Source organism: Janthinobacterium sp. GW821-FHT03C10 (genome assembly GCF_059420865.1).
Window position 1 is genome coordinate 56,658 of sequence record NZ_JBWKUN010000008.1, and the last position, 56,815, is coordinate 113,472.

Genomic DNA, 56,815 nt, shown 5'->3' on the forward strand with positions numbered 1-56,815 from the left:
GCCAGGGTCAGGGCACGGTCGACGTGCAGGAAGGCGTTCGAGTTGTCCGCTTCGATGCGGTCGAGGAAATGCGTCGCCAGTGCAACGGCGGAAATTTCCTTGTTCTGCAAAAGCGTGGACAGCTGTTTGATGGATTTTGTATGCATGGCGTTTCTATTTTGATATTCGGCAAGAAGGCGGGAACGGCGCAACGGCGTGTTTATTCGATAACCTTGGGCACCAGGTACAGGCCATCCTGTACCTTCGGTGCCACGGCCTGGTAGGCGTCGCGGCGATTCGTTTCCGTGGCGACGTCCTCGCGCAGGCGCAGGGCGATATTGTCCATGTGGGCGGCCAGCGGGTGGCTCAGGGGCGCCACGCCATCGGTATTGACGGCTTGCATTTGTTCGGCCAGTGCGAAAATCTTGTTCAATTGGGCCAAAGACGTGACGGCCTGGTCGTCGGCCATTTCAAGTTGGGCCAGGTGGGCGATGCGTTTTACGTCGGAGAGTGTCAGGGACATGGCGAATGGCGCGGAGTGCCGCGCATTAGTATTAAGTTGGCGTTTTGATAAAACGCGGGTATTTACTGCTATTTTGCTCACAAAAATCGAGGAATGCCGCGTAACTCGCGGCTGCAAGAGTCGCACTTTTCCATGGTTTTTGAGCAAATCGCATTCAAATTATAAGGTAGAATGGCGGGTTAATGCGTTGCCGGCGCTGATGGACCGCTGCCGCAGCATAGAAAAGATTGCGCAAGCGCCAAGCGAAACCCGGAAAAATCGCCTCCACGGATTTTCAGGGTGCCTGAAAGCGCCCGCTTTGAAACTCCCCATAAACAGCTTTTGCGCAGCTCGATGCGCTACAGGACACTCATGTTTGGTTTTTTACGCAGGTATATCTCCACCGATCTGGCCATTGACTTGGGCACGGCCAACACCCTTATTTATGTACGCGGCCTCGGTATCGTCCTGGACGAGCCATCCGTCGTCGCCATCCGCCAGGAAGGCGGTCCGAATGGCAAGAAGACCATTCAGGCAGTCGGCAAGGAAGCCAAGCAGATGCTGGGCAAGGTGCCGGGCAATATCGAAGCGATTCGTCCGATGAAAGATGGCGTGATCGCCGACTTCACCGTGACCGAGCAGATGCTCAAGCAATTCATCCGCATGGTGCACGACTCGAAATTCTTCCGTCCATCGCCGCGCATCATCATTTGCGTGCCGTGCGGTTCGACCCAGGTCGAGCGCCGCGCGATCCGCGAATCGGCCCTGGGCGCCGGTGCCTCGCAGGTGTACCTGATCGAAGAACCGATGGCAGCGGCCATCGGCGCGGGCTTGCCCGTGTCGGAAGCGACCGGCTCGATGGTGGTCGACATCGGCGGCGGCACGACGGAAGTGGGCATCATCTCGCTGGGCGGCATGGTCTACAAGGGTTCCGTGCGCGTCGGCGGCGACAAGTTCGATGAAGCCATCGTCAACTACATCCGCCGCAACTACGGCATGCTGATCGGCGAACAGACGGCCGAAGCCATCAAGAAGGCCATCGGTTCGGCCTTCCCTGGCTCGGAAGTGAAGGAAATGGAAGTCAAGGGCCGCAACCTGTCCGAAGGCATCCCCCGTTCGTTCACCATTTCCAGCAACGAGATCCTCGAAGCGCTGACCGATCCGCTGAACAACATCGTCTCGGCCGTGAAAAACGCGCTGGAACAGACGCCGCCGGAACTGGGCGCCGACATCGCCGAAAAAGGCATGATGCTGACGGGCGGCGGCGCACTGCTGCGCGACCTGGACCGCCTGCTGATGGAGGAAACCGGCCTGCCGGTGCTGGTGGCCGAGGACCCGCTCACCTGCGTGGTGCGCGGTTCCGGGATGGCACTGGAACGTATGGACAAGCTCGGCTCGATCTTCTCCTACGAATAATCTGACAGAAGGGCCGGAACTTCAGTTTCCGGCCTTTTTTTGGTTTTGGCACCGGCGTTTGCCCGGGGCCCGCACGTTGGCGCACTGCGCCTGATTACTGGATGTCATGGAATACAGTCCTCCGCCACTTTTCAAACAAGGCGCCTCCGCCCGCGTCAAGATGATGGTGTTCGCCGGCATTTCTATCGCCCTGCTGCTGGTCGATTCGCGCATGCACGCGCTGACGGCCGTGCGCCAGGCCGTCGGCACCGTGCTGTATCCGGTGCAGATGGCGGCCCTGGTGCCGCGCGACGTGGCGCTGGGCGTCGGCAACTACTTTTCTTCGCTGTCCGCCCTGGAAAAACAGGTGCGCGACCTGAAGCACGAACAGATCGCCTCGGCGCAGATCCTGCAGCAGGCGCAACTCAACATCGTTGAAAACAACCACTTGCGCAAGCTGATGGAAGCGCGCGAGCGCGTGCCCGTCAAGACCATGATGGCCGAAGTGCTGTATGACACGCGCGACTCGGCCACGCGTAAGATCGTGCTGGACCGTGGCATCCAGCATGGCGTGGAACTGGGCCGCCCCGTGATCGATAATCTCGGCGTGGTGGGGCAGGTCACGCGCGTGTTCCCGTTCACCTCCGAAGTGACCTTGCTGACGGACGAAGAGCAGGCCATTCCCGTGCAGCTGCTGCGCAATGGCGTGCGCAGCGTGGCCATCGGGCGCGGCAAGTCCGGCACCATGGAACTGCGCTTCACGGCCCCCAGCGCCGACATCCAGATCGGCGACATCGTCATTACCTCGGGCCTCGACGGCCTGTACCCGGCCGGCCTGGCCGTGGCGCGCGTGACCCTGGTCGAGCGCAATGCGCATGGCCCGTTCGGCCGCGTGGTGTGCCAGCCGCTGGCCGGCATCGAACGCAACACCCAGCTGCTCATCCTGATGACGTCGCCCGAGATTCCGCCGCGCCCACCGACCGAGGAAGTCAAGACGGGCCGCAAGATCGCCGGCAAGATGGCGCCGATCAAGGACCCGGCCAAGGAGCCTGCCGCCGCCGCCGCGACAGCCCCCGCCGCGAAGCCGCCCGCCAGCGCCGCGCCGAAACCGGCGGCGCCGGCAGGACCTGCACCAACGCCCGTAACAACGCCAGCACCTGCCGCCGTGCCACCGAAGGAAGCGACACGATGAACCGCCCGCATTACATCCTGCTGCCGGTCAGCCCCCTGTTCATCGGTTTTTCCCTGCTGTGCGCTTTTCTGCTGAACCTGCTGCCATGGGGGCAGTTCGTCGGCGTGCCCGATTTCGTCGCCCTGGTGCTGGTCTTCTGGGGCATCCACCAGCCGCGCAAGGTCGGCATCGGCGTGGCGTTCTTCATGGGCCTGATGATGGACGTGCACGACTCGACCCTGCTGGGCGAGAATGCGCTGGCCTATACCTTGCTGTCGTATTTCGCCATCATGATGCACCGCCGCGTGCTGTGGTTCCCCATCCTGACGCAGGCGCTGCACGTGCTGCCGCTGCTGCTGCTGACGCAGGCGCTGCAATTGCTGACGCGGCTGATCGTCTCGGGCCGTTTCCCCGGCTGGCTCAATTTCATCGAGAGCTTCGTCGCCGTCGCCCTGTGGCCTTTAGTGACGTGGATCCTGCTGGCGCCGCAGCGCCGCGCCGTGGACCGCGACCATAACCGGCCGATCTGACGGGCGCCTGCCATGACCGAACTGAAAAATACCGAGCGCGAACTGCATTTTTTCCGCATGCGCCTGACCATCCTGGGCGCGCTCGTCTTCGTCTGCTTTTCGCTGCTGCTGGCGCGCTTCATCTGGCTGCAGGTGATCAAGCACGAGGACTACGCGACCAAGGCCGAGGACAACCGCATCGCCGTGGTGCCCATCGTGCCCACGCGCGGCCTGATCCTCGATCGCAACGGCGTGGTCTTGGCGCGCAATTACTCGGCCTACACGCTGGAAATCACGCCGTCGAAATTGAGCGCCAGCCTCGATTCGGTGATCGACGAGCTGTCGACCCTGGTGCAGATCGACGTCAAGGACCGCCGCCGCTTCAAGAAGCTGCTGGAAGAATCGAAGAACTTCGTCAGCGTGCCGCTGCGCACGCGCCTGACGGATGAGGAAGTGGCGCGCTTCACGGCGCAGCGTTTCCGCTTCCCCGGCGTGGAAGTGCAGGCGCGCCTGTTCCGCCAGTATCCGATGGGCGAAATCGCCTCGCATGTGGTGGGCTTCATCGGCCGCATCAACCGCAATGAGGCCAAGGCGCTGGAAGAGGGCGAGGACGCGGCCAACTACAACGGCACCGACCATATCGGCAAGGAGGGCCTGGAAAAAAGCTACGAGAAGCAGCTGCATGGCACCACCGGCTACGAAGAAGTGGAAGTGTCGGCCGGCGGGCGCGCCATGCGCACCCTGTCGCGCACGGCGGCCACCCCCGGCAACAACCTGATCCTGTCGATCGACATCGAACTGCAGAAGGTGGTCGAGGAAGCGTTCGGCGAATGGCGTGGCGCGGCCGTGGCGATCGATCCTGCCACGGGCGACATCCTCGCCTACGTCTCCAAGCCAGGCTACGACCCGAACCTGTTCGTCGACGGCATCGACCAGCAAAGCTGGAACGAACTCAATACCTCGCTGGACCGGCCGATGGTCAACCGTCCCCTGTCGGGCACCTACGCGCCCGGCTCGACCTTCAAACCCTTCATGGCGCTGGCCGCGCTGGAACTGGGCAAGCGCACGCCGAGCCAGTCGATTTCCGATCCCGGCTTCTTCATCCTCGGCGGCCACACCTTCCGCGACGACAAGGTGGGCGGCCATGGCACGGTGGACATGCACAAGTCCATCGTCGTCTCGTGCAACACCTATTACTACCAGCTGGGCCGCGACATGGGCATCGACGCCATCCACGACTTCATGAAGCCGTTCGGTTTCGGCCAGCTGACGGGCATCGACCTGAATAACGAAAAGACGGGCGTGCTGCCGTCGACGGAATGGAAGCGCAACCGCTTCAAGACGCCGCAGCAGAAAAAATGGGTGGGCGGCGACACGATTTCGGTGAGTAACGGCTCCGGCTACAATTCCTACACGCCGCTGCAGATCGCCCACGCGACGGCCAACCTGGCCAATAACGGCGTGGTGATGAAGCCGCATCTGGTGAAGATCATCGAAGACGCGGCCACGCGCGCGCGCACCCTGACGGTGCCCAAGGAAAGCTACCGCATCGCGCTCAAGCAGGAAAACATCGACATCATCAAGCGCGCCATGGTGGGCGTGACCAGCGAGCAGGGCGGCACGGCCGCGCGCATCTTCACCGGCGTGCAGTACACGGTGGGCGGCAAGACGGGTACGGCGCAGGTGGTGGGCATCAAGAAAAACGAGAAGTACAATGCCAAGCTGCTGGCCGAACGCCTGCGCGACAACGCCCTGTTTACGGCCTTCGCGCCGGCCGACAAGCCGCGCATCGCGATCGCCATCGTAGTGGAAAACGCGGGCTTCGGCGCCGGCGTGGCCGCGCCGATCGCGCGCAAGGCGCTCGACTACTACCTGCTGGGCAAGCGCCCGAGCGACAAGGAAAAGGACACCACCAAGGTGCCCAAGGAAGATGTCGACGAAGTGCGCACCCTGGAAGAAATCACCGACGAGCAGGCCGCCCCGGCGCCGCCTGCCAGGCAATAAGGAAGCACATGCCCATTAACGAGAGGCGCTCGCTGTGGCGGCGCGCCAAACCCTACCTGGCGGTGTTCGATCCGCCGCTGATGATCATCATCCTGATGCTGTTGTGCACCAGCCTGCTGACCCTGTATTCGGCCAGCATCGGCATCCCCGGCAAGATCGAGGACCATTTGCGCAATATCCTGCTGTGCTTTTTTGTCATGTGGGTGGCGGCCAACGTCACGCCGCAGATGATGATGCGCATCGCCGTGCCGGTGTACACGGTGTCGGTGATCTTGCTGGTGGCCGTGGCGCTGTTCGGCACCATCAAGCTCGGTGCGCGGCGCTGGCTGCATATCGGCGTGATCGACATCCAGCCTTCCGAATTCCTGAAGATCGCCACGCCGCTGATGCTGGCCTGGTTCTTCCAGCACAATGCGGGCGCCCTGCGCTGGAAATCGTTCCTGATGGCGGCCGTGCTGCTGCTGGTGCCCGTGTACCTGATCGCGCGCCAGCCCGACCTGGGCACGGCGCTGCTGGTGGTGGCGGCCGGCTTTACCGTCATCTTCCTGGCCGGCCTGTCGTGGAAGGTGCTGGCCGGCTTGCTGATCACCTTTGTTTCCTGCCTGCCGATCGCCTGGTCGCACCTGCATGATTACCAGCGCGACCGCGTGATGATGCTGATCGACCCGACCAAGGACCCGCTGGGCAAGGGCTTCCATATCATCCAGTCCATCATCGCCATCGGTTCCGGCGGCATGACGGGCAAGGGCTGGACGCACGGCACGCAGGCCCACCTGGAATTCGTTCCGGAGCGCACCACCGACTTCATCTTCGCCGTGTATTCGGAGGAGTTCGGCCTGGTGGGTAATCTGATTCTGATGCTGATGTATTTGCTGCTGGTGGGACGGGGGATGATGATCGCCGCCAACGCCCCCAGTTTTTTCACTCGCCTGCTGGCAGGAGCGATAACTATGATTTTCTTTACGTATGCGTTTGTCAACATGGGCATGGTCAGCGGCATCGTGCCGGTGGTCGGCGTCCCCCTGCCATTCCTCAGCTATGGCGGCACCGCGCTGCTGACCCTGGGCGTGGCCACCGGCATCCTGATGAGCATTCAGCGCCACCGCAAGCTGGTGCAGACCTGATGCGGGCGCCTTTCGATACCTTCGCCACGCGCGGGCTGAGCCTTGTCGTCCTGCTGACCCTGGCCGCCTGCGGCACCGCGCCGCACAAGCCCGCATCGAACAACGTGCCGCTGCCCTCCGGCGGCAAGGTCAAGGTGCCCGTGCGCCAGGATCCCACCTTGCCGGCATTGCCGGCGGCCGGCTCCGGGCGCGGCGGCTACTACAAGGACGATGGCCCGGGCGACAATCCGCCTGCCAACCTGCGTGACGTGCCCGACGCGGAAGTGCGCAACGAGCCGTATTCGACGCGCTCGAACCGTCCCTACGTCGTCTTCGGCAAGACGTACACGCCGATCACCGACAACGAACCGTTCACGCAGAAGGGCACGGGCACTTGGTATGGCAAGAAATTCCATGGCCAGCGCACCTCGTCGGGCGAAATCTACGATATGTACAAGATGACGGCGGCCCACCCGACCTTGCCGATTCCATCGTATGCGCGCGTGACGAGCATCGACAGCGGTGAGCAGGTGATCGTGCGCATCAACGACCGCGGTCCGTTCCACGCCACGCGCGTCATCGACGTATCCTACACGGCGGCGCTGAAACTGGGCTTCCTCGGCAAGGGCAGCCACCAGGTGGTCGTGGAACGCCTGCTGCCGGCCGATATCGACGCCATCCTGGCCGCCCGCGCGGCACCCAAGCCGGTGCCGTCGGTGGTGGCCATCTCCATCGACACGCCCGTGGAAACGGGCGCCGTGGTGCAGCCGGAAGTGTCGTCGCAGATGCTGCCCGTCGATGCGACGGTGGCCATGCCGGCACCGGCGGCGCTGGCCAGCGGTTTCTATCTGCAACTGGGCGCCTATTCGCGCGCCGACAATGCGGAATCGGGCCGTTCGCGCCTGGCGCCGTACGCGGCGGCGCTCGGTACCCTGGGCGTGGTGCAGGCCGGTAACCTGTTCCGCCTGTACGGCGGACCGTTTGCCAGCCGCGCCGAGGCGGCACGGGCGGCGGCGAATTTGCCGGAATCGACGGGCATCAAGCCCATCGTGATCCAAAGGTAGTTATTTACAAGTGCGCAGGTCTTGTTCCGGGAACTGCGCCTTGATCTTCTCGAGACGCGCGCGCGTGGCGGCGTCGAGGCCGCGGAACTGGTAGGCGAACTGCTTGCTGGCGCTGTAGCGCGGCGCGACGCGGGCGCTGTGCACGCCCTGTTTGTTGAGCGATGCCAGCTGGCTTTGCGCGCTCGTTTCCGACTTGAATACGCCCAATGAAATGCCCCAGCGCAGCGGGCTGCTTTCATTCATGATGAAGTAATTCGTCACGCCCAGCTGCTTCAATTCGCCGGCCTTGCGGTCGGCGCCTTCCTTGCTGCCTTGCGGCGGGATGTACACCATGTAGCTGGAAATGTCCTGGCCGGCCACGTTGCGGCGCGACTGGCGGTCGCCCAGGTCCAGCGCCGCCACTTGCGCTTCGAAGCGGCGCCCGTCGGCCAGCAGGAAATTGCCCACTTCCGTGCAGGCATACGTGGTCGGCGGCGTCGGCGTGGCCGCTGCCGGCTTCTCAGCTTCTTCGGCAGCCGGCGGCGCGGCGGGCGCCGTGGCCTGCTCCTGCGTCAGCAAGGTGAGCTTGCCCGCCTGCAGCTGGTTTTTCAGGCGCGCCGGTTCGCGCGTCTCGCTGCGAAAACTGCCCAGATAACCCTGGCCGATGGCCAGCACCAGCAGGTTGACGCCGGCCAGCAGCCAGAAGACGAATTTCAGCATACGTGGTTTCCTTGTGTTCCTGCAGCCCCGGCGCGCGCGGCCGCCTGCAGGCCGAGCATGACGATATTGTCCACCAGGTGCAGCGGCACCGCCAGCGCCAGGGCCGGTGCGATGCGCGCTGCGGCGCCGCCCGACAGCAGGCAGGCGCTGGCGCCGTGCATGCGCACGGCCCGTTCGATGGCGCCCGCCTGCGCCGCCAGGCAGCCGGAGAGGATGGCGTCGTCCGTATTGTCGGCAAAGCCGGCCGGCAGCATGGCGCCGCTGGCGATGTGCGGCAGCTGCGCCGTGTTGCGCGCCAGCGAACTGGCCATCAATCCCAGTCCCGGCAAGATCATCCCGCCGAGGAACACGCCATCGGCCGTGATGGCGTCGATGGTGGTGGCGGTACCGCAATTGGCGACGATGACGGCCTGCCCAGGCGCCAGCGCGTGCGCGCCGATGGCGGCGGCAAAGCGGTCGCAGCCCAGCTGCGACGGCGCGCGGTAGCCGTTCCTCAGTCCCGCCAGCTGCGGCAGCGAGACAAAGTCACGTGGCACGACCGGCAGCATGGCGCGCAGGCGCGCGCCGATGACGGCGCCCGCCACATTCGACAGCAGTGCCTCGCTGATGGCCAGTGGCGCCCACTGCGCGGCCAGGGTGTCGATCTGCGCATGCGCGACGGCGCCGCTGGCCAGCCAGCCGCCGGCGGCACTGTCGGCGGCGACGAGCGCCCATTTGATGCGCGTATTGCCGGCGTCGATCAGCAGCAGCATGCGCTTACTCCCCGGCCAGGCGCAAGGACACGTCGCCGGACATGACTTCCTGCAGGCCGCCATCGGTGCGCAGCAGCAGGCGGCCCAGGTGATCGACGCCGGCCGCCACGCCTTGCTGCAGCAGCTGGCCGTTGTCGAGGATTTTTACGTGCTGGCCCTGCCACGCATGCAGCAGGTTCCAGCGTTCCGCAAACGGCGCGAAGCCCGTGTCGTTGAATTCGGCCAGCACGCCTGCCAGGCGGCTCAATAGGGCCGCCACCAGGGTATTGCGCTCCATCTGCGCCAGCCAGGGCACGGCCGAGACGCTGCGCCCGATCTGCCGCTCCAGCGCATCGGGCATCAAGAGATTGATGCCGCAGCCGATCACGGCCCATACGCCGCCGCTATCGTCGCCCTGTGCCTGTTGCGTCTCGACGAGGATGCCGGCCAGCTTGTGGCCATCCTTGAGCAGGTCGTTCGGCCATTTCAGTTGCACCGGCACGCCCAGCGCCGTCATGCTTTCGGCCAGCGCCACGCCGACGGCCAGCGGCAGGCCGACCAGCTGGTGCAGCGGCCCCTTGAAGCGCCAGGCCAGCGAGAACATCAGGCTGGCGTCCGGTTGCGACACCCACGGCCGTCCGGCGCGCCCCCGTCCGGCCGTCTGCTGGCCGGCGATGCGCAGGGTGGGGCCGGCCAGGGTGGTGCAGCGCGCCAGCAGGTCGGCGTTGGTCGATCCCGTTTCATCGACCACTTCGATGGCAACGTGCGAGGCGCCCGTGGCGCAATGGGCGGCGATGGCCGCGCTGTTCAGGTCTGCGTGCTTCGTCATGTTGGTCTGTTCAGTTGCGCGCCTTGTGCGGCGCGTTGGCGAAGGCCCGGTCGTAGACGGCATTGGGCAATGCACGCAGCAGCTTGGCGACGACGCCCATCTGCCACGGGATCACGCGGTAGCTGTCGCCGTCGGCGATGGCGCGCGCGGCGCGCACGGCGAATTTTTCGGCCGGCATCAGGAAGGGCATGCGGTAGGCGTTATGGCGCGTCATCGGCGTGTCGATGTAGCCGGGCGTGATGGTGACGACCTTGATGCCCGCCGGTTTCAATTCCAGGCGCAGCGATTCGCAGTAGCTGATGACGGCCGCCTTCGAGGCGCTGTAGGCTTCGGCGCCGGGCAGGCCGCGGATGCCCGCCACGCTGCCGATGCCCACCAGGCGTCCGCCGCCCTGGCTTTTCATGGCGGCGATGAAGGGGGCGAAGGTGGCGACGGTGGCCGTGACGTTGATGGCGATGAGGCGCGCGAAGGCGTCGAGGTCTTCCGCGTGTTCGCTCAAGGTGCCGTACGATACGCCGGCGCTGGCGATGACGACGTCGATGCGGCCGGCATGGGTGATGAAGTCATCGGCCGCCTGTTTCAGCGCCGCGTGGTCGCACACGTCGACGGCGTAGGCGCGGTGGCGTTCAGGGTGGGGCAGGGAAGCGATCAGGTGCCGCAGCGCGTCGCCGCGGCGGGCCAGTAAGCCCAGCTGGGCGCCCTGGCGCGCGTACTGCAGCGCCAGGGCGGCGCCCAGTCCGCTCGACGCGCCCGTGATGAAAACGCTGTGCATCAGGCGATGCCCGGGCGCGCCAGGGAAGTGGTCATGCTTATTTCTTTTCCGCTTTGGCTTTCGCGACCAGCACGTCCATCACGCTGAGCGCCTGGGCGTTCAGCTGCTCTTCGTTCTTGGCCGACTTGCTGCCCTGGTCGGCCTGCGAAGGCGAGGTGATGTAGCGGCCGTCGATGGCGATCATGGGCCAGAACGTCACGTTATAGCCCTGCATCATGGCGTCCGCGCGGCGCACGCGGGCCGAGACGCCCATCGAACGGTAGGTATCGATGAATTTCTGGCGGTCCACGCCCTGCTTGGCGACGAAGTCGAAGACGGCGTCGTCGGTGTTCAGGCGGTTGCGCTCCACGTGCATGGCGTGGAAGACGCCGGTATGCAGCTTGTCGACCAGACCCATGGCTTGCAGGGTGAAGAACAGGCGCTGCTGCGGCGCCACGCTCTCGTCGCGGGACACGTGCACGCGCTTGAAGACGATGTTGTCGCCCTGCTTCTTGACCCAGGCCGCCAGCTGCGGCTCGAGCACGTTGCAGTGCGGGCAGTAATAGGCAAAGAATTCCGTCACTTCGATTTTCTTGCCCGATTCCGTCGCCTGCGGCGCTGGCAGGGTTTCGTATTCGACGCCGTTCTTCGGCTCGGCCGGCGAGGCGGACGCGCCCAGGGCGATGCTGCACAGGGCGGCGGCGAACAGGATTTTCTTCAGAAAACGCATGCTGGTTCCTTATTTTTGGTTGCGGACGACGGCGACATCGATGCCGTTTTCAGACAGTTTGGTGCGCGCGCGGTTCATCGCTTCGAGCTGGTTGAACGGCCCGATGCGTACGCGGTGCAGCACGCCGGCATCGGTGCTGCGGTCGCTGATGGCCGCTTCGAAGCCCAGCAGCGCCAGTTTGCCGCGCGTGCTTTCGGCATCCGACATGTCATGGAAGGCGCCGGCCTGCAGATAATAAATCCATTTGTCGCTGGCTGCATCGGCCTTGGCTTCGGCTTTTACGTCGGCCTTGGCTTGCGGCGCGGGTGCCGCCGCCGGCGTTTTCGGCGCCGGCTTGTCCTTCAAGGTACCGATCAATTCCTGCAGCGCGTCCGGCGGCGGCGCCTTCGGCTGCTGCGCGGGTGCTGGCGCCGGCGCCGGTGCGGCTGGCTGCGTCGGCGTGACGATCTCGCGCGGCTCCTTGGAGAAGTCGCGCGCCGCTTCCTTGGCCGCTTCCTTGTTGCCGTACATCGGCTTGTTCGGGTCGGCGATCTGGCCGGCCGTCGGTTCGGTCGATTTGCCGGCCTTGCCCGACTTGTCGGTGAAGGGCGAGGCGCCCTTGGTGATCACCAGGGCGACCACCACGGCGATGCCCAGGCCGATGACCAGGCCGATGATGATGCCGACCAGGGTATTGCCCTGCTGGCGCCGGGTCGAAGAGAAGCGGGAAGCATGATTCATTGACGATTAGACCTTCGCGATTACATTTTGTTTGGCGCGGACACGCCGATCAGTGCCAGGCCGTTGCGCAATACCTGGCGCGCGGCGACGACGAGGGCCAGGCGGGCCATCTTGACGGCTTCGTCCTCGACCAGCACTTTTTCGGCGAAGTAGAAGCTGTGCAGGTTGGCGGCCAGGTCGCGCAGGTAGAAGGCGACCTGGTGCGGTCCCAGTTCCGCTTGCGCGCGCGCCAGCATTTCCGGATAGGCGGCCAGGGTCGCCAGCAGGGTCGCTTCCGTCGGCGCCGTCAGCGGGGACAAGTCCACGCCGGCGACCGTGCTTTCATCGCCGCCCCAGTTTTCCAGGATGCGGCAGATGCGCGCATGCGCGTACTGCACGTAATAGACCGGGTTTTCATCGGTGGTTTTCAGCGCCACGTCGACGTCGAAGACGAATTCCGTGTCGGCCTTGCGCGAGATCAGGAAGAAGCGCACGGCGTCGCGGCCCTTGGCGATGTCGCCGCCGCCCGACCATTCGATCAGGTCGCGCACGGTCACGTAGGAGCCGGCGCGCTTGGAAATCTTGACTTCCTCGCCGTCCTTCATGACGGTGACCATCTTGTGCAGCACGTAGTCGGGGTAGCCTTGCGGGATGCCCATATCGACGGCCTGCAGGCCGGCGCGCACGCGCGCGATGGTGCCATGGTGGTCGCTGCCCTGGATATTGATGGCCTGCACGAAACCGCGCTGCCATTTCACCAGGTGATACGCGACGTCGGGTACGAAATACGTGTAGGTGCCGTCCGTCTTGCGCATGACGCGGTCCTTGTCGTCGCCGAAGTCGGTCGTGCGCAGCCACAGCGCGCCATCCTGCTCGTAGGTGTGGCCGGCCTTGATCAGGGTTTCGACGGCACTATTGACCTTGCCGTCCGCGTACAGCGACGATTCGAGGTAGTAATTGTCGAACTTCACGCCGAAGGCCTGCAAGTCGATGTCCTGCTCGTTGCGCAGGTAGGTGACGGCGAACGGGCGGATCGAATCGATGTCTTCCACGTCGCCGTTGGCCGTCGCCGGCAAGCCGTCGCTGGCCGACACGGTTTTGCCGGCCTTGAAGTCGTTGGCGATGTCGGCGATGTAGTCGCCGTTGTAGGCGGACTCGGGCCATTCGGCGTCGCCGGGCTTGAAGCCGCGCGCGCGCGCCTGCACGGAGTTGGCCAGGGTCTGGATCTGCACGCCCGCGTCGTTGTAATAGAACTCGCGTGTCACCTGGTAGCCTTGCGCGTCGAACAGCGAGGACAGGGCGTCACCCAGGGCCGCCTGGCGGCCGTGGCCCACGTGCAGCGGACCGGTCGGGTTGGCCGAGACGAATTCCAGGATGACCTGCTTGCCGGCGCCTGCCGTGCTGCGGCCATAGCTGCCGGCTTCGCTCAAGATGGTGTTTACGACGGCCTGCTTGGCGGCGGCGGAGACGCGCACGTTGATGAAGCCGGGACCGGCGATTTCCACTGCCTCGATCAATCCCTTGCCGGCCGGGTTGGCCAGCACGGCCGTCACGATGGTTTGCGCCAGTTCGCGCGGGTTCTGTTTCAGCTGCTTGGCCAGTTGCATGGCGATATTGCAGGCGACGTCGCCATGCGATGCATCGCGTGGTCGCTCGAGCACCACGGATGGCGTCAGCGAAGTGCCGGCCAGGACGGGAGCGAGGGCGGCCTGGAACAGGGCGATGATTTCTTGTTTCTGTTGGGCGAGCATGAGCGGGATGGCGGTGGAACCGCGTTAAGAATGAATAGAATGAATCAAAAAGCAAAACGGACGGCAAGTACCCAAGCCGCCCAGACTGCGTTAATTATACTGGTTTGCCGCCGGGAACAATACGCTTGCCGGCAAGCTTCCCGTGCCGGCGCATTTCACGATATTATCAGGACAGCATGCCCATGTTGGTGCGCGAAAACATCAGCGTGGTGCATTCTGCTTGTATATATGCGGTTTTTTGCCGCAATTTACAGGTATCGCTGCAATCGCTTGGGCCAGAGGGCGCCACAAACGCTACAATCGACCCTTTATTGATGACGCGCGGCCGCGACTTTGCCACCATGCAGCCCGCCGCGCGCAGCCACACCGGATAACTATGAACAAGCGCCCCACGCTGAAATTGAAAACCAAGCCGGCGCCAGGCCAGGCGCCTGCCGCACCGAAATTGCGTCCCAGCTACCATCCCGACCTGAAGCCCGTCTTGCAGCCAGGCTTCCAGCCCGATTTGCGCGCCGACTCGCTGGCGTTTTGCCTGCTGGGCGCCGCCAATGCCGTGGCGCAAGTGCGCACCGGCACGGCCCTGCCGCAGGCGCTGGCCAAGGTGTTTGCGCAATCGAACGCCAGCCCGCAGGCGCGCGGCGCCATCCAGGATATTTCCTACCGCACCATGCGCCAGCTGGGCCGCAGCGAAACCCTGGTCGGCCTGATGACGTCGAAGGCGCCGGAGCCGCCGATGCTTGCTGCCCTGCTGTGCTGCGCGCTGTCCTTGATGTCGGCCGAGCCGGGCGAGCAGCCGTACGAAGAATTCACCGTGGTCGACCAGGCTGTCACGGTGGCCACCTCGCATCCTGACCTGGCGCATGCCAAGGGCATGGTGAATGCCGTCTTGCGCCGATTCTTGCGCGAGCGCAAGTCCTTGCTGGAAGCGGCCCTGCAGCAACCTTTGGCGCAATGGAATTATCCGCAGTGGTGGATCGATTCGCTGCGCCTGGCCTATCCGCGCGACTGGCAAGCCATTTTGACGGCCGGCAATGCCGTGCCGCCACTGACCTTGCGCGTGAACCGCCGCAAGAGCACGGTCGAGGCGTATCTGGCCGTGCTGGCAGATGCGGGCATTGCCGCGCGCCAGGTGGGACCGTTCGCCGTGCGCCTGGACAAGCCGATCGGCGTGGCGCTGATTCCCGGCTTCGAGCAGGGCGTCGTTTCGGTGCAGGATGCCGGCGCGCAACTGGCCGCGCCGCTGCTGGACTTGCAGGACGGCATGCGCGTGCTCGACGCCTGCGCGGCGCCGGGCGGCAAGACGTGCCACATCATGGAGCTGGCCGACGTGCAGGTGACGGCCATCGACGCGGATGCCAAGCGCCTGCCGCGCATCGCGGAAAACCTCGAGCGCCTGGGCCTGGACGCCACCCTGAAGGCGCAGGATGCGCAATCGAGCGCGTGGTGGGACGGCCAGCAGTACGACCGCATCCTGGCCGACGTGCCGTGCACGGCCTCGGGCATTGTGCGCCGCCATCCCGATATCCGCTGGTTGCGCCGCAAGGGCGACGCGTTCCAACTTGCAACACTTTCATCCAAAATTCTGGACAACCTGTGGCAGATGCTGCGCCCCGATGGTAAATTGCTGTTCGTGACTTGTTCATTGTGGCCGCAAGAGTCCGAGGCACAGGCGGCGGCATTTGCGGTGCGCAATAATGCGACCCGATTGACAGCGCCTGGCCAGCTGTTGCCAACTGGCAGCGCGGAGCAGGACCACGACGGTTTGTTCTATGCGCTATTCCAAAAAAATGCGGCTTGAGCGATTCGTCGAACCTTTTCCTACGGACACTACCGGCTCACTTGTGACAACACGACTCTTCCGACTCCTGGCCCTGCTGCTGATGCTGGCATGTACCATGCCACGCGCGCATGCCGCCGACATGGTCGAGATCACCCGTGCCTACATCGAGGCTAGCGAAGAGGGCTACAAGCTGGCCGCCACATATTCCTTCGAGCTCAATCACGACCTCGATGATGCGGTACAGCATGGCGTGCCGCTGTATTTCACGACGGAAATCGAACTGACCCGGCCTCGCTGGTATTGGTTCGATGAAAAAGCCATCGTGGCGCGCCAGACCAGCAAGCTGTCATACAACGTGCTCACGCGCCAATATCATGTGTCGGGCGGCGGCTTGCAGCAAAGCTTTCCCACGCTCGACGATGCACTGTTCCTGATCCGCCGTCCCAGCCGCTGGCTGGTGGCGCGGCGCGGCGAGCTGAAAGTGGGGCAGACGTATAACGTCACCTTGCGCATGGGCATGGACCGCGACTACCTGCCCAAGCCGATACAGGTCAATGCCTTCAATAACAGCGACTGGCGCCTGGCTTCGAATAAAAAAACCTTCTTGTATACGGCGGAGTAGTGAGTCAAGCATTGCGCTATCTGCTGGTGGTGGGCGGCGGCATAGTCAGTATCCTGCTATTCCTGCTGGCGTCGGCTTCCGACAATTCCGGCTTTTTCGACCGTTACTACACCTGGCTGCTGGGCCTGAACGCGGCCGTGGCCGTGTCCCTGCTGGCGCTGGTGGGTATTTCCCTGGCCCGCCTGTATGCGCGTTACAAGAGCGGCAAGTTCGGCTCCAAGCTGATGACGCGCCTGGTGATGCTGTTCGCCGCCGTCGGCATCCTGCCGGGCCTGGTGATTTTCCTTGTTTCCGTGCAATTCGTCTCCCATTCCATCGAATCCTGGTTCAACGTCAAGATCGAAGCGGCGCTGGAATCGGGGATTGAGCTGGGGCGTGCCGGCCTCGATGCGGCCCTGGTCGAGCTCGACCACCGGGGTCGCAAGGCCGTCGAGGAAATGGGCTCCGACCCGGTGGCCGGTCCGGCCGTGCTGACCAGCCTGCTGCGCGAAGAGGGCATGCAAAATGTCATGCTCGTCAGCGGCGACGGCGTGCTGCTGGCCAGCGCCGGGCCGCACAGCGCGGCCGACTTGCCGACGCCGGCCATGCTGGTGCAGGCGGCCTTGCCGGCCGGCTATGCCTCCGCTGAAGGGGGCCTGGAATTGCATGACGATGGCACGGAGTCGGGCGGCGGCGGTTTCCGCTCGGGCTTGCCGGCGTCGCTGGAAACGGCGGCCAGCCTGCGCCTGCGGGTGCTGGTGGCCGTGCCGGGCCCCTCCGTCTCGCCCCGCTATTTGCAACTGCTGCAGGCGGTGCCGCCCAAGCTGGCGACGAATGGCGAAGTGCTGCGCGCCGCCTACAGCGAATACAAGGAACGTTTCGTCGCGCGCGTGGGATTGCGCAAGATGTACATGGAAATCCTCACCTTGACCTTGCTGCTGGCCATCTTTGGCGCCATCGGCAGCGCATTCCTGATCGCCGGCAACCTGGCCCAGCCCCTGCTGCTGCTGGCGGAAGGCACGCGCGCCGTGGCCGAGGGCGACCTGTCGCCGCGTCCCATCGTCGCCACCAAGGATGAACTGGGTACCTTGACGCAATCGTTCAACATCATGACGCGCCAGCTGCTCGATGCGCGCACGGCCGTGGAAAGCAACCGCGCTGCGCTGCAAAACGCCAAGGCCCACCTGGAATCGGTGCTGGCCAACATGTCGGCCGGCGTGATGGTGCTCGACGGCGATTTCAAGCTGGTCACCTGCAACGAGTCCGTCGAGCGCATCCTCCAGCATTCGGGCATGAGCATGGTGGGCCAGCCGCTGGCGCAGATTGCCGGAATGGAAGAGTTTGGCGGCGCCATCATCAGCGCCTTCACGGCGCAAAGCGCGCAATCGGCGTCGGGCCGGCAGCAGCGCCTGCACTGGCAGCGGCAAATCGAGATTCCGCGCCGCCTGGGCAGCAGTGCCGACGAGCATGACATCACCTTGCTGGCGCGCGGCTCGCGCCTGCCGCTGGAGTCCGGCAGCGGCTACATCGTCGTGTTCGATGATATTTCCGACGTGATATCCGCGCAGCGCTCGATCGCCTGGGGTGAAGTGGCGCGCCGCCTGGCGCATGAAATCAAGAATCCGCTCACGCCCATCCAGCTGTCGGCCGAGCGCCTGCAGATGAAGCTCGAAGACAAGCTGGAGCCGCGCGACGCCGAACTGCTCAGCCGCGCCACCACCACCATCGTCAAGCAGGTCGATGCGATGAAGCGCATGGTCGACGATTTCCGCGACTATGCGCGCACGCCGCCGGCCGTGCTCGTTCCCCTGCGCCTGAACGAGCTGATCGAAGAGATACTGAACCTGTACCTGCGCGGCGACGATGGCGACATCATCCACCCGCAGCTGGCGCCGAATCTGCCGATGGTGATGGGCGATCCGACCCAGTTGCGCCAGGTGATCCATAACCTGCTGCAGAACGCGCAGGACGCCATGACCGACCTGCCGCCGGACTCGCCGCATCCGCGGATTGACGTAAGGACGGAAGCAATTCATTATCGCAGTGCGGACGGCGGCGTGAATATCGCCGTACGGCTGGCCATCACCGACAATGGTCCTGGGTTTGCGCCAAAAATCCTGGCGCGCGCCTTCGAACCCTATGTGACCTCAAAGGCGCGCGGCACGGGATTGGGCCTGGCGATGGTAAAGAAAATTATCGATGAACACGGCGGACGCATCGATATCGAGAACCGGGTCGACGGCAATGGCGCTTCGGTGGTCATTTTGCTGTTAAAGTTAGCTCCCGACACTCGTGCCCAGGAATTCCTGGCGTGAGGGTCTGGTTTAGTATTTAAAACACTAATAAAATCATAGTTGTCCGCCGTGTACATCTTGTGCGCGACGGCCGGCGAAATGAGGAAGGCAAGACACGAATGGCAAACATACTCGTAGTGGATGATGAAATGGGTATCCGTGAGTTGCTCTCGGAAATTCTGGGCGACGAAGGACATGCTATCCAGCTGGCCGAAAATGCGCAGCAGGCGCGCGAAGCGCGTGCCGCCGGTGCGCCGGATCTGGTATTGCTGGATATCTGGATGCCCGACACGGATGGCGTCACCTTGCTCAAGGAATGGCAGCGCGATGGCTTGCTGACCATGCCGGTGATCATGATGTCCGGCCACGCCACCATCGATACGGCGGTCGAGGCGACGCGCATCGGCGCCATGAACTTCCTGGAAAAACCGATTGCCCTGCAAAAACTGCTGAAGGCAGTCCAGCAAGGCTTGACGCGGGCACAGGAAACCGTGCGCGCGCCGAGCGTGGCGCCGCGCCCCGTGGCGCCCGTGGTGGCCGAGGAAAGCAGCCATCCCGTGCCCAGCTTTGGCGGCAGCGCGCCGCAACAGCTGATGGTGCGCCCAGGCATCGCCGTACCGGCGGTGGCCGAAGGCCATGGCTACAACCTGTCATTCGACTTGCCGCTGCGCGAGGCGCGCGACGCCTTCGAGCGCATGTATTTCGAACACCACCTGGGCCGCGAAGGTGGCAGCATGACCCGCGTGGCGGAAAAAACGGGCCTGGAACGCACCCATTTGTACCGCAAGCTGAAACAGCTGGGCGTCGAACCGGGCAAGCTGGCCAAGAAAGGCCTGTGACGGCATCCGTGCGGCGTCCGACGCCGCTGACCCTGGTCAGCGGTGGACGCGCCGCCGGGCGCGAGGCGGCCATCGCGCAAGCCTTGCAGCCTGGCCAGCCGGCCGCCGTGATTCTCGAAGGCCTTGCTGACGGCAACGCCATCCTGGCCGACCTGGCCGAGCAAATTTCCCCTTCTCCATCGTTTCCACTGCAACTGTTGCGCATCGCGCCCGGTTGCCTGTGCTGCAGCGGCAATCTCGTATTGCGTGTAACATTAAATCGTCTGCTGCGCCATCCACCCGCGCGCCTGTTCATCAGCCTGGCTGACGCCTCGCATATCGAACAGCTGCGCACCTGGCTGACGGCCAGTCCCTACGATGTCCTGCTGGCGCTGGAACCAGACCTGCTCGTTTCCTGAACGTGGTTGCCTGACGGTATTACCGCAGTCGCAGTTTGCATCTCGTTACAACTCTGTAGCCCGCAGGGTGGCCTGGCCGCTTGAAATGGCGGCGTGGGAACCCCACCTCTGTCCTGAAACCGCAAGAGTTTCTCTTGCTTGAGCGAAGGATGCAAAATGAACCTGATCTATAACAGCGAGCAATACAGCGTCGTGGAATTCGGCGCCGACGTCGACCTGGAAGCCCTGCGCTTCGGCGGCTATGAAATCGTCGACAAGGGCGGCAAACGCGAGACTTTCATCGCGGGAGTCCTTGCCCAGCATTTCCGCCGCGACGTCACGGAGCTGATCGCCAGCGAACCCAGCATGGAAGAGATCGATGAATTTTTGGGCAGCTATGATTCCCTCATGAGCCAGCCGGTCCTGTTGCACTGATTCTGGCTGTCTGATGGCGATCGCCGCCATACCAATCCGCCTGGCGGCGTGGTATGGTGGCCGTGTTATCCCGCTGCAAACAGACCATGTGCCAACTTCTCGGAATGAATTGCAATGTCCCTACGGACATTGTCTTTAGTTTTACCGGCTTCGCCATGCGCGGCGGCCATACCGATACCCACCATGACGGCTGGGGCATCGCCTTTTTCGAGGGCGCCGGCGTGCGCCATTTCGTCGACCACCAGGCGGCCATCGCCTCGCCCGTGGCCGAACTGATCAAACGCTATCCCATCAAGTCGCGCAATGTCATCGCGCACATCCGCAAGGCCACGCAAGGCCAGGTGGCGCTGGAAAATTGCCACCCCTTCGTGCGCGAACTGTGGGGCCGCTACTGGGTCTTTGCCCATAATGGCGACTTGAAGGAGTTCCATCCCGTGCTGACGGGCAGCTACCGCCCCGTCGGCTGCACGGACAGCGAGCTGGCCTTCTGCTACCTGCTGCAGGAATTGCACGCGCGCTTTGGCGATGCTCCGCCGGCCTTGCCGCAACTGCATGCCGCCCTGGCGGAGCTGTTGCCCGGCATCGCGGCCCACGGCACGTTCAACATGATGCTGTCGAGCGGCGAGGCGCTGTTTGCCCATTGCTCGACCAGCTTGCACTATCTGGTGCGACAACATCCGTTTCCAACTGCTAAACTCTCCGATGAAGACCTGAGCGTGGACTTTTCCCAGGTGACGACGCCGCAGGACCGCGTGGCCGTGATCGTTACCCAGCCGCTGACGACGAATGAGCAATGGACGGCGTTTGCGCCGGGCGAATTGAAATTATTTGTCGACGGGGTGGTGCAAGACACGCCAGCGGCCTAATTTGTTGACGACAATACGCTGGATTGCTGCCAAAATACCCACAGCGCGGGCGAAATTCAGCTAAAGTATTGTCAATAGTGAACCTTGATGCGGGCGCCGCGCGGCCGGTGTCACTCGACGTGATTGATGAAGAGTTAATGATCGATATTTCCAGCAACGACATCACCCCGAAACCCTTGCGCGTGCGCGAGTTCTATCTGGGGCGACAACCTATCCTCGACCGCAACCAGGCCCTGTTCGGCTATGAGTTGCTATTCCGCAACGCTCCGGTCGGCCCCGCCAACATTACCAGCGACCTGTCCGCCACGGCATCCGTGATCGCCCACGCTTCCCAGCTGGGCATGGAAAAGGTCATCGGCGACGCGCTCGGCTTCGTCAACGTCGATGCCGACGTGATCATGAGCGACATCTTCGTCTTCCTGCCGCGTGAAAAAGTGGTGCTGGAAATCGTCGAATCGATGCCCGTCACGCCGGAAGTGCGCGCACGCATCAGCGAACTGGTGGGCCATGGCTTTACCTTCGCGCTGGAAAACGTCGTCTCCGATACGTCGCAAGTGCAGGAGCTGTTGCCGCTGGTGCAATACGTCAAGATGGACATGAGCACGGTCGACCCGAAAGTGCTGGCAGCGCTGGCGCCCCGTTTCAAGCAGGAAAACAAGAAACTGGTGGCGGAAAAGGTCGAGACGCGCGAAGAATTCAAGTCGGGCCTGGACCTGGGCTTCGATTATTTCCAAGGTTATTACTTTGCCAAGCCCGCCATCATGACGGGCAAGAAGCTGTCGCCGTCGCAACTGGCCGTCATGGAACTGATGACATTGGTGACGTCCGATGCCGACAACATGGACATCGAGCGTGCCATCAAGCGCGACGTCTCGCTGGCCCTGAACCTATTGCGCCTGGTCAATACGCCGGCCGTGGGCGCGCGCCAGCGCATCGATTCGCTGAGCCAGGCCGTGACCGTGCTGGGCCGCCGCCAATTGCAGCGCTGGCTGCAAATCATGCTGTATGCGGAGCCAAGCAAGCGCGGCCATAGCATGACGCCGCTGCTGATGCTGGCCACCACGCGGGGCCGCCTGCTCGAATTGCTCGCGCATAAACTGCGCCCGAACCATGCCCATTCGGCCGATATCGCCTTTACGGTCGGTATCATGTCCCTGATGGATACCCTGTTCGGCGTGCCGATGTCGGAAATCCTCAGCCAGATCGAAGTCATCGACGAAGTGGCCGAAGCGCTGCTGTCGCGCGAAGGCTTCTACGGCGACCTGCTGCGCCTGGCCGAATGCATTGAGCGCATCGAAGACATGGAAGGCGAGATCGTGCCGACCTTGCGCGACCTGGCCATGTCGCCGGACGACCTGGTGGAGCTGGAAATGGCGGCCTATGAATGGAGCGACAACGTTGTCAGGTATGCGCTGTAGGTCGGATTAGCGCGGCCGTCAGGCCACGCGTAATCCGACAACATTGTTGGCGCGTTCTTCAAAAGCCCTGCACGGCATCGCCGTGACAGGGCTTTTTTACGCCGCTACGCGGCGGCGCCGGGCCAGTGCTTGTGCAGCTCGGGGTCGGTGCGCAATTCCCACAGGGCCAGCACGACGACGGCGATACCGACAATCAGCTCGTTCCACATGACGACACGCTGATCGGCCAGCCGCAGTACCCATGGCGAAACGGCGACCCAGACGCCCACCAGCAGGTTGACGACGACGGCCCAGAAATAGGTCTTGTACAGGTCGAAGGCGGCCAGTGCGGCGATCACCAGGCCGGAGACAAAGGCGTTGATCATCTGCGGCGAGCCTTCGGGATAGGAAAAGGCCCAGGGCGAGACGAGCAGCCACAGGCCCAGCAACAGGATCACCTGGTCCTGCCAGCGTTTCAGTTTGAAGTTGGTTGCCATATTACCTCCTTGCCAGTTGGGGAACGGGCCGGAGCGGGCATGCAGCATGCCGGCCGGCATACTGCGTTAGTGCGCTGCGGCGCGCGAAAAGTTCCGCGCGCCTTGTGCTTATATTATGACAGATTGGGTGCCAGCCAGCGCTCCACGTCCTCGATGCTGGCGCCACGGCGCTTGGCCATGTCTTCCACCTGGTCCATGCCGATCTTGCCGACGACGAAGTATTTCGACTCCGGGTGGGCGAAATAGAAGCCGGAGACGGCCGCGCCGGGGAACATGGCATACGATTCCGTCAGCTGCATGCCGATTTCCTCGGCCTGCATGACTTCGAACATCTCTTTCTTGACGGTATGCTCGGGGCAGGCCGGGTAGCCTGGCGCCGGGCGGATGCCGACATATTTCTCGGCGATCATGTCGTCGTTGCTCAAGTGCTCATCGGGCACGTAGCCCCACAAATCCTTGCGCACGCGCTCGTGCAGGTATTCGGCAAACGCCTCGGCCAGGCGGTCGGCCAGCGACTTCAACATGATGGACGAGTAATCGTCGTGCGCATCCTCGAAGCGTTTTTCATACTTTTCGATGCCCAGGCCGGACGTCACGGCAAACATGCCGATGTAATCCTTCACGCCCGATGCCTTCGGCGCAATGAAGTCGGCCAGGCACTGGTTCGGACGCTGTACGCCGTCGACCACGGGTTTGACGCCTTGCTGGCGCATGCCGTAGTAGGTGAACGCCACCGTACTGCGCGTATCGTCCGTGTACACCTCGATATCGTCGTCATTGACGCTATTGGCCGGCAGCAGGGACACGACGCCGTTGGCCGTCAGCCAGCGCCCGTCGATGAGTTTTTTCAGCAAGGTCTGGCCTTCCGCGTATACCTTGGTGGCCGCGTCGCCCACCACTTCATCCGTCAAGATGGCGGGGAAGGGGCCGGCCAGGTCCCAGGTCTGGAAGAACGGACCCCAGTCGATGTAGTTGGCCAGGGTGGCCAGGTCGACATTTTTAAACACGCGGCGGCCGATGAATTTCGGTTTCACGGGCTTGCAGGCGCCGTCGAACGGCACGACCATCTTGTTGGCGCGCGCCTGCGCCAGCGGCAATATGGGCAGGGCCTTCTTGTTGGCGTGCTGCTCGCGGATGCGCGCGTAGTCGAGTTCGATGTCTTCCACGTATTTGTCGCGCTGTTCCGGCGTCAGCAGCGATTGCGCCACGGACACGGAACGCGAAGCGTCCGGCACGTAGATGACGGGGCCTTCGTAGTTGTGCGCGATTTTCACGGCCGTGTGGGCGCGGCTGGTGGTGGCGCCGCCGATCAGCAGGGGAATCTTGAGCATGCGGAAATGTTCGTCGCGCTGCATTTCCTTGGCGACATACGCCATTTCTTCCAGCGACGGCGTGATCAGGCCCGACAGGCCGATGATGTCCGCGTTTTCCACCTTGGCGCGCGCGAGGATTTCCGAGCACGGCACCATCACGCCCATGTTCACCACTTCGAAGTTATTGCATTGCAAGACTACCGTGACGATATTCTTGCCGATGTCATGCACGTCGCCTTTCACGGTCGCCATGATGATCTTGCCCTTCGGTTTGGCGACGATGCCCGTACGCTGTTCTTCCAGCAGCTTTTCTTCCTCGATGAACGGAATCAGGTGGGCCACGGCCTGCTTCATCACGCGCGCCGATTTCACCACTTGCGGCAGGAACATCTTGCCTTGGCCAAACAGATCACCGACCACGTCCATGCCGGCCATCAGCGGCCCCTCGATCACGTGGATGGGGCGCCCGCCATTGTGCAGCAGCTGCTGGCGCGCTTCTTCCGTGTCTTCCACGATGAATTGCGTGATGCCGTGCACCAGCGCGTGCGACAGGCGTTCCTGTACCGTGCCTTCGCGCCAGGCCAGGGTTTGCGCCTCGGCCTTGCCGCCCGCCTTCAGGGTGCCGGCAAATTCGATCATGCGCTCGGTCGAGTCTTCGCGGCGGTTCAGTACCACGTCTTCCACGCGTTCACGCAATTCCGGGTCCAGGTTGTCGTACACGCCCACCATGCCGGCGTTGACGATGCCCATGGTCATGCCGGCCTTGATGGCGTGGTACAGGAAGACGGTATGGATGGCTTCGCGGGCGGGATCGTTGCCGCGGAAACTGAACGACACATTCGACACGCCGCCCGAGATCTTCGCGTACGGCAAGTTTTCCTTGATCCAGCGCGTGGCATTGATGAAATCGACGGCGTAGTTGTTGTGCTCCTCGATGCCGGTCGCGACGGCAAAGATGTTCGGGTCGAAAATGATGTCTTCCGGCGGGAAGTCCAGCGCATCGATCAACAAGTGATATGCGCGGGCGCAGATCTCGATCTTGCGCTCGAAGGTGTCGGCTTGCCCTTTTTCATCGAATGCCATGACGATGACGGCCGCGCCGTAGCGGCGGCACAGCTTTGCCTGGCGCAGGAATTCTTCCTCGCCTTCCTTCATGGAAATGGAATTGACGATGGCCTTGCCCTGCACGCATTTCAGGCCCGCTTCGATGACCGACCATTTCGACGAGTCGACCATGATGGGCACGCGCGAAATATCGGGTTCCGAGGCGATCAGGTTCAGGAAACGCGTCATGGCGGCCAGCGAGTCGAGCATCGCCTCGTCCATGTTGATGTCGATCACTTGCGCGCCGTTTTCCACTTGCTGGCGCGCCACGGACAGCGCCTCGTCGTATTGCTCGTTGAGAATCATGCGCGCGAACGCCTTCGAGCCCGTGACGTTGGTGCGCTCGCCCACGTTGACGAACAGCGATTCGTCGTTGACGACGAACGGTTCCAGGCCGGCCAGGCGCAAGTCGTGCGACGGGGCCGGCACGGTGCGCGGGGTGTTTTTCGACAGCAACTCGCCGATGGCGGCGATGTGCTCGGGCGTGGTGCCGCAGCAGCCGCCCGCCATGTTCAGGAAGCCCGCGTCGGCAAATTCGCGCAGCAGGGCGGACGTGTCGGCTGGCAACTCGTCGAAGCCCGTGTCGCTCATGGGGTTGGGCAAGCCCGCGTTCGGGTAGATGCAGACGAAGGTGTCGGCGATCTTGGCCAGTTCTTCCGCGTACGGACGCATCAGGGCGGCGCCCAGCGCGCAGTTCAGGCCGATGGTCAGCGGTTTCGCGTGGCGCACGGAATTCCAGAAGGCGGGCACGGTCTGGCCCGACAGGATGCGGCCCGAGGCATCCGTGACGGTGCCGGAAATCATCAAAGGCAGGCGCACGACGCCAGGGTTTTGCTCGTAGTACAGGTCGATGGCGAACAGCGCCGCCTTGCAGTTCAAGGTATCGAAAATGGTTTCCACCAGCAGCACGTCGGCGCCGCCTTCCACCAGGCCCTGCGTCTGCTGCAGGTAGGCGGCCACCAGCTGGTCGAAGGTCACGTTGCGCGCGGCCGGGTCGTTCACGTCGGGCGAGATCGATGCCGTCTTTGGCGTCGGTCCCAGGGCGCCGGCGACGAAGCGCGGCTTGTCCGGGGTGGAATATTTATCGCAGGCGGCGCGTGCCAGTTTTGCCGCTTGCACGTTCATTTCATAGGCCAGGTGGGCCATGTGGTAATCGTCTTGCGCGATCGTCGTGGCGCCGAAGGTATTCGTTTCGATCAGGTCGGCGCCAGCCGCCAGGTAGCGCTCGTGGATTTCCTGGATGATGTGCGGCTGCGTCAGGGTCAGCAGCTCATTGTTGCCTTTGACAAACAGTTCGCGCGCCCCGCTGTCGGCCGGCGCGGCGAAATCGATGAAGCGGCCGGCGGGACCGCCACGGTAGGCTTCTTCGTCGAGCTTGTATTGCTGGATGATCGTGCCCATGGCGCCGTCGAGGATCATGATCCGCTGCGCCAGGATGGCGCGCAAGGTGGCTTCGGTCGGGGACATGGCGGGGATCACGGTATCGTTCATTTCATGCTTTCAATAGGCAAACGGGCGGCGGCGCGGCGACAGGACTGTACGGGGGCGGTTGCGGGCCAGCAGGATCAGCTGACGGAGAGTGCCGGCCGGGTAGGGCAGGCAGAAGGTGGCAATCGCCTGATTTCACCGGGTCTAAAATTATACGGCATCAGGCTGCTTTGGTTTTAAGCAAAAGCGGCCGTTCGTCCCACGGCAGGCCTTCTTGCAACACATCGCCTTGCACCGCACCGCCTGCTGAAAATTACATTCCTGAAAATCTTACTCAAAACGTTAATTCTTCCACCAAAATTGGCAGGAAGGCATGACGTCTAGGCTGTGGAAAAATTTCCACATTATTTGTGCTGGCTCAAGAAATTTTTAATGAATTGAATGGCAATAGCTGCAAAGGAAAATAATTTTGATTTAAGACAATACAGAGTGGCGCGGATAATTCCCAAAATAAAGCTTTTCAAACAGATATCTTAATTATTATCAAAACCAATTGAATCAAAAGCATTAATAGTTGTCTTTAGGAATCGAATTAACCCATAATATTGGTTCTTCGAAACTAAATTCTCACCAAAAGTCACCAATATGTCACATTTCTCTCGTGTCCTCCCCGGCATCGCGCTGCACCAACATGGTTGCCAGCCATGAAAAACCATCTGCTTGTGGCATTGTTTGTCGTGCTGGGCCTGTCCGCTTGCGGCGGGGGAGGCGGTGGCGGTGGTGATACGGTGGTGGCGACCACGTCGGGCAATCCTGCCGTGATTCCTGCCGTGACGGCCGTCTCGGCGGCGAACGTCGCCGTGGGCGGCAGCCTGGTGGTGACGGGCACGAATCTGAGCCGTGTGACGGCCTTCCAGGTCGGCGGCGTGACGGTCGCCAGCAGTGCCGTCAGCGACACCAGCGCGACCCTGGTCATGCCGGGCGTACCCGTCACGGGCGCCTTGAGCCTGGTCAGCGCCGGCGGCACGGCCGCCACCAGCTATAACGTGAACGTGTACCTGCCGCTGAGCGTGAGCAGCGTCGCGCCGGCGACGGGCGGCGTCGGTTCCAGCGTGACGCTCGCGGGCGGCGGCATGGGCGCCGTGACGGCGGTGCAGTTCGGTAATGGCGCGGTGGCAACGCCGCAAAGCCAGACGGCCGGCAGCGTGACGGTGCTGGTGCCTGCGGGCGCGGCAACGGGGCCGCTGACGGTGCGCGGTCCGTACAACGACGTCATCAGCAGCGACACGTACACGCTCCTGGCCAGCGTGGCGGTGACGTCGATCACGTCGGCCGTCAACGGCGCGACCTTGTCGGTGACGCTGCAGGGCAGCAATCTCGACCAGGTCAGCGCGGCCACGGTGGGCAGTACGCCAGCCGTCATCGTCAGCGCCAGCGCCAGCCAGCTGCTGCTGTCCGCGCCAGCGTCGGCAACGGGCAGCGTGATGCTGTCGGCCGCTTCGCGCATCGCCGTGAATGCGGGCACGGTGTCGGCCTTTACCTTGGGCAGCATTGATTTCGCGCAGGTACTGAACCTGAACGCCAGCGATGCAGCCTTGCGCCTGACGCGCGGCAAGTCGGCCGCCGTGCGCGTGTCCGTGCTGGCCATGCAAGCAGGCCAGGCCAGCCCGGCCGTGGTCTTGAATGCGACGGCCGCCAATGGCAGCAACCTGGGCAGCATCAGCATGAGCGGTCCATCGGTCTTGCCGACGGCGAAAAGCGATTACAGTTTCAACGGCAACTTCAGCGCCGTCCTGCCGTCAGCCTGGATCTTGCCCGGCGTGCGCGTGCGCGTGACGGCCGTGGGCAATGACGGTACGCAAGTGAGCCAGGAAGCGGCGCCCGTCGTGGCCAGCGCGGCGAAAATCCACCTGGTGCTGGTACCGCTGAGCACCGACGATGGCGTGGCACAACTGCCGGACGCCGAGGTGATCCGCACCGCGCTGACCCGCGTCTATCCGTATGCGGCGGAAAATATCAGTATCACCACGCGCGCCCCGCTGAGCGTGCCGGGCAGCAGCACGGCCGACAGCTGGTGGAGCACGACCCTGGAAACCCTGAACGGCAAGCGCGCCCAGGAAGATAGCGGCGCCTATTATTATGGCTTCGTGCCGAAAATGTCCTCCACGCGTGCCGCCGGCCTGGCCTACGTCAACCCGACTGGCAGCAACAACGCTTTCACGGCGGCCATCGGCCTCGATGCCAGGTTCAACAGCATTGCCTCCGTCGATCCGTTCGGCAACAGCTGGCCTGAATGGCTGACTACGCTTGTGCATGAGCTGGGCCACAATCATTCGCTCAAGCACGTCGCCTGCGGCGGCCCGACTGGTGCGGTCACCGACTATCCGTATGCGAATGGCGACCTGGGCCCGCAACCGCTGTACAACAGCAGCTATGCGGGCACCATCGGCCAGTTGAGCAAGGCAGTCTATGGCAGCACGCCGATGAAGGACGTGATGAGCTATTGCAGTGGCGCCTGGTTCTCCGACTACAGCTATGTGCGGGTGCAGCAATTCCTGGAAAGCCGCAGCACGCAGGTGACGGGCAGCAATGTGCTGGCCGCCAGCATGGCCGTGGCCGAGAATGGCTATCTGACCATTTCCGGCCGCATCACGCCGGCTGGCGTGGGGCTGCGTCCTGCCGTGGCCTCGTCGGTGCGCACTGGCGGCGCCGCCGCCAGCGGCAGCGGCCATGCGTATACCTTGCGCGTGTTGACGGCGTCGGGACAGACTATCGACTTGCCCTTCGATGGCGTCTCCGTGGCCGACCATGGCGGCAACGCCATGAGCCATTTCCGCGTCAGCTTCGCCAATCCGGGCGACATCAGCGACGTGCAAGTGCTGCAAAATGGCAAGGCTTTGGCCAAGCTGGAGCGCCCGGCGCGCCGCAGCAGGGCCGCCGCCAACGATGCCACGTTCGATGCGGTACAAAGCGGCGGCAAGCTGGCGCTGGTCTGGAATGCCGAAGCGGAACCCTACGCCGCCGTGCTGCACGTGGCCGCCGATGGCCGCAAGACGGTGGTCGCCAGTGACTTGACGGGTGGCAAAGCCAGCGTCGACGTGAGCGCCTTGCCGGCCGGTGGCCGCTTCGAGGTCAGCCTGTCGTCGTCCGTGGGAGGACGTTTGATGAAGGTGCAGCGCCGCTAAACCAGGGGGCTGGATGCAACAAGGGCTTGCCGCGGCAAGCCCTTTTTTTATGGCCGTCAACATGACGGCACGGTGCGCTCAAGCGAAACTATGCGAAACGCTTGCCTTCCAGCGGGAAGCCCTTGATGAACTCGGCCGCGGGCAGGCGCTTGCCGCCCGGTTTTTGCAGTTCCGTCAGGCGCAGCGAGCCATTGCCGCAAGCCACGACGATGCCGTGCTGGGCGTCGGCCGCCAGCACCTGGCCCGGCGCTTCCTTGCTGTCCGCGTCGAGCACCTCGGCGGTCCAGATCTTGATGGTGGTGCCATCGACCTGGCCGCAGGCGCCGGGGAACGGATTGAAGGCGCGGATCTTCAGGCCCAGTTCCAGCGCTGGCTGGCTGAAATCGAGCGCCGCTTCTTCCTTGGCGATCTTTGCCGCATAGGTGACGCCCGCTTCCGGCTGCGGCACGGCTTCCAGGGGCTGCTGCTGCATCTTGCGCAGGGTCTCGACGATCATCTTGCCGCCCAGTTTGGCCAATTTGTCGTGCAGGGTCGCGGTGGAGTCGCCCGCTTCGATGGGGGTGCGCTCGATGGCCAGCATGGGGCCCGTATCGAGGCCTTCTTCCATCTGCATGATGGTCACGCCCGTTTCATCGTCGCCGGCCTCGATGGCGCGGTGGATGGGCGCGGCGCCGCGCCAGCGCGGCAGCAATGAACCGTGGATATTGATGCAGGGCTTGATGTCGAGCGTGCTGCGCGGCAAGATCAAGCCGTAGGCCGCCACCACCATCACGTCGTAGTCGGTGGCCAGCAGGCGTTCGTGGGCCGCCTTTGCCTCGGCGGCGCGCTGCGGGTCCTTGCTGTCCATGCGCAGCGACAGCGGCTGCAGCACGTCGATGCCATGCTGCTGCGCGTACTGCTTGACCGCCGAGGCGTGCAGCTGCATGCCGCGTCCGGCAGGGCGGTCGGGCTGGGTCAGCACCAGCGGAATCTCGAATCCCGCTTCGTGCAAGTCTTTCAGGGCCGTGGCGGCGAATTCAGGCGTGCCTGCGAAGATCACTTTCATAGCGTTCCTTGACGTGAGGTGCGCAGGCCCGGGCCGGAGGCGCCAGGCTGGCATGGTGTTATGACTATTGTTGCTTAGTCTATCAGCAGCGGCTTAGAAACGACGGTTCTGTGCGCGCAGGCTCGCTTCGCGCTCGAGGCCACGGATTTCCTTGATCATCTTGGTCTTGATGCGGTTGCGTTTGAGCGGCGACAGGTATTCGACGAATACCTTGCCCAGCAAGTGATCCATCTCATGCTGGATGCAGACGGCCAGCAAGCCATCGGCTTCCAGCTCGAACTGCTTGCCGTGGCGGTCCAGGGCGCGCACCTTGATGCGGGCCGGACGCTCGACGCCATCGTAGACGCCGGGCACGGACAGACAGCCTTCGTCGTAGACCTGCTTTTCTTCGCTGGCCCAGGTGATTTCCGGGTTGATGAACACTTGCAGCTGGTTTTTCTCTTCGGTGATGTCGATCACCATCATCTGGATATGCGCGTCCACTTGCGACGCGGCCAGGCCGACGCCAGGCGCGTCGTACATGGTTTCGGCCATGTCGTCGATCAGGGTTTGCAGGCGCGCGTCAAATTCGGTGACGGGCTTGGCGATCGTGTGCAGGCGAGGATCGGGGTAACGCAGGATATTTAATATGGACATACGGATTCGACTGGTTAAGGTGGGCGCCGGTGCGCCGGATTATTCATGCCGGGCCATGCGGACGATGGCAGGGCTATTTTATGTTGGGTACGCTACGGTTGGGCGCGTATGGCGCAACGGCGCGGCAGATGCGTTTGCCAGTGCGCTATTCGTTTGCTGCAAAGGGAAATTTTATCACAGACGCCCATGGCCCTGTGGACGGCGGGCCGTTTTGCGGCGCCATTGCACGCATCCTTGCGCGCGTCGGTATCGCGTGCGCGCCATGGCGCTAGCATGGGATGGCACAGTACACAACGAGGTTGTCATGCATGCAATCGCAACGACGGCGGACCCGGCCATGGAACTGGCGGGCTGGCTGCGCCTGCAGCATCTGCCCGGCGTGGGCCCGGTGGCGGCGCGCGCCTTGCTGGCCCGCTTCGGCTTGCCGCCGGATATCTTTGCCGCGCCGTTCGAGGCCTTGCGCGAGGTGGTGCCGGCCGGCGTGGCGCGCGCCATCGGGCAGCCGCCCAAGCCGGTGGCCAACAGCCAGCTGGCGCTTACCCTGCAGTGGCTGCAGCGGCCTGGCAATGCCGTGCTGACCCTGGCCGATGCCGCCTATCCGCCCCTGCTGCTGGAAATCGCCGATCCGCCGCTGTTGTTATATGTGCGGGGGCGGGCGGAACTGCTGTCGCGTCCCGGCGTGGCCATCATCGGCAGCCGCAATGCCAGCGCGCAAGGCATGCAGAATGCGGCCGCCTTTGCCCACGCGCTGAGCATGGCGGGCCTGACCATCATATCCGGGCTGGCGCTCGGTATCGACACGCACGCGCACGAGGGCGGCTTGCGCGGCGCGGGCGGCACCGTCGCCGTGATCGGCACGGGCGCCGATTTGGTGTATCCACGACGCAACCTTGATCTGGCGCAAAGAATTGCCGAACAAGGCTGCATCGTCAGCGAATACGCGCTGGGCTTGCCCGCCATGCCAGGGAACTTTCCGCGCCGCAACCGCCTGATCAGCGGCCTGGCGCGCGGCGTGCTGGTGATCGAGGCGGCGGCCCAGTCGGGTTCCCTGATCACGGCACGCCTGGCCGGCGAGCAGGGACGCGACGTGTATGCCTTGCCCGGCTCCATCCATGCGACTTTGGCCAAGGGATGCCATGCACTCATCAAGCAGGGCGCCAAGCTGGTCGAATCGGCCGATGACGTGCTGCAGGAGCTGCAATGGCTGGGCGGCGTCCCCAGCGTGCAGGCCGCGGTGGAAGACGAACCGCCGCTGCTGGCCGCGCTGGGCCACGACCCGCACGATGCCGATACCCTGGCCGCGCGCAGCGGCCTGGCCATGGGTGAACTGATGGGGCAATTGCTGGCGCTGGAGCTGGCGGGCCGGGTGGAACGCTTGCCGGGAGGACTGTTTCAACGCTGCAAATGACAGCTTGTCACTTGTGTGGCGGCCTTGCCGCACGGGGGCGCTTTGTCTGCGCGCACCCTTGTGTCTTAGCGAGCTTAGCTGCTAGAGTAGAGCCATGTTCGATATCCTGGTGTACCTCTACGAGACTTACTATCGCCCCGATGCCTGCCCCGAGCCGGCCGTCCTGGCGCGCAAACTGTCGGCCGTCGGTTTCGACGACGTGGAGATTTCCGAAGCGCTCGTGTGGCTGACGGACTTGAACGCCATGGCAGGCGCCGAGCAAACCCTGACGGCCAGCTCCACGGGCACGCGTTTCTATGTGCAGCAGGAAAGCGACGTGCTGGGCACGGCCGCCATCGGTTTCATCCAGTTCCTGGAAAGCGCCAAGGTGCTCTCGCCGCTGCAGCGCGAAATCGTCATCGAACGGGCGCTGGCGCTCGACGAGGCGCCCGTCTCGCTGGGCAAGCTGAAAGTCATCGTGCTGATGCTGCTATGGAGCCAGGGCAAGGAACCGGACGCCTTGATGTTCGACGACTTGTTTGTCGACGACGAAGATCTCCCGCCGCGCTTGCTGCACTAGTCGATAAACGCCCCTGGCCGCACCTGGCGCCGCTGCCGCGCCATCTCCCTTACTATATGCTGCGGCACCGCGCACGCCAGTCGATTGTGTTTGCGCTGGCGCATTCTTGCTTGCAGATAACTTGCCGAATTCTTCAATAGGCGCTTATCATTGGCCGCTTGACAAGACCACAAGTCACAAGGCCTTGCGCAGACAAAAGCGTCGGCGCCTGGCAATGCACTGTATGATGCGCATGCTGAAACTATCCTAGAGCATTTTTCGAGACCAAAAAATATGACAAAAACCCTCATCATCGCCGAGAAGCCTTCTGTCGCGAACGATATCGCGAAGACGCTTGGCGGCTTCACCAAGCACGATGAGTACTTTGAATCGGATGAATACGTCCTGTCGTCGGCGGTCGGCCACTTGCTGGAGATCGCCGTGCCGGAAGAATTCGACGTGAAGCGCGGCAAATGGAGTTTCGCGCACTTGCCGATGATTCCACCGTATTTCGCGCTGAACCCGATCGCCAAGACGGAAGCGCGCCTCAAAGTATTAAACAAGCTGATCAAACGCAAAGACGTAAGCACCCTCATCAACGCATGCGATGCGGGGCGCGAAGGCGAGCTGATTTTCCGCCTGATCGCGCAAAACGCCAAGGCCAAGCAACCGGTCAAGCGCCTGTGGCTGCAGTCGATGACGCCGGGCGCCATCCGCGACGGTTTCTCGCACCTGCGCAGCGACGAAGAAATGCTGCCGCTGGCCGACGCGGCCCGCTGCCGTTCGGAAGCCGATTGGTTGATCGGCATCAATGGCACGCGTGCCATGACGGCGTTTAATTCGAAAGAAGGCGGCTTCTACCTGACCACCGTGGGCCGCGTGCAGACGCCGACCCTGTCCATCGTGGTGGAACGCGAAGACAAGATCAAGAAATTCGTGCCGCGCGACTTCTGGGAAGTGCGCGCCGAATTCGTCTGCGCGGCCGGCATCTATGAAGGCCGCTGGCTCGACACGAAGTTCAAGAAGGACGAGAACGATCCCGAGAAGCGCGCCGAGCGCCTGTGGAGCAAGACGGCTGCCGACTCGATCGCCACCGCCTGCCGCGGCCGCCAAGGCATCGTCACGGAAGAATCGAAACCGACCACTTCGATGGCGCCGGGCCTGTTCGACCTGACCAGCCTGCAGCGCGAAGCGAACTCGCGTTTCGGTTTCTCCGCCAAGAACACCCTGGGCCTGGCCCAGGCGCTGTATGAAAAGCACAAGGTATTGACGTATCCGCGTACCGATTCGCGCCACTTGCCGGAAGACTACATGCCGACCGTGCTGCAGGCGCTGGAAACGGTCAAGGAAAACAGCAACTACCACCAGTTCGCCAAGCAGATCATCGACAAGGGCTGGGTCAAGCCGAACAAGCGCATCTTCGACAACACGAAGATCTCGGATCACTTCGCCATCATCCCGACGACGATCGCGCCAAAGAATTTGTCCGAGCCGGAACAGAAGCTGTACGACCTCGTCACGCGCCGCTTCATGGCCGTGTTCTTCCCGCCTGCCGAATTCCAGGTCACCACGCGCTACACGGAAGTGTCGGGCCATCAGTTCAAGACTGAAGGCAAGGTCATGACCAATCCGGGCTGGCTGGCCATCTACGGCAAGGAAGCGTCGACGGACGCCGACAAGGAAAGCAATGGCAACGGCAACCTGGTGCCCGTCGCCAAGGGCGAGAAGGTGCAGACGGAAAGCGTCAGCGCCAACGGCCTGGTGACGAAACCGCCAGCGCGTTTCACGGAAGCGACCTTGCTGTCGGCCATGGAAGGCGCCGGCAAGCTGATCGACGACGACGAGCTGCGCGATGCGATGGCCGGCAAGGGTCTTGGAACCCCGGCCACGCGCGCGGCCACCATCGAGGGCTTGCTGACGGAACGCTACCTGATCCGCGAAGGCCGCGAACTGATTCCGACGGCCAAGGCGTCGCAGCTGATGACTTTGCTCAAAGGCCTGGGCGTCAATGAATTGACGGCGCCGGAGCTGACGGGCGAGTGGGAATACAAGCTGTCGCAGATGGAAAAAGGCAAGATTTCGCGCGAAGAATTCATGCGTGAAATCGCGCAGATGACGCAAATCATCGTCAAGCGCGCCAAGGAATACGACAACGACACGATTCCCGGCGACTATGCGACGCTGGAAACGCCGTGCCCGAATTGCGGCGGCGTGGTGAAGGAAAACTACCGCCGTTTCGCCTGCACCAAGTGCGAATTCTCGATGAGCAAGACACCGGGTTCGCGCCAGTTCGAAATCGCCGAAGTGGAGCAATTGCTGAAGGACCGCACCATCGGCCCGCTACAAGGCTTCCGCTCGAAGATGGGCCGTCCGTTCGCCGCCATCCTGCGCATCGTGCGCGATGAAGAGATCAAGAACTTCAAGCTGGAATTCGATTTCGGCCAGAACGACGAGAGCGAAGATGGCGAAGGCGTCGATTTCACGGGCCAGACGCCCGTGGGACCGTGCCCCAAGTGCAATGCCGGCGTGTATGAAATGGGCCTGGCCTATGTGTGCGAACACAGCGTAGCCAAGCCGAAGACGTGCGATTTCCGCAGCGGCCGCATCATCTTGCAGCAGGAAATCTTGCCGGAACAAATGGCAAAGCTGCTCAACGATGGCAAGACGGACTTGCTGCCGGGCTTTGTATCGCAGCGCACGCGCCGTCCGTTCAAGGCTTTCCTCGTACGGGGCAAGGATGGCAAGGTGAGCTTCGAGTTTGAAGAGCGCAAGGCCAAGCCGGGCGCCAAGACCAAAGCGGCAGCTGCCGAGGTCGAAGGCGAAGAAGGCGCGGCGCCAGCGAAGAAAACGGCCGTCAAGAAAGCGGCAGCCGTCAAGAAGGCGCCGGTCAAGAAGGCCACGGCCGTGAAAAAGCCGGCCGCCAGGAAGGCGCCGGCGAAGAAGGCGGCAGCGGCGGAGTAATTGCGCGCCAGCCAGACAAAAGCCAGGGATTTCCCTGGCTTTTTTTACGTCTCGATTTGATGGGGCAATGCTCAGGCTGGCGGCGCGGCCGGCGCCACCAGGCCCATTTCCTTGAGTACTTCATGCGCCGAGCGGAAGGCGTCGATGGCCAGCGGCATGCCGCAATACACTGCGGCGTGCAGCAGCACTTCCTGGATTTCCTGCATGGAGGCGCCATTGTTGACGGCGCCGCGCACGTGGCCGCGCAGTTCCTGGGCGCGGCCCAGGGCCGTCAGCATGGCGATCGTCGCCAGGCTGCGCGTCTTTAAATCCAGGCCGTCGCGGCACCAGGTCGTGCCCCAGGCGTTGCGCGTGACGAAGTCCTGCAAGGGCGCCGTGAAGGCGTCCACCTGGGCAAAGGCGCGTTCGACAAAGGCGTCGCCCATCACCTGTTTGCGCATGCGCAAACCATTCTCGAATTGTTCATCCATGCCGCGCTCCCGTTGCTGTACGCTTTCGATACTAGCGAGCCGGCATGCGGTGGTCAAGCTTAGTCCAGGTAGTCCGAATATTCGCGCTGCGCGTAGTTCTGCAAATTCGCCCACGGCTGCGTCTTGCTGATGGTCGGCTGCAGCTTGACGTCGACGCGGCGATAGAAGGTATTCGCGCGGTCGCCACTTTCGATGATCAGGGGAATCTGCTTTTGCTCATCCCACAGGATGCGCTGGAACACGCCATTCTTTTCCACTTCGCGCCAGCGCGCGCCCGTCACGCCCGATGCCTGTTTCGACAGGGGCATGGCGGCCACCAGTTTCGGGTCCAGCAGATAAAAACTGTTTTCCCAGGAACCGTCGAAATTGACGTTTTCGTACTCGGCCTTGGGAATCGAGACGACGATCTTGTCATGCGCGTCGACGTATTCCACGCGCACGGTATTTTTTTCCAGCATCACGTGACGGGGGATCAGCACGGGATTGAAGTGCTTGTGTTCATGCTGCGTGGCCGCGGTCGACGTTTTCAATGCCACTTTCTTGTTTTCGCCATGGTTGTGGCCCGCATGCGCGTCCGTTGACGGCGCCAGCACGCGCTCGACCCACACGTGGCCGGGGCGGCGCAGCATCTTTTCTGCGTAGCGGCTCTCGCGCGTCACGCCTTCCGGCGTCAGGACGCGGCTGTAATAGGTGATGCCCAGGTCCAGGTCGGCAGGAGCCGAAGGCGGAGCGGCTTGGGCGCTGGCGGCAAAGCCGGCGGCCAGGAGGATGGCGATCAGGGACGATTTCATTGTGTTGCCTTTACGTGCAGAGGGGCGGAGGGCATACGCCATCCGCCCCGGTGGGGTTACCGTGTTGACGTGGATCAGAAGCCGAAGGCCGCCTTCAGCAGGTCAAACACCTTGGTGTTGTCCAGGGTGCCCTTGAAGGTTTTCGCGCCGGCGCCCGTGGCCAGCAGCTTGACGTCGCCGCCGCCGTGGGTTTCGCTGGCCAGGCGCACGCCTGTTTCTTGCAGGTAATTGTCTTTCAGGGCCGTGGCGCTGTCGACGTTGCTGCGCAGGGCAGGGCGGTTCGGACCGTTGCCGAAGACCAGGGTGGTGTAGGTATTGCCATCGGCATCCTTGCTCGGCTGGTTATCCTTGTAGCCGCGGTTGATGTCGAGGATAGGGTTGCCGCGCTTGCCGTAGCCGTTGAAGGCCAGGGTGTGGTCATGGTCGGCCGTGACGACGATCAGGGTGTTGGCCAGCGTCGGATCGGTTTCCCTGATCTTGGCGATGGCCGCCTTGATGGCGTCGTCGAAGGCGATGGTGTCCGTCAGCGCGCGCTTGGCGTTGATGCCGTGCAAGGCATGGTCGATGCGGCCGCCTTCGACCATCAGGAAGTAGCCGTTCGCGTTTTTCGACAGCAAGTCGATGGCTTTGAGCGTCATTTCCGACAGGCTAGGCTGGGTCGCGCCTTCGCCCAGCGGCGGCGTGGCGGTGCGGTCCAGCTCATATTCGAGGTGGCTGCGGGTGCTGTACAGGCCGATGAATTTCTTGCCGCTCGGCGCTGCCGCCATTTCCGTCTTGTTGGCGGCCACGGTATAGCCCTTGGCGGCAAATTCCGTCAGCAGGTTGCGGCCATCGGCGCGGCCGTATTTGTTGCTGGCCGACCAAGGCGTGAAATGGTTGCGGCCGCCACCCATCAGCACGTCGACGCCGTCGCCCAGGGCTGCGTTGTAGCCGGCGCCGCCGGGTGTCGCTTGCGCGGCGATCGCGTATTGCGCATTGCGGTTGCAGATGTGCGAGAACGTCGTCGCCGGCGTGGCGTGCGTCAGTTCCGTGGTGGTGATGGCGCCCACAGCCTTGCCCTTGGCTTTCGCCAGTTCCAGGATGGTCGGCACGCTCTTGCCGCCGGCCGGGCAGTTGTCCACGCCCAGGTTGCCGTTGGCGTCGCGGCCGGGTTCTTTGGCGATCGTATCCTGCGCCATCGAGATGACTTCATTGTTCATCTTGACGCCGGTCATGTAGGCGGCCATCGATGGCGCGCTGTCCGTCGTTTGCGCATCGTTCGAGAACGTCTTGATGCGCGCCGTGCGTTCCAGCGTGTCCATGGTCAGGCTGCCGTCTTCCTTGTACTGGTAGATGCGCGCGGCCGTCACGACGGACGGGCCCATGCCGTCGCCGAGGAAGAAGATGACGTTCTTCGCGTCGGCGGCGTAGGCGCTGGCGACGCTGGCGGCCACGAGCGTGGTCAGCAAGGAGAGTTTCAGGGCCGATTTCAGTGCGGCGGGTGTCGATGCGAGTTTCATGTGCTTGTCCAATTCTTGTCTCTTGGGGATTACAGACCGCCGGCGGTCTTGACCAGGCCGAATACTTTGGTGTTGTCGATGGTGCCCAGGAAGGTTTCCGAACCCTTGCCGATGGCGCCCAGGAAGACGTCGGTGCCGCCGTGGGTTTCATTGCCGGCCGTGGTGCGGATCACCGCTTCCTGGTGGTAATTATTGGCGCTGGTGACGGTTTCATCGAGGCTGGCCATGGCGGCGCGGCTCGCTTGCGTGCGGTTCTCGCCATTGCCGAAGCCGATGATCGAATACGGTGCGCCGTCCAGGTCCTTCTCGACCGCGCCGGTGACGTAGTTCTTCACCACGCCCAGCACGCCAGGGTTGCCGGCAGCCGTCTTGCCCGTGCGCTTGGCGTAGCCGTTCAGCACCAGGGTGTGGTCATGGTCGGCCGTGACGACGATCAGGGTATTGGCCAGGGTCGGATCGGTGAGCTTGGCTTTTTCGATGGCGGCCTTGATGGCGTTGTCGAAGGCGACCGTGTCTTGCAGCGCCTTCTTGGCCGTCGTTTCGTGCAGCGCATGGTCGATGCGGCCGCCTTCGACCATCAGGAAGTAACCCTTCTTGTTCTTGGCCAGCACGTCCATGGCCTTGGTGGTCATTTCCGCCAGGCTCGGTTCCTTGGCTGCATCGCGGTCCAGGTCGTAGCTCATGTGGCTGGAGGTGAACACGCCGAACAGGCGCTCCGTCTTGGCCGCATCGACGGCCTTGAAGTCGGCCCCCGTGTTGGCGACCGTGTAGCTCTTCGCTTTCAGTTCAGCCACCAGGTCGCGCCCGTCGGAACGCTTGCCGCCATCCTTGAACGGCTTGAAGAATTGCGCGCCGCCACCGAGGACCACTTCCAGGCCGGTGCTGCCCAGGGCGCTGTTGTAGCCCGTGCCGCCTGGCACCAGGGCCGCGGCGATATCGTTTTCCAGGTCGCGGTGGCAGATGTGCGCGTAGGTCGCGGCCGGCGTGGCGTGCGTCACGCGCGCCGTGCTGACGACGCCGGCGGCAAAGCCCTTGGCCTTGGCCAGTTCCAGCAGGGTGGTGGCGGGCGTGCCGTTGCCGGTGCCGCATTTGTTGACCAGCTTGTTGCCGTTCGCATCCGTGCCCGGATCGATGGCGACCGTGTTGGCCGACATCGAGATGACTTCATTGTTCATCTTGACGCCGGTCATGTAGGCGGCCATCGACGGCGCGCTGTCGGTTACTTGCGCATCGTTCGAGAACGTCTTGACGAAGGCCGTTTCCGGCAGGGTGTCCATGGTCAGCGCACCGTCTTCGCCCACCGCATAGATGCGCGCGGCCGTCATGGTGGTCAGGCCCATGCCATCGCCGAGGAAGAAGATGACGTTTTTCGGCGGCGCTTCAGCCACTACCTCTTCTTTTTTGGCGTCGCTGCCGCAGGCGGCCAGCATCAGGGTGATGGCGACGCTGCAGCCAGCGACGGAAATTTTTCTGCGTGTCATGTGGTTCATCCGGCTAGGTTTGAAAGAGCTGGCAAGATAACAATTCAATGTGACGTCATGATGACGCTGTGAAACATTAGGTCTTCGATGGCCGGAGATTGCATCGAAAAATGCAACAAATTATTGCGGTTTATCGGGTTTTTCTACCGAATAAAGCAACGTAAGATGCCGTCATCCCAATCATCTTGTGAAGGCACTTCATGTTCTCCCAATCCATCCGCAGCGTTCTCGTTTCCACCCTGTTTGCCGCCGGCGCCGCCTCGGCCGCCGCCAGCGCTCCCTTGAGCCTGGAAGTATTCAATCCGGGCGAGGCGGCGATTTTCCCCGTCGCTTCCGTGCTGGTCGCGGGCAAGCATGACGCCGTGCTGATCGATGCGCAGTTTTCGCGCGCCGAGGCGCAAAAGCTGGTGGAGAAGATCCGCGCCAGCGGCAAGAAACTGACGACGGTCTATATCAGCCATAGCGATCCCGATTTTTACTTTGGCCTGGACGTGATCAAGGCGGCTTTCCCGCAGGCAAAGATCGTCGCCACGCCGGAAACCGTGGCCGAGATCCGCCGCAAGGCCGACGCCAAGGTCGCCTACTGGGGGCCTATCCTGAAAGACAATGCGCCGCACGCCATCGTCATTCCCGAAGCCTTGAAAGGCAAGCGCATCAGTCTGGAAGGCCAGGCGCTGGACATCGCCGGCCCGACGCCAGCGCGCACCTATGTGTGGATTCCATCGATCAAGGCCGTCGTCGGCGGCGTCGTGCTGTTTGGTAACCTGCACGTGTGGACGGCTGATACGCAAAGCGCACAATCGCGCCAGGACTGGCTCAAGACCCTGGACGGCATCGCGGCGCTGAAACCCGTCACCGTCGTGCCCGGCCACTTCAAGGTCGGTTCGTCCCTGACGCCCGACAGCATCGGTTTTACGCGCGACTACCTGGTGACGTTTGAAGGGGAAACGGCCAAGGCCGCCAACTCGGCCGCCCTGATCGAAGCGATGAAAACGCGCTATCCGCAGCTGGGCCTGGATGGCGCTTTGGAGACGAGCGCCAAGGTGGCAAAGGGTGAAATGCAATGGTAAGCGGCAAGGCCGGCATGCCCACACTGCACTACATTTTCGACCCCCTGTGCGGCTGGTGCTACGGCGCCGCGCCGCTGGTCGAGGCGGCGCGCGCCGTGCCCGGACTGACGGTGGCGTTCCACGGCGGCGGCATGATGACGGGCAGCAATCGCCGCCAGATCACGCCCGCCTGGCGCGGCTATGTGCTGCCGCATGACCGGCGCATCGAGCAATTGTCGGGCCAGCCCTTCGGCGACGCCTATATCGACGGCTTGCTGAACGACACGACGGCCATGATGGATTCCGAGCCGCCGATCACGGCCATCCTGGCGGCGGAAGCCGTGGCCGGCAAGGGCCTGGACATGCTGCAGCGCGTGCAGCACGCCCATTACGTGGACGGCTTGCGCATCGCCGACGTGCCCGTGCTGGTGACCTTGGCGCAAGAGCTGGGCATGGATGGGGCGGCATTCCAGGCCGCGTATGCGCAGCAGGCGGGCGCCGCCACGCAGCGGCACATCGACGCCAGCCGCGCCTTGCTGGCGCAGGTGGGCGGCCAGGGCTTTCCCACGTTCGTGCTCGACGATGGCAGCGGCAAGCTGTCCGTGATCGATATCGGCGGCTTCCTGGGCCAGCCGGCGAAGTTGCAGGCGCAACTGGGCGGCGTGTGCGATGCCCATGGTTGTGCATTGTAAATAGCTATCGGTTCGATAAAATCAATTATCTTTTCCTTTGCTGTTGACCTCGTTACACTGGTTTCATTAGTCAACAACGAAGGAAAAGCAGCCATGAGCCAACAGCCGCCATTCAGTACCGCCTCGGGTATTCCCGTCGCCGACAACCAGAATTCCATCAGCGCCGGTCCCCGCGGCCCCCTGCTGCTGCAAGACTTCCACCTGATCGAAAAACTCCAGCATTTCAACCGCGAGCGCATTCCCGAGCGCGTCGTGCACGCCAAAGGCTCGGGCGCCTACGGCACCTTTACCGTCACGCATGATATTTCCCGCTACACCAAGGCCAGGCTGTTCAGCGAAGTGGGCAAGCAGACGGCCACGTTCGCCCGCTTTTCCACCGTCGGTGGCGAGCGCGGCAGTGCGGATACGGAACGCGACCCGCGCGGCTTCGCCGTGCGTTTCTATACGGAAGAGGGCAACTGGGACCTGGTCGGCAACAACACGCCCATGTTTTTCATCAAGGACCCGATCAAGTTCCCCGATTTTGTCCACACGCAAAAGCGCGATCCGCAAAGCAATCTGAAATCGGCCGAGATGATGTTCGACTTCTGGAGCCATGCGCCGGAAAGCCTGCACCAGGTCACCATGCTGTTCTCGGACCGCGGCACGCCGGACGGCTACCGCCACATGGATGGCTTCGGCAGCCACACGTATAGCCTGATCAATGCCGATGGCCAGCGCGTGTACGTGAAGTGGCACTTCAAGACGCGCCAGGGCATCAGGAATTTGCCTGCAGCGGAAGCGGGCCGCCTGGCCGGTGCCGATCCCGACTACGCCCAGCGCGACCTGTTCGGCGCCATCGAGCGCGGCGATTTCCCCCAGTGGGAAGTCAAACTGCAGGTGGCGACGCAGGAGCAGCTCGATGCCTGGGAGCAGCGCACGGGCTGGAACCCGTTCGACCTGACGAAGGTGTGGCCGCATGGGGACTTCCCGCTGCTGCCCGTCGGTATTTTCGAGCTGAACCGCAACCCGGACAATTACCACGCGGAAGTCGAGCAGGCAGCCTTTTCGCCGGCCAACGCCGTGCCCGGCATGGGATACTCGCCGGACAAGATGCTGCAAGGCCGCTTGTTCGCCTACCACGACGCCCAGCTGTACCGCGTCGGCACGAACCACCAGCATCTGCCCGTGAATGCGGCCCGCTGCCCCTTCCATAATCAGCAGCGCGACGGCGGCATGGCCATCCACAATGGCAGTTCGGCGCAGAACTATGCGAACGTGGCGGCGGCGGGCAGTGCGCCGCAGGGGCTGGGCCATGGCGAGCCGGCGCTGGCGCTGGCTGGCGGCGCGGCGCGTTACGACGGGCGCGGCGTGGAAGACGATTACACGCAGGCCGGCAATCTGTTCCGTCTGATGTCGGCCCAGGCCAGGCAAAATCTGTTCGACAACCTGGCCGGTCCCCTGAGCCAGGTGCGCGCGGAAACCTTGCAGCGTCAGCTCGGCCACTTCGACCGGGCCGACCCGGCCTATGGCGCCGGCGTGCGGGCCGCCCTGCAGGCGCGTGGCGTGGCGCTGTAATTGCGTGTTGCAGGCGGAACTTGCTTGTTCCGCCTGTTATTGATATGGCACAAATTAGAGGTTGATATCAAATATTGCCGTATGGACATATTTGATATCCATGCGTAGACTTGTCGGTCTGATGATCGCGCCGCCTTCCTGGCGGCGTCCTGACTAGAAAGTCTTGTAATATGAATATGGCGAAGCTGTCGGTGCATGGGGACGACCCCACGCTCAAATCCATCCTCGAAGTCTTGCCCACCGAGCCGGAACGGCAATGGCGCAAGGGCGAGGCGAAGGGGGCGAATCGCGTACATCTCGATTCCGGCTTCGAAGTGCTGATCGCGCAGGCGCCCAAGTTGCAAGTGTTGCCCTCGCGCATACGCAGCTACCTGGCCGAATGTCGCTCGCGCGGCGTGACGTTCACCATGCCGCGCATCGTGGCCGAGCTGCAACTGGAGCTGAATGGCGACGACACGGTCGATGCGCCGCTCGACCTGTCGCTGGCCGACATGCAGCACCTGACGGAAATGGGTATCAGCCTGAGCCTAGTGACGCGCTGCGCCGCAGCCTGATGCCCGTGTGACACGCAAAAAAATGGCCGCCCATCATTGAAACGGGCGGCCATTTTTCGTCATGGTTCGTCGAGCTCGACGGTGACCATATTGTCATCGGGCTTGCGGTCGATCAGCTTGTTGTCCGGATCGATGCCCGCCTTGCCGGGACGGCTGCCGACGATGACGGTGTAGCTCGCTTGTCGCGCCGTCATGCGCAGCCGTTCGCGCAGCAGCGGATGGCCATTCGCGTCGTCGACGCCGATCTCGATCCAGTCGTGCAGCGGTGCGTCGTGTTCCTCGCCCTGTTCGCCGGCCGTCAATTTGCCCGCCTGCACCTTGATGGTGACGGCATACTTGCCATCGCTGCGTTTCGTGGCCGTGGCTGACAGGGCACGGTTGTCGAACAGCACGATTTTCTCGAACAGGTCGTCGATCAGGTAAGCCTGCTCGGGCGGCGTGACCTGGCGCAAGCCGGCAATCAGGGCCGTCACGCTCGCATACGGCGGGCCTTTCTGGCCGTAGGTCTTGAGCAGCTCGCGCAGCACGCCGTTGACCTTGTCCTCGCCGATGATGTCTTGCAGCAAGTACATGGCCAGGCTGCCCTTGTGGTAATGGATGTAGGCCTGGTTTTCATTCTCGGCCAGCGGCAGTTCCTTCTTGCGTTCCTCGCTGCGCCCCATCAGGTATTGATTCAGGTCATAGCGCAGGAAGCGGCGCATCTTGGCCGGCCCCGCGGTTTTCTTCATCACCATCAGGGCCGAATATTCGGCCAGGGTTTCGCTGAGCACGGTGGCGCCCCGTGTATTGCCGCCCACCAATTGATGCGCCCACCACTGGTGCGCCACTTCATGCGCCGTGATGTAGAACGGATAGTCGATGTCCTTCGGGTTCTTGTCGTCCACCTTGGCGATGAAGCCCAGGCCTTCCGAGTACGGTATCGTGTTCGGGAACGATTGCGCAAACGTGGCGTAGCGGGGGAATTCGACGATGCGCAGGATCTTGTGCTGGTAGGGGCCGAAGTTCTTCGTGTAGTACTCGAGCGCTTCCTTGCTGCCGCGCACGAAACGCTCGAGGTTGTATTCATGGCCAGGATGGTAATACACGTCGATGGCCACGTCTTGCCAGCGCTCGTGCTTGACGGCGTAGCGGGCCGACTGGAAGGCGTAGAAATTCAGGATCGGCTGGTCCATCGTGTAATGGAAGTAATGGCGGCCCTTGGCGATCCAGTCGTTGTCCAGCATGCCCGGTGCGATGGCCGTCTGGCCGTCGACGGTGCTGACGGTGGCATCGAAGTTGATGCGGTCGGCGTCGTTGCTGATGTAGTTGTCGGCCAATCCCTTCGGGTCGTCGCGCGGCAAGGCCCGTTCGCGCGCGGGCAAGCCGTGTTTCTTGCGGTCGCGCGGGTCCGTCAATTCCTGTTGCGGCTGGTAACCGATGTGCGGCAGCACGGCATTCGTGAAGAAGGTGCCGTTGGCCACCACGGGCGTGTCCTGGCCCAGGCCGAAGATGCCGCGCGGCGCGTAGCGGATGTCGAAATCGAGGCCCAGGGTGGCGCCCGGCGCCAGCGGCGCGGCCAGGCGGTAGCTGTAGAAGCCCAGCTTGCCGTCATCGAGGCCGGGATGCACGCGCGTATCGAAACGCAGGCGCATGGTGGCGGTCGGGTCTTGTTGCACAAAAATATGGCTGATCGGCAAGCTGGTCTTGTTTTGCAGCACATAGCGGCCCGTCACGGCCAGGGTGCGCTGCGCCGGGTAGATGGCCACGTCGAGTTTCACGTCGGTGATTCTCGGCTGCGGCGTGGCGGCAAACTTGCGGTACTGGCGCTCGATGCTGGCGCGGTCCCCGTCGCGGGAAAATTCGGACTGGTAATCGTTGGCCACGTGGAACACGTAAAACAGCACGCCGCCGGCGCCGACGAAGACCACGGCGCCGCCGGCAAAGCTGGCCAGCACGCCATGCGTGAGGCCGTGGCGCGCCAGGCGCAGGCGGATGCGCCAGCTGTCCTGCGCGCCGCGGGGCCAGAACAGCAGTGACAGCACCGTCAGCATGACGGCCGCGCCGCTCCAGTACAGCAAGTACCAGCGCTCGCGCAACACAAAGTGGCCGGCGCCGTTCATGGCCGAATATACGACATCCGGCGTGCTGCCGTACAGCAGCAGCGGGTCGCCCAGGCCCAGCGAGGAAAAGCTGATGCTGGCGATGTGGTACAGAATCATGGCGAAATACGCCAGGTATTTGTGATTGATCAATACCTGCACGAAGATGGCCAGCACGGCGACCAGCGCATAGTAGGGCAGGTGCGACAGGAACAGCGATTCCACGTACAGGCCGGGGTCGAGGCGGTAATAGCCCTTGAAGACCTGGATCGACATGCCGCACAGCATGATGATCAGGCTCAGCAAGGCTTGCAGGCCGACCAGCGCGAACAGTTTCGACAGCAGGGGCAGCCAGTTCGGCACGGGCAGGGCGTCGAGCATCAGGTACGTGCCCGCTTCCCGTTCGCGCCACACCAGCTCGCCCGCGTAGAAGGTGGTAATGATCAGCATGAACAGGGCGAACGAGGCGCTGACCATCTCCAGCACCTTTTCCGTCACGGGATAGGTATTCGTGCCGTAGATGGAGCCCATGTCCAGCGCGCCCGCATACATGGTCAGCACGCCGGCCAGCACGATAACGACAAAATAGATGTTCTTGATGGTTTCGCGCAGGTTCAGCCAGCTCATCTTGAGGAGCAGGGCTGCCAGGTTGCGCTGCACGAAGTCGGGCGTTTCCTGCGTGGACAGCGAAGCGTTCGACAGACGCTGCGGCGCCTCGCCCTCGCTGCGGCGCCGGGTGGCGCCCGCGTCCGTCGTGGCGTGGAACTGGAAGCGCCAGTAGCCGAGCAGCAAGGCCACCAGGGCGAAGCCGGACCAGATGGCGCGGTTCAGCAGGTACACGCCCTCCAGCGTCACCAGGCGCGTGTTGCGCTCCGCGTTCGGCCAGTATTCCGTCAGGCGTATCAGCGCCGTCGTGCCGAAGGGGTCGATCAGGGCGGCCAGGGTCTTGTAGTCGAGGTCGCGCGCCAGCGACGGCGCCACCAGGTAGCCGATCAGCATGACCACCGAGCTGATGTACACAGGCAGCATGCGCCGCGTCAGCGCGGCGATGACGAAGAAGATGGCGCCGAAGATGAACAGGTTCGGCAGCAGCGTAAAGACGTAGGGCATCAGGTAGGCCAGCGCCCGCTGCGGTCCCAGCCGTTCCGGATCGATGCCGGGCAGCCAGGCGCCCAGCCAGGCGCCGATCACGATGCTGGAAAACACCACGGCCAGCACCAGGTAGGCGCCGAGGAAGCGGCCAAAGACGTACTGGTATTTTCTGATCGGCGCGCTGAAGAAGAAATGCTGCATGCCGTATTCGAAATCCTGCTGCACCGAGCGGCCCATCATGGCGGCCACCACCACGGCGCCGAAGCAGCCCAGCAGGCTGCACGTGAACGCCAGCGAACGGGGGGCGTTGATCAGGAACTTGCCGCCGAAACTGATGCTCGCTTCCTTGAAGACGCCGCCGGCGGCCGCCATCCACAGCATGGCCAGCGCCAGAAACATGGCGAAATACACCCAGGTGGACAGCAGCTTGAGCCGCTGTCGCGCTTCAAAGCGGGCGATGGCAAACATGGCCGCCCCCTCAGTCGCACTGCGGGGCGACGCGGTGGCGCCCCGCAATGGTGGCGAAATACAGGTCTTCCAGGTCGCCGATGGCTTCCTCGAAGCCGTCGCCCGGGTCGTCGTCGCTGTAGACGTGGATCAGGGTGCGGCCCGACAGCAGGCGCGTGGAAATGACGGCGTGGCGTTGCTGGAAGCTGGCCAGTTCTTTCTTTTCGACAAAGCGCGCCCAGATCTTGCAGCTGACTTCATCGATCAGTTCCTGGGTCTTGCCGCACAGCAGCAAATGGCCCTTGTTGATGATGGCCATGTTGGCGCACAGGTCGGCCACGTCAGACACGATATGGGTCGACAGGATCACCGTCTTGTCTTCGCCGATGTCGGACAGCAGATTGTGGAAGCGGACTCTCTCCTGCGGGTCGAGGCCGGCCGTCGGCTCGTCGACGATGATCAGTTTCGGGTCGCCCAGCAGGGCTTGCGCGATGCCGAAGCGCTGGCGCATGCCGCCGGAAAAGCCGCCCAGGCGCTGGTGGCGCACGTCGAACAGATTGGTTTGCTGCAACAAGCCATCGACGACCTCGCGCCGGCGCGTCCGCTGCGACAGCCCTTTCAACATGGCGAAGTGGTCGAGCAGCTCGTAGGCCGTCACTTTCGGGTACAGGCCGAAGTCCTGCGGCAGGTAGCCCAGCATGCGGCGGATTTCGTCCTTGTCGTCGAGCACGTCATAGTCGCCGAAGAAGATGGAGCCCGAATCGCATTCCTGCAGGGTGGCCAGGGTGCGCATCAGGGTCGACTTGCCGGCGCCATTCGGGCCCAGCAAGCCGAACATCCCGGGCGGTATCGTCAGCGAAACGTTGTCCAGCGCTACCACGCCATTCGCGTAGGTCTTCGACAATTTGCGAATCTGCAATTCCATACAACTCCTAACTCATGCGTTGCTGCCCGATGCGACAGGGCTACTCTATGCTGGCATTGTATTGAATTTAAGACGCACTGGGCAGTTGCATGCGATACACGGCATTTTCGCGTGCCCAGAGTGCAGTTCGACGGGGCAGACGGCGCGCCGTGCAAGTGTTAGTTGCGAAACAGCACCGACTCCCGGTTAAACCACCAGCGGCACAGGGCCAGCAGGGCGCCCGCGATCACCGTGGTCGACGCCAGGATCACGCCGAACATGCGGTAATCCATGGTGCCTTTCACCAGTTCCTTCATGGCCAGCGACACGTTGGTCAGCGGCACCATGGCCCATATCCAGTTCAGCTCGACGCCGGGCAGCATGGCCGCCACCGTGGGCAGGATGACGAACAGCATCAAGGGCGTGATCATGCCGGCCGCTTCCTTGTAGCTTTTCGCGTAGATCGAGATCGACAGCAGCAGCGAGGCGAAGATGGCGGCCGTCGGCACCAGCATCAGGGTCACCATGGCCAGGTCGGGCAAGCCGATGCTGCGCACCATGACGGCCATGTTGCCTTCGAGCGAGCTGCCGAAGATGGCCAGCAGCGCGCCCATGCTGCCCACCATCAGCACGGCCGAGGTCATGCCGACGGTAAACAGCACGAGGAACTTGGCCAGCACGATGGCGCTGCGCGGCACGGGCGCCAGCAGCAGGGTTTCCAGGGTGCCCCGCTCCTTTTCGCCGGCGCCCAGGTCGATGGCCGGATACATGGCCGCCGTCAGGCACACCATCAGCAGCAGATAGGGCAGCATGCCGCCGACGATGGCGCCCATCTGCTCGCGCTCGTTGGCCGTCGATTGCTTGTCGAGCACGATGGGATGCAGGGCAAAGGCCAGCTGGGCCGGACTCAGGTTCAGGTCCGACAACGCGCTTTCACGCAGGCTGGCGTTGTAGGCATCGACGATCTCGCGCACCCGCTGCTGGGTCACATCGACCGTGCTGGCGCTGTTGTAGTGCAAGGTGACCTTGGCTTGCTGCTGTTGCCGCAGCGCCTCTTCAAAGCGGGGCGGAATGACGACGGCGAACTTGATGCTGTCGTCGCCGATGGCGCGGCGGATCTCCCCCTCGCTGGCCAGCGGCACTTCGCGCAGGTTGTGCTGCTGCGCAAAACGCGCGCTCAAGCCCGGCGAATGGTCCTTGCCGAACAGCGCGTAGCGCATTTCCGCCGTCTTGGCGTTCTTGAACATATTGTTCGAGACATATGCGAAGCCGCCAAAGATCAGCGGCATGGCAAAGATGGGGATGAGGATGGTGAAGATCAGCGTCTTGCGGTCGCGCGTGAGTTCCAGCAACTCTTTCAGATAAATGGTCCACATGGTTCAGGCTCCCTGGTTGATGACGCTGACAAAGGCGTCGTACAGATCGGCACTGCCGCCCAGGTGGCGCAGTTCGTCGACCGTGCCATGGAAGGCGGTGGTGCCGCGGTTGATGATGCAGACGCGGTCGCACAGCTTTTCCACCTCGTGCAGGTGGTGCGTGGAAAAGATCAGCGGCACGCGCAGCGCCTTGTAGCTGGCGATGAAGTCGAGCAGGATCTTGGCCGACATCACGTCCAGGCCCGTCGTCGGCTCGTCGAGGATGACCACTTGCGGCTCGTGCACGACGGTGCGGGCGATCGCGCACTTCTGTTTCATGCCCGTCGACAACTGATCGGCCCGCTTGCCGCCGTATTCCTCCATTTGCAGCAGGGAAAACAGTTCATCGCAGCGGCGTTTCAGCTGGTCGGCCGGCATGCCGTGCAGGCGGCCGAAGTATTCGACGTTCTCGCGCGCCGTCAGGCGGCCGTACAAGCCCGTCGAGCCGGACAGGAAGCCGATGCTCTGGCGCGCCACCAGCGGCTGGCGCAGCACGTCGACGCCATTGACGAGGGCGCTGCCCGCGTCCGCCTGCAAGGCCGTCGACAGCAGGCGCAGGGTGGTGGTCTTGCCGGCGCCATTCGGCCCCAGCAAGCCCAGCACTTCGCCCGGGGCGCAGCTGAAACTGACGTCGCGCACGGCGTGGAACCAGCCCTCGTGTTCGCGCGGATCGCTGACGTGCACGCCCTTGCCCTTGTGGGGCGGCATGCGGAAACGTTTTGCCAGGTGCTTGACCTCTATCATGTGCTTCATCCATTCAACGGTGAAGAACGAGAGTAGCATGCAAAAAATGTAACTTGCAAGGTGGAAATATCGTTTGGTCTATTGAAAAAAACAGCATCTTCATGCAAGCTGGCCCGGTGGGCGCCGGCGGACGGCGCGGGAGAGCGCAATGCAAACGATCGATCAGGCGATGCAGGACAAGGTACTGGCCGTGGCCCGCGCCGGCATGACCAGTGCCGAAGCCATCGGTTTCTTCCGCGTCAGCCTGGGGCTGTACTATCTGGCCGGCCTGATGACGGAAGAAACCCTCGATTTCAAGCAGATCGACGCGAAGTACAACCGTTTTATCTACCACTCGATAGGCGGCGGACACAGCATCGCCAGCGTGCTGCAATTCATGAGCGGCGAAAAAGTCTTGCGCGTGCTGCAATCGGAGCGTTTTCGCGCCGCGTTTGCCGAATACTGCCGGGACATTCCCGTCGACAGCATTTCTTTTCTGATTTCACTGAACCTGGGCGTGGCGAAAAGCCTGTCCGGCCTCGACGCCGTCGGCCCCGTGGTGGACTGGATCGAGCAGGAAAAAGCGCGCACAGGTCAATAAAGCCCCGTTCGCCCTGCGCGCGGCGTGGGGACGGCTGGCCCTGATCGTCCTATAATTCATGTTTTACTACTCATGAGCATAGCCACGATGACCGCGAACCGCCATTTTGACCCCCTGGATCGTTTGATTGTCGGCGCCGACAAGGCCTTGCGCGTCATCGCGGGCGTGGCCTCGGCCTCGCGCCCCACGCCGGCCGCGCACGCGCCCGATGCGGAGCTGAGCCCGGCCGAACAGCGCCACAGCGCCGGTTTGATGCGCGTCAACCATGTGGGCGAAGTGTGCGCGCAAGCCCTGTACAACTCGCAGGCGCGCTATGCGCACAGCCCGGCCATCCGCGCCCAGTTCGATGAGGCGGGACGCGAAGAGGAAGACCATCTGGCCTGGACGGCGCAGCGCCTGACGGAGCTGGGCTCGCGTCTGAGCCTGCTCAATCCCCTGTGGTATGCGGGTTCGTTTGCGCTGGGCACCATTGCCGCGCGCATGGGCGACGGCCGCAGCCTGGGTTTTGTGGTGGAAACGGAACGCCAGGTGGAAGCGCACCTGGCCAGCCACCTGCAGGAATTGCCGCCGCAGGACGCCAAGTCGCGCGCCATCGTCAAGCAGATGGCCATCGACGAGGTGGAACACGGCGCCGCCGCCCAGCGACTGGGCGCCATCGACACCCCGGCGCCCGTCAAGGCGTTGATGGGCATCATGGGGAAAGTGATGACGAAGACCGCGTATTACATCTAACACGTCGGCATCGCTCGGGGTAGGTCCGCTTAGCGCGCAGCGCGTAAGCCGACAACATTGTTGGCGCCGTGGGTGTCGTCGGATTACGCGCTCACGCGCTAATCCGACCTACTCCTCGATGATTTCGAACGAGTGAGTGATTTCCGCCGTCTTCGCCAGCATGATGGACGCCGAGCAATATTTGTCATGCGACAAAGCCACGGCCCGTTCCACGGCCGTCGGTTTCAGGGCCTTGCCCCGCACCGTGAAGTGGAAGTGGATCTTGGTAAATACTTTCGGATCGGTATCGGCGCGCTCGGCCTTCAGGGTCACTTCGCAGCCGTTGACGGCTTCGCGGCCCCGTTTCAGGATCAGCACCACGTCATAGGCGGTGCAGCCGCCCGTGCCCAGCAAGACCATTTCCATGGGGCGTGGCGCCAGGTTGTGGCCGCCGCCTTCGGGCGCGCCATCCATGGTCACCATGTGGCCGGAACCGGTTTCTGCCCGAAAACTCATGCCCGACGGGCCATTCCAGCTGACTTTGCATTCCATCGTACTCTCCGAAAATTGTAAGCGTTTTGTATTGTAATAGAGGAATGCCCATCCATGTGCCGGCCGCCGGCCCGCAGCCTGCCTGGATTGCGGCTTGACGCGGCACGGCAAAGCCGCTTATACTTGTCGGCTTTCCGTTCGCTCAGGAAAAGTAAATAAGGCAGAGTCCGCACAGCAACATCGGCGGAACCACCATTTGAGCGTGTAATCTATTAGGAAGTCAACATGAAAACATTTTCCGCTAAAGGACATGAAGTCCAGCGCGATTGGTTCGTGGTTGACGCGACGGACAAAGTCCTCGGACGTGTTGCCAGCGAAGTGGCACTCCGACTGCGCGGCAAACACAAACCAGAATTTACTCCTCACGTCGATACCGGCGACTTCATCGTCGTCATCAACGCAGGCAAACTGCGTGTGACCGGTACCAAAGCAACTGAGAAAATTTACTACCGTCACTCTGGCTATCCAGGCGGCATCTACGAAACCAACTTCCAGAAAATGCAACAGCGTTTTCCAGGTCGCGCGCTTGAGAAAGCGGTCAAGGGCATGCTGCCTAAAGGCCCACTCGGCTACGCAATGATCAAGAAGCTGAAAGTGTACGCGGAAGGTTCCCATCCGCACGCTGCTCAGCAACCTAAAGCACTTGTTCTCTAAGGAACTGACATGATCGGTAATTACAATTATGGAACCGGCCGTCGCAAAAGTGCAGTGGCTCGGGTTTTTATCAAAGTTGGCACAGGCTTGATCGTTGTTAACGGCAAACCAGCAAACGAATACTTTTCGCGCGAAACGGGTCTGATGGTCATCCGTCAACCTCTGGAACTGACCGGCAATGTCGAGCGTTTCGACATCAAAGTCAACGTCCATGGCGGCGGTGAGTCGGGCCAGGCTGGTGCAGTTCGTCACGGCATCACCCGCGCTCTGATCGACTACGATGCAGCGCTGAAACCGGAACTGGCGAAAGCCGGCTTCGTGACCCGCGATGCACGTGAAGTCGAGCGTAAAAAAGTTGGTCTGCGCAAAGCACGTCGCGCAAAGCAATTCTCGAAGCGTTAATTTCTACGCTACAGCGCCTTCCGGGGTGCTGGTCGAAAAGCCGCTGGACTTCGGTCCCGCGGCTTTTTTGCATTTCAGCGTGACTCTGCGTTGCGCTGTAAAATACGCGGAAAACCCGCAGGGGCAGCGTTTCCCTTCATCTTTATGCAATCTATACACAAGGAAAGAACATGATCAAAGTTGGCATCGTCGGCGGCACTGGATACACGGGCGTTGAATTGCTGCGCTTGCTCGCTACCCATCCAGATGTCGAGTTGACGGCGATTACCTCGCGCAAGGAAGATGGCTTGCCCGTTGCCGACATGTATCCTTCCCTGCGCGGCCACGTGAAGCTGGCGTTTTCCTCGCCGGACAAGGCGAATCTGGAACAGTGCGACGTGGTGTTTTTCGCCACCCCGCATGGTGTTGCGATGGCGCAAGCTCCTGCCTTGCTGGCCGCCGGCGTGAAGGTCATCGACCTGGCCGCCGACTTCCGCCTGAAAGACCAGGCCAAGTTCGAGCAGTGGTACAAGATTCCCCATACGGCGCCCGAACTGATAGCCGAGGCCGTGTACGGCTTGCCGGAACTGAACCGCGAAGACATCAGGCAGGCCAGGCTGATCGCCAACCCCGGTTGCTACCCGACCACCATGCAGCTGGGCTTCTATCCGCTGCTCAAGGCGGGTCTGGTGAATGCGGGCGGCTTGATCGCCGACTGCAAGTCGGGCGTGTCCGGCGCCGGCCGCAAGGCGGAAATCGGCATCCTGTTCTCGGAAAGCAGCGACAGCTTCAAGGCCTACGGCGTGGCCGGCCACCGCCACCTGCCGGAAACGACGGCGCAGCTGCAGCGTTTCACGGACGACAAGGTGGCGCTGACCTTCACGCCGCACCTGGTGCCGATGATCCGCGGCATGCATTCGACCCTGTACGCGCAGCTGAACAAGGATGTCAGCAATGAAGAACTGCAAGCCTTGTTCGAAGCGCAATACAAGGACGAGCCGTTCGTCGACGTGATGCCATTCGGCGCGCATCCGGAAACGCGCTCCACGCGCGGCTCGAACATGCTGCGCCTGGCCTTGCACCGTCCCGAAGGCGGCAATACCGTCATCGTGCTGGTGGTGCAGGACAACCTGGTCAAGGGCGCATCGGGCCAGGCCGTGCAGTGCATGAACTTGATGTTTGGCTTGAAAGAAACGGCCGGTTTGCAACACATCGCCCTGCTGCCATAAAAATAGGCGCCCGGGCTTGCGCAGGTCCGGCGCCTTTTTGCCGGACCTGTGCTAAATTGGACTGCCACCTACCCCGACAGGATGACGTTCATGTTCGAGCGCAACGCGAAAAATCCCATCGACACCCTGATCGGCGCTTCCACGCGGATCGAGGGCGACTTGCTGTTTTGCGGGGGCTTGCGCATCGATGGCCATGTGCGCGGCAACGTCACGGGCGAGGCGGGCGAGCCCACGCATGTGGTGCTGGGCGAGGCAGGGCGCATCGATGGCGAGGTGCGCTGTTCGAGCCTGGTCGTCAGCGGCGAGATCAACGGCCCCGTGTATGTGTCCGAAATGCTTGAAATCCAGCCCAAAGCCCGCATTGTAGGAGAGGTCTACTACAAAGTGCTGGAAATGCACAGCGGCGCATTGGTGCAAGGAAAGCTCAGTCGCCACGACAGCGCCGACCCCGTGCTGCACCTGGCCGTGTCGGAAATGTGAGCAGGAACAACACCGGCCAGCCGTGCCAGCGGCGGCCGCAGCGCGAGTTGCGCCAACAGTCTATAATGACTTAATGTTTTCTAGTAGGAGTGCCTGATATGAATGCCGTCGCTGAAATGCAAGATGTGATCCCTTCCCCTATTATCTTTACCGATAGCGCCGCCGAAAAAGTCGCGCAGCTGATCGAAGAAGAAGGCAATCCCGACCTGAAATTGCGCGTGTTCGTGCAGGGCGGCGGCTGTTCCGGCTTCCAGTACGGCTTCACCTTCGACGAAATCGTCAACGAAGATGACACCACCATGGTCAAGAACGGCGTCCAGCTGTTGATCGATTCCATGAGCTACCAGTACCTGGTCGGCGCGGAAATCGACTACAAGGATGACCTGGAAGGCGCGCAGTTCGTGATTAAAAACCCTACCGCGACGTCTACCTGTGGTTGCGGTTCGTCCTTCTCCGTTTAAGTACTAAACGGGGCAAGCAAGAAAATAGCGGATCATTGATCCGCTATTTGTGTTTCTACATCTGCTCAACGCGGATACAGCGCACCGAGCACGCGTAAGCCCGCCGCACCCGTCACGGCCGGCAAGTTGCCCGGCTTGCGCTGCGTAAAACGCCAGGCCAGCCAGGCAAACGCCAGCGCCTCGACCTGGCTGGGCGCCACGCCCAGCGCCTCTGTCGATGCCACCGCCATGCCCGGCAATTGCCCGGCCAGGGCCGCCATCAGGCTGGCGTTCTGCGCGCCGCCGCCGCATACGTACACGGTTTCCGCCTGCGCTCCGTCGCGCGCGATGGCGTGTGCTAGGCTGGCGGCCGTCAGCTGGGTCAATGTCGCCT

Annotated in this window: 53 protein-coding genes (2 of these 53 only partly in view); 30 read left to right on the plus strand and 23 right to left on the minus strand. The window is 62.8% G+C overall.

Annotated elements, in window-relative coordinates; all coding sequences use genetic code 11:
* Positions 1-146, minus strand: partial view of an Asp-tRNA(Asn)/Glu-tRNA(Gln) amidotransferase subunit GatA gene (gatA, locus tag AC07VH_RS23890; protein WP_494788515.1) — the 5' portion only. 1,351 nt of this gene lie to the left of the window's left edge; the window shows 146 of its 1,497 coding nt (coding positions 1-146); its start codon is at positions 144-146; its stop codon lies off the left edge, out of view.
* A gap of 53 nt (positions 147-199) precedes the next feature.
* Entirely contained in the window at positions 200-502 is a 303-nt protein-coding gene (gene gatC, locus AC07VH_RS23895) for an Asp-tRNA(Asn)/Glu-tRNA(Gln) amidotransferase subunit GatC (protein WP_076568266.1), read from the minus strand.
* Between the two features lie 351 nt (positions 503-853).
* Here gatC and AC07VH_RS23900 point away from each other — a divergent pair, with 351 nt between their 5' ends.
* The 6 genes from AC07VH_RS23900 (at position 854) to AC07VH_RS23925 (ending at position 7,727) form a co-directional block, all read left to right on the plus strand.
* Positions 854-1,897 (plus strand): rod shape-determining protein, encoded by a 1,044-nt coding sequence (locus AC07VH_RS23900; RefSeq protein ID WP_010393186.1) that lies wholly within the window; start codon positions 854-856, stop codon positions 1,895-1,897.
* Between the two features lie 106 nt (positions 1,898-2,003).
* The gene (gene mreC / locus AC07VH_RS23905; RefSeq protein ID WP_494788516.1) at positions 2,004-3,068 is read left to right on the plus strand and encodes a rod shape-determining protein MreC; all 1,065 of its coding nucleotides are present in this window, start codon (positions 2,004-2,006) and stop codon (positions 3,066-3,068) included.
* Positions 3,065-3,577 carry a rod shape-determining protein MreD gene (mreD, locus tag AC07VH_RS23910; protein ID WP_077399420.1) on the plus strand — a complete coding sequence of 171 codons (513 nt, stop codon included), beginning with the start codon at positions 3,065-3,067 and terminating at the stop codon, positions 3,575-3,577. The genes mreC and mreD overlap by 4 nt, the downstream gene beginning before the upstream one ends.
* A gap of 12 nt (positions 3,578-3,589) precedes the next feature.
* Positions 3,590-5,560: a penicillin-binding protein 2 gene (mrdA, locus tag AC07VH_RS23915; RefSeq protein WP_475416757.1), complete on the plus strand. Its 1,971-nt coding sequence runs from the start codon at positions 3,590-3,592 to the stop codon at positions 5,558-5,560.
* An 8-nt stretch (positions 5,561-5,568) separates the two neighbouring features.
* A complete protein-coding gene (gene rodA / locus AC07VH_RS23920; RefSeq protein ID WP_436520050.1) occupies positions 5,569-6,684 on the plus strand; it encodes a rod shape-determining protein RodA in 1,116 nt (371 codons plus the stop codon).
* Positions 6,684-7,727 (plus strand): septal ring lytic transglycosylase RlpA family protein, encoded by a 1,044-nt coding sequence (locus tag AC07VH_RS23925; protein ID WP_475416758.1) that lies wholly within the window; start codon positions 6,684-6,686, stop codon positions 7,725-7,727. The genes rodA and AC07VH_RS23925 overlap by 1 nt, the downstream gene beginning before the upstream one ends.
* On the opposite strand, the gene AC07VH_RS23930 is transcribed toward AC07VH_RS23925, so the two are convergent.
* From AC07VH_RS23930 to argS, 7 genes are read right to left on the minus strand one after another with little or no spacing between them, the layout of a single operon-like run.
* The gene (locus AC07VH_RS23930; protein WP_475416759.1) at positions 7,728-8,426 is read right to left on the minus strand and encodes an SPOR domain-containing protein; all 699 of its coding nucleotides are present in this window, start codon (positions 8,424-8,426) and stop codon (positions 7,728-7,730) included.
* A complete protein-coding gene (locus AC07VH_RS23935; protein WP_494788517.1) occupies positions 8,420-9,178 on the minus strand; it encodes a type III pantothenate kinase in 759 nt (252 codons plus the stop codon). The genes AC07VH_RS23930 and AC07VH_RS23935 overlap by 7 nt, the downstream gene beginning before the upstream one ends.
* 4 nt (positions 9,179-9,182) lie before the next feature.
* On the minus strand, positions 9,183-9,986 hold the full coding sequence (locus AC07VH_RS23940) for a biotin--[acetyl-CoA-carboxylase] ligase (RefSeq protein WP_494788518.1): 804 nt from the start codon (positions 9,984-9,986) through the stop codon (positions 9,183-9,185).
* A 10-nt stretch (positions 9,987-9,996) separates the two neighbouring features.
* Complete coding sequence (locus AC07VH_RS23945) at positions 9,997-10,758, minus strand: SDR family oxidoreductase (RefSeq protein WP_494788519.1); 762 nt, start codon at positions 10,756-10,758, stop codon at positions 9,997-9,999.
* A gap of 37 nt (positions 10,759-10,795) precedes the next feature.
* Entirely contained in the window at positions 10,796-11,467 is a 672-nt protein-coding gene (locus AC07VH_RS23950) for a thiol:disulfide interchange protein DsbA/DsbL (RefSeq protein WP_494788520.1), read from the minus strand.
* 9 nt (positions 11,468-11,476) lie between these two features.
* Positions 11,477-12,187: an SPOR domain-containing protein gene (locus AC07VH_RS23955; RefSeq protein ID WP_494788521.1), complete on the minus strand. Its 711-nt coding sequence runs from the start codon at positions 12,185-12,187 to the stop codon at positions 11,477-11,479.
* Between the two features lie 20 nt (positions 12,188-12,207).
* Positions 12,208-13,917: an arginine--tRNA ligase gene (gene argS / locus AC07VH_RS23960; RefSeq protein WP_494788522.1), complete on the minus strand. Its 1,710-nt coding sequence runs from the start codon at positions 13,915-13,917 to the stop codon at positions 12,208-12,210.
* A gap of 182 nt (positions 13,918-14,099) precedes the next feature.
* Here argS and AC07VH_RS23965 point away from each other — a divergent pair, with 182 nt between their 5' ends.
* From AC07VH_RS23965 to AC07VH_RS24005, 9 genes are all read left to right on the plus strand, one after another.
* On the plus strand, positions 14,100-14,291 hold the full coding sequence (locus tag AC07VH_RS23965) for a hypothetical protein (protein ID WP_475416766.1): 192 nt from the start codon (positions 14,100-14,102) through the stop codon (positions 14,289-14,291).
* Positions 14,292-14,293: 2 nt separating this feature from the next.
* On the plus strand, positions 14,294-15,715 hold the full coding sequence (gene rsmB, locus AC07VH_RS23970; protein ID WP_494788523.1) for a 16S rRNA (cytosine(967)-C(5))-methyltransferase RsmB: 1,422 nt from the start codon (positions 14,294-14,296) through the stop codon (positions 15,713-15,715).
* Between the two features lie 97 nt (positions 15,716-15,812).
* Positions 15,813-16,319 (plus strand): DUF4390 domain-containing protein, encoded by a 507-nt coding sequence (locus AC07VH_RS23975; protein WP_226939765.1) that lies wholly within the window; start codon positions 15,813-15,815, stop codon positions 16,317-16,319.
* Positions 16,319-18,613, plus strand: a complete 2,295-nt coding sequence (locus AC07VH_RS23980; protein WP_489628927.1) for a sensor histidine kinase — start codon at positions 16,319-16,321, stop codon at positions 18,611-18,613. Before AC07VH_RS23975 ends, AC07VH_RS23980 begins: the two co-directional genes overlap by 1 nt.
* A gap of 98 nt (positions 18,614-18,711) precedes the next feature.
* Positions 18,712-19,431: a response regulator gene (locus tag AC07VH_RS23985; protein ID WP_034749318.1), complete on the plus strand. Its 720-nt coding sequence runs from the start codon at positions 18,712-18,714 to the stop codon at positions 19,429-19,431.
* Positions 19,428-19,829 (plus strand): CobW family GTP-binding protein, encoded by a 402-nt coding sequence (locus tag AC07VH_RS23990; RefSeq protein ID WP_475416769.1) that lies wholly within the window; start codon positions 19,428-19,430, stop codon positions 19,827-19,829. Before AC07VH_RS23985 ends, AC07VH_RS23990 begins: the two co-directional genes overlap by 4 nt.
* 156 nt (positions 19,830-19,985) lie before the next feature.
* Entirely contained in the window at positions 19,986-20,243 is a 258-nt protein-coding gene (locus AC07VH_RS23995) for a BTH_I0359 family protein (protein WP_010393222.1), read from the plus strand.
* A gap of 86 nt (positions 20,244-20,329) precedes the next feature.
* Complete coding sequence (locus tag AC07VH_RS24000; protein ID WP_489628925.1) at positions 20,330-21,109, plus strand: class II glutamine amidotransferase; 780 nt, start codon at positions 20,330-20,332, stop codon at positions 21,107-21,109.
* A 137-nt stretch (positions 21,110-21,246) separates the two neighbouring features.
* Positions 21,247-22,527 (plus strand): EAL and HDOD domain-containing protein, encoded by a 1,281-nt coding sequence (locus AC07VH_RS24005; RefSeq protein ID WP_034784728.1) that lies wholly within the window; start codon positions 21,247-21,249, stop codon positions 22,525-22,527.
* A 104-nt stretch (positions 22,528-22,631) separates the two neighbouring features.
* Here AC07VH_RS24005 and AC07VH_RS24010 read toward each other — a convergent pair whose 3' ends face one another.
* The gene (locus tag AC07VH_RS24010) at positions 22,632-23,003 is read right to left on the minus strand and encodes an SPW repeat protein (protein ID WP_489628924.1); all 372 of its coding nucleotides are present in this window, start codon (positions 23,001-23,003) and stop codon (positions 22,632-22,634) included.
* Between the two features lie 113 nt (positions 23,004-23,116).
* On the minus strand, positions 23,117-26,911 hold the full coding sequence (metH, locus tag AC07VH_RS24015) for a methionine synthase (protein ID WP_494788524.1): 3,795 nt from the start codon (positions 26,909-26,911) through the stop codon (positions 23,117-23,119).
* A 641-nt stretch (positions 26,912-27,552) separates the two neighbouring features.
* On the opposite strand from metH, the gene AC07VH_RS24020 reads away from it, so the two are divergent.
* On the plus strand, positions 27,553-30,033 hold the full coding sequence (locus AC07VH_RS24020) for a hypothetical protein (protein WP_494788525.1): 2,481 nt from the start codon (positions 27,553-27,555) through the stop codon (positions 30,031-30,033).
* An 88-nt stretch (positions 30,034-30,121) separates the two neighbouring features.
* Here AC07VH_RS24020 and fmt read toward each other — a convergent pair whose 3' ends face one another.
* Entirely contained in the window at positions 30,122-31,078 is a 957-nt protein-coding gene (gene fmt / locus AC07VH_RS24025) for a methionyl-tRNA formyltransferase (RefSeq protein ID WP_475416773.1), read from the minus strand.
* 93 nt (positions 31,079-31,171) lie between these two features.
* Positions 31,172-31,714 carry a peptide deformylase gene (gene def, locus AC07VH_RS24030; protein ID WP_099665527.1) on the minus strand — a complete coding sequence of 181 codons (543 nt, stop codon included), beginning with the start codon at positions 31,712-31,714 and terminating at the stop codon, positions 31,172-31,174.
* A 304-nt stretch (positions 31,715-32,018) separates the two neighbouring features.
* On the opposite strand from def, the gene dprA reads away from it, so the two are divergent.
* The 3 genes from dprA (at position 32,019) to AC07VH_RS24045 (ending at position 36,621) form a co-directional block, all read left to right on the plus strand.
* Positions 32,019-33,122 (plus strand): DNA-processing protein DprA, encoded by a 1,104-nt coding sequence (dprA, locus tag AC07VH_RS24035; protein WP_494788526.1) that lies wholly within the window; start codon positions 32,019-32,021, stop codon positions 33,120-33,122.
* A gap of 94 nt (positions 33,123-33,216) precedes the next feature.
* Entirely contained in the window at positions 33,217-33,681 is a 465-nt protein-coding gene (locus AC07VH_RS24040) for a Smg family protein (protein WP_070222738.1), read from the plus strand.
* Between the two features lie 273 nt (positions 33,682-33,954).
* On the plus strand, positions 33,955-36,621 hold the full coding sequence (locus tag AC07VH_RS24045; RefSeq protein WP_494788527.1) for a DNA topoisomerase III: 2,667 nt from the start codon (positions 33,955-33,957) through the stop codon (positions 36,619-36,621).
* A 71-nt stretch (positions 36,622-36,692) separates the two neighbouring features.
* Here the strand turns inward: AC07VH_RS24045 and pcaC are convergent, their stop codons facing one another.
* The 4 genes from pcaC to AC07VH_RS24065 all read right to left on the minus strand — a co-directional run bounded on the left by pcaC (position 36,693) and on the right by AC07VH_RS24065 (position 40,862).
* On the minus strand, positions 36,693-37,091 hold the full coding sequence (gene pcaC, locus AC07VH_RS24050; RefSeq protein WP_494788528.1) for a 4-carboxymuconolactone decarboxylase: 399 nt from the start codon (positions 37,089-37,091) through the stop codon (positions 36,693-36,695).
* 59 nt (positions 37,092-37,150) lie between these two features.
* Positions 37,151-37,882, minus strand: a complete 732-nt coding sequence (locus tag AC07VH_RS24055) for a hypothetical protein (RefSeq protein ID WP_494788529.1) — start codon at positions 37,880-37,882, stop codon at positions 37,151-37,153.
* Between the two features lie 74 nt (positions 37,883-37,956).
* Entirely contained in the window at positions 37,957-39,342 is a 1,386-nt protein-coding gene (locus tag AC07VH_RS24060) for an alkaline phosphatase (protein WP_494788628.1), read from the minus strand.
* A gap of 68 nt (positions 39,343-39,410) precedes the next feature.
* Positions 39,411-40,862, minus strand: a complete 1,452-nt coding sequence (locus AC07VH_RS24065; protein WP_475414609.1) for an alkaline phosphatase — start codon at positions 40,860-40,862, stop codon at positions 39,411-39,413.
* Positions 40,863-41,062: 200 nt separating this feature from the next.
* On the opposite strand from AC07VH_RS24065, the gene AC07VH_RS24070 reads away from it, so the two are divergent.
* The 4 genes from AC07VH_RS24070 (at position 41,063) to AC07VH_RS24085 (ending at position 44,714) form a co-directional block, all read left to right on the plus strand.
* Positions 41,063-41,932: an MBL fold metallo-hydrolase gene (locus AC07VH_RS24070; protein WP_494788530.1), complete on the plus strand. Its 870-nt coding sequence runs from the start codon at positions 41,063-41,065 to the stop codon at positions 41,930-41,932.
* Positions 41,933-41,946: 14 nt separating this feature from the next.
* Positions 41,947-42,603 carry a DsbA family protein gene (locus AC07VH_RS24075; RefSeq protein WP_494788531.1) on the plus strand — a complete coding sequence of 219 codons (657 nt, stop codon included), beginning with the start codon at positions 41,947-41,949 and terminating at the stop codon, positions 42,601-42,603.
* 93 nt (positions 42,604-42,696) lie between these two features.
* A complete protein-coding gene (locus tag AC07VH_RS24080) occupies positions 42,697-44,160 on the plus strand; it encodes a catalase (RefSeq protein WP_475414612.1) in 1,464 nt (487 codons plus the stop codon).
* 170 nt (positions 44,161-44,330) lie between these two features.
* Positions 44,331-44,714 carry a hypothetical protein gene (locus tag AC07VH_RS24085; RefSeq protein WP_494788532.1) on the plus strand — a complete coding sequence of 128 codons (384 nt, stop codon included), beginning with the start codon at positions 44,331-44,333 and terminating at the stop codon, positions 44,712-44,714.
* Positions 44,715-44,773: 59 nt separating this feature from the next.
* Here AC07VH_RS24085 and AC07VH_RS24090 read toward each other — a convergent pair whose 3' ends face one another.
* From AC07VH_RS24090 to AC07VH_RS24105, 4 genes are all read right to left on the minus strand, one after another.
* Positions 44,774-48,352 carry an ABC transporter permease/M1 family aminopeptidase gene (locus tag AC07VH_RS24090; protein WP_494788533.1) on the minus strand — a complete coding sequence of 1,193 codons (3,579 nt, stop codon included), beginning with the start codon at positions 48,350-48,352 and terminating at the stop codon, positions 44,774-44,776.
* A gap of 10 nt (positions 48,353-48,362) precedes the next feature.
* Positions 48,363-49,256, minus strand: a complete 894-nt coding sequence (locus AC07VH_RS24095) for an ABC transporter ATP-binding protein (RefSeq protein ID WP_475414615.1) — start codon at positions 49,254-49,256, stop codon at positions 48,363-48,365.
* 158 nt (positions 49,257-49,414) lie between these two features.
* Positions 49,415-50,611 carry an ABC transporter permease gene (locus tag AC07VH_RS24100; RefSeq protein ID WP_475414616.1) on the minus strand — a complete coding sequence of 399 codons (1,197 nt, stop codon included), beginning with the start codon at positions 50,609-50,611 and terminating at the stop codon, positions 49,415-49,417.
* A 3-nt stretch (positions 50,612-50,614) separates the two neighbouring features.
* A complete protein-coding gene (locus AC07VH_RS24105) occupies positions 50,615-51,394 on the minus strand; it encodes an ABC transporter ATP-binding protein (protein WP_489630895.1) in 780 nt (259 codons plus the stop codon).
* A 148-nt stretch (positions 51,395-51,542) separates the two neighbouring features.
* Between AC07VH_RS24105 and AC07VH_RS24110 the strand changes: the two genes are divergently transcribed.
* On the plus strand, positions 51,543-51,974 hold the full coding sequence (locus AC07VH_RS24110; protein WP_489628913.1) for a hypothetical protein: 432 nt from the start codon (positions 51,543-51,545) through the stop codon (positions 51,972-51,974).
* 87 nt (positions 51,975-52,061) lie between these two features.
* Positions 52,062-52,706, plus strand: a complete 645-nt coding sequence (gene coq7 / locus AC07VH_RS24115; RefSeq protein WP_099665519.1) for a 2-polyprenyl-3-methyl-6-methoxy-1,4-benzoquinone monooxygenase — start codon at positions 52,062-52,064, stop codon at positions 52,704-52,706.
* 108 nt (positions 52,707-52,814) lie between these two features.
* On the opposite strand, the gene AC07VH_RS24120 is transcribed toward coq7, so the two are convergent.
* Complete coding sequence (locus AC07VH_RS24120; protein ID WP_475414619.1) at positions 52,815-53,237, minus strand: OsmC family protein; 423 nt, start codon at positions 53,235-53,237, stop codon at positions 52,815-52,817.
* 225 nt (positions 53,238-53,462) lie between these two features.
* Here AC07VH_RS24120 and rplM point away from each other — a divergent pair, with 225 nt between their 5' ends.
* The 5 genes from rplM to erpA all read left to right on the plus strand — a co-directional run bounded on the left by rplM (position 53,463) and on the right by erpA (position 56,442).
* Positions 53,463-53,891, plus strand: a complete 429-nt coding sequence (rplM, locus tag AC07VH_RS24125; protein ID WP_010393282.1) for a 50S ribosomal protein L13 — start codon at positions 53,463-53,465, stop codon at positions 53,889-53,891.
* 9 nt (positions 53,892-53,900) lie between these two features.
* Positions 53,901-54,293, plus strand: a complete 393-nt coding sequence (rpsI, locus tag AC07VH_RS24130; protein WP_010393285.1) for a 30S ribosomal protein S9 — start codon at positions 53,901-53,903, stop codon at positions 54,291-54,293.
* Positions 54,294-54,463: 170 nt separating this feature from the next.
* A complete protein-coding gene (argC, locus tag AC07VH_RS24135; RefSeq protein ID WP_494788534.1) occupies positions 54,464-55,501 on the plus strand; it encodes an N-acetyl-gamma-glutamyl-phosphate reductase in 1,038 nt (345 codons plus the stop codon).
* A gap of 90 nt (positions 55,502-55,591) precedes the next feature.
* Positions 55,592-55,981, plus strand: a complete 390-nt coding sequence (locus AC07VH_RS24140) for a bactofilin family protein (protein ID WP_326458174.1) — start codon at positions 55,592-55,594, stop codon at positions 55,979-55,981.
* A 98-nt stretch (positions 55,982-56,079) separates the two neighbouring features.
* On the plus strand, positions 56,080-56,442 hold the full coding sequence (erpA, locus tag AC07VH_RS24145; RefSeq protein ID WP_029496047.1) for an iron-sulfur cluster insertion protein ErpA: 363 nt from the start codon (positions 56,080-56,082) through the stop codon (positions 56,440-56,442).
* 65 nt (positions 56,443-56,507) lie between these two features.
* Here erpA and AC07VH_RS24150 read toward each other — a convergent pair whose 3' ends face one another.
* Positions 56,508-56,815: the 3' end of an anhydro-N-acetylmuramic acid kinase gene (locus tag AC07VH_RS24150; protein ID WP_494788535.1), read on the minus strand. The gene runs 787 nt beyond the window's last position; 308 of the gene's 1,095 nt are visible here — the last part of the coding sequence; the start codon falls outside the window, past its right edge; it ends in the stop codon at positions 56,508-56,510.

Excerpts from the sequence above, each read along its gene's own strand:
- AC07VH_RS24010 (WP_489628924.1), bottom strand. The coding sequence starts at position 23,003 with ATGGCAACCAACTTCAAACTGAAACGCTGGCAGGACCAGGTGATCCTG.
- AC07VH_RS24110 (WP_489628913.1), top strand. The coding sequence starts at position 51,543 with ATGCAAACGATCGATCAGGCGATGCAGGACAAGGTACTGGCCGTGGCC.
- def (WP_099665527.1), bottom strand. The coding sequence starts at position 31,714 with ATGTCCATATTAAATATCCTGCGTTACCCCGATCCTCGCCTGCACACG.
- mreD (WP_077399420.1), top strand. The coding sequence starts at position 3,065 with ATGAACCGCCCGCATTACATCCTGCTGCCGGTCAGCCCCCTGTTCATC.
- AC07VH_RS23985 (WP_034749318.1), top strand. The coding sequence starts at position 18,712 with ATGGCAAACATACTCGTAGTGGATGATGAAATGGGTATCCGTGAGTTG.
- erpA (WP_029496047.1), top strand. The coding sequence starts at position 56,080 with ATGAATGCCGTCGCTGAAATGCAAGATGTGATCCCTTCCCCTATTATC.
- AC07VH_RS24085 (WP_494788532.1), top strand. The coding sequence starts at position 44,331 with ATGAATATGGCGAAGCTGTCGGTGCATGGGGACGACCCCACGCTCAAA.
- dprA (WP_494788526.1), top strand. The coding sequence starts at position 32,019 with ATGCATGCAATCGCAACGACGGCGGACCCGGCCATGGAACTGGCGGGC.
- gatC (WP_076568266.1), bottom strand. The coding sequence starts at position 502 with ATGTCCCTGACACTCTCCGACGTAAAACGCATCGCCCACCTGGCCCAA.
- AC07VH_RS23930 (WP_475416759.1), bottom strand. The coding sequence starts at position 8,426 with ATGCTGAAATTCGTCTTCTGGCTGCTGGCCGGCGTCAACCTGCTGGTG.
- AC07VH_RS23975 (WP_226939765.1), top strand. The coding sequence starts at position 15,813 with ATGCCACGCGCGCATGCCGCCGACATGGTCGAGATCACCCGTGCCTAC.
- mreC (WP_494788516.1), top strand. The coding sequence starts at position 2,004 with ATGGAATACAGTCCTCCGCCACTTTTCAAACAAGGCGCCTCCGCCCGC.
- AC07VH_RS23945 (WP_494788519.1), bottom strand. The coding sequence starts at position 10,758 with ATGCACAGCGTTTTCATCACGGGCGCGTCGAGCGGACTGGGCGCCGCC.
- metH (WP_494788524.1), bottom strand. The coding sequence starts at position 26,911 with ATGAACGATACCGTGATCCCCGCCATGTCCCCGACCGAAGCCACCTTG.
- AC07VH_RS24055 (WP_494788529.1), bottom strand. The coding sequence starts at position 37,882 with ATGAAATCGTCCCTGATCGCCATCCTCCTGGCCGCCGGCTTTGCCGCC.
- pcaC (WP_494788528.1), bottom strand. The coding sequence starts at position 37,091 with ATGGATGAACAATTCGAGAATGGTTTGCGCATGCGCAAACAGGTGATG.
- AC07VH_RS24100 (WP_475414616.1), bottom strand. The coding sequence starts at position 50,611 with ATGTGGACCATTTATCTGAAAGAGTTGCTGGAACTCACGCGCGACCGC.
- argC (WP_494788534.1), top strand. The coding sequence starts at position 54,464 with ATGATCAAAGTTGGCATCGTCGGCGGCACTGGATACACGGGCGTTGAA.
- AC07VH_RS24045 (WP_494788527.1), top strand. The coding sequence starts at position 33,955 with ATGACAAAAACCCTCATCATCGCCGAGAAGCCTTCTGTCGCGAACGAT.
- AC07VH_RS24095 (WP_475414615.1), bottom strand. The coding sequence starts at position 49,256 with ATGGAATTGCAGATTCGCAAATTGTCGAAGACCTACGCGAATGGCGTG.
- rsmB (WP_494788523.1), top strand. The coding sequence starts at position 14,294 with ATGAACAAGCGCCCCACGCTGAAATTGAAAACCAAGCCGGCGCCAGGC.
- AC07VH_RS23940 (WP_494788518.1), bottom strand. The coding sequence starts at position 9,986 with ATGACGAAGCACGCAGACCTGAACAGCGCGGCCATCGCCGCCCATTGC.
- AC07VH_RS23900 (WP_010393186.1), top strand. The coding sequence starts at position 854 with ATGTTTGGTTTTTTACGCAGGTATATCTCCACCGATCTGGCCATTGAC.
- mrdA (WP_475416757.1), top strand. The coding sequence starts at position 3,590 with ATGACCGAACTGAAAAATACCGAGCGCGAACTGCATTTTTTCCGCATG.
- coq7 (WP_099665519.1), top strand. The coding sequence starts at position 52,062 with ATGACCGCGAACCGCCATTTTGACCCCCTGGATCGTTTGATTGTCGGC.
- AC07VH_RS24005 (WP_034784728.1), top strand. The coding sequence starts at position 21,247 with ATGATCGATATTTCCAGCAACGACATCACCCCGAAACCCTTGCGCGTG.
- rodA (WP_436520050.1), top strand. The coding sequence starts at position 5,569 with ATGCCCATTAACGAGAGGCGCTCGCTGTGGCGGCGCGCCAAACCCTAC.
- rpsI (WP_010393285.1), top strand. The coding sequence starts at position 53,901 with ATGATCGGTAATTACAATTATGGAACCGGCCGTCGCAAAAGTGCAGTG.
- fmt (WP_475416773.1), bottom strand. The coding sequence starts at position 31,078 with ATGAAAGTGATCTTCGCAGGCACGCCTGAATTCGCCGCCACGGCCCTG.
- AC07VH_RS23995 (WP_010393222.1), top strand. The coding sequence starts at position 19,986 with ATGAACCTGATCTATAACAGCGAGCAATACAGCGTCGTGGAATTCGGC.
- AC07VH_RS24075 (WP_494788531.1), top strand. The coding sequence starts at position 41,947 with ATGCCCACACTGCACTACATTTTCGACCCCCTGTGCGGCTGGTGCTAC.
- AC07VH_RS23955 (WP_494788521.1), bottom strand. The coding sequence starts at position 12,187 with ATGAATCATGCTTCCCGCTTCTCTTCGACCCGGCGCCAGCAGGGCAAT.
- rplM (WP_010393282.1), top strand. The coding sequence starts at position 53,463 with ATGAAAACATTTTCCGCTAAAGGACATGAAGTCCAGCGCGATTGGTTC.
- AC07VH_RS24065 (WP_475414609.1), bottom strand. The coding sequence starts at position 40,862 with ATGACACGCAGAAAAATTTCCGTCGCTGGCTGCAGCGTCGCCATCACC.
- AC07VH_RS23935 (WP_494788517.1), bottom strand. The coding sequence starts at position 9,178 with ATGCTGCTGCTGATCGACGCCGGCAATACGCGCATCAAATGGGCGCTC.
- AC07VH_RS24040 (WP_070222738.1), top strand. The coding sequence starts at position 33,217 with ATGTTCGATATCCTGGTGTACCTCTACGAGACTTACTATCGCCCCGAT.
- AC07VH_RS24140 (WP_326458174.1), top strand. The coding sequence starts at position 55,592 with ATGTTCGAGCGCAACGCGAAAAATCCCATCGACACCCTGATCGGCGCT.
- AC07VH_RS23965 (WP_475416766.1), top strand. The coding sequence starts at position 14,100 with ATGTTGGTGCGCGAAAACATCAGCGTGGTGCATTCTGCTTGTATATAT.
- AC07VH_RS23925 (WP_475416758.1), top strand. The coding sequence starts at position 6,684 with ATGCGGGCGCCTTTCGATACCTTCGCCACGCGCGGGCTGAGCCTTGTC.
- argS (WP_494788522.1), bottom strand. The coding sequence starts at position 13,917 with ATGCTCGCCCAACAGAAACAAGAAATCATCGCCCTGTTCCAGGCCGCC.
- AC07VH_RS24090 (WP_494788533.1), bottom strand. The coding sequence starts at position 48,352 with ATGTTTGCCATCGCCCGCTTTGAAGCGCGACAGCGGCTCAAGCTGCTG.
- AC07VH_RS24070 (WP_494788530.1), top strand. The coding sequence starts at position 41,063 with ATGTTCTCCCAATCCATCCGCAGCGTTCTCGTTTCCACCCTGTTTGCC.
- AC07VH_RS24080 (WP_475414612.1), top strand. The coding sequence starts at position 42,697 with ATGAGCCAACAGCCGCCATTCAGTACCGCCTCGGGTATTCCCGTCGCC.
- AC07VH_RS24120 (WP_475414619.1), bottom strand. The coding sequence starts at position 53,237 with ATGGAATGCAAAGTCAGCTGGAATGGCCCGTCGGGCATGAGTTTTCGG.
- AC07VH_RS24020 (WP_494788525.1), top strand. The coding sequence starts at position 27,553 with ATGAAAAACCATCTGCTTGTGGCATTGTTTGTCGTGCTGGGCCTGTCC.
- AC07VH_RS24000 (WP_489628925.1), top strand. The coding sequence starts at position 20,330 with ATGTGCCAACTTCTCGGAATGAATTGCAATGTCCCTACGGACATTGTC.
- AC07VH_RS23950 (WP_494788520.1), bottom strand. The coding sequence starts at position 11,467 with ATGCGTTTTCTGAAGAAAATCCTGTTCGCCGCCGCCCTGTGCAGCATC.
- AC07VH_RS24105 (WP_489630895.1), bottom strand. The coding sequence starts at position 51,394 with ATGATAGAGGTCAAGCACCTGGCAAAACGTTTCCGCATGCCGCCCCAC.